At 67.2% G+C, this 42,666-nt stretch carries 40 protein-coding genes and 1 tRNA gene; 12 read left to right on the plus strand and 29 right to left on the minus strand.

Features of this window, described 5'->3' with window-relative positions; all coding sequences use genetic code 11:
- The 3 genes from V7Q39_RS04860 to V7Q39_RS04870 all read right to left on the minus strand — a co-directional run.
- A partial coding sequence (locus V7Q39_RS04860) for a trimethylamine methyltransferase family protein (RefSeq protein ID WP_333815415.1) occupies positions 1 to 491 on the minus strand: 491 nt, incomplete at its 3' end.
- Complete coding sequence (locus tag V7Q39_RS04865; protein ID WP_333815417.1) at positions 491 to 2,515, minus strand: oxidoreductase; 2,025 nt, start codon at positions 2,513 to 2,515, stop codon at positions 491 to 493. The genes V7Q39_RS04860 and V7Q39_RS04865, both read right to left, overlap by 1 nt.
- A 60-nt stretch (positions 2,516 to 2,575) precedes the next feature.
- On the minus strand, positions 2,576 to 3,973 hold the full coding sequence (locus tag V7Q39_RS04870; RefSeq protein ID WP_333815419.1) for an FAD-binding domain-containing protein: 1,398 nt from the start codon (positions 3,971 to 3,973) through the stop codon (positions 2,576 to 2,578).
- Positions 3,974 to 4,084: 111 nt separating this feature from the next.
- Here V7Q39_RS04870 and pepN point away from each other — a divergent pair, with 111 nt between their 5' ends.
- Positions 4,085 to 6,646, plus strand: coding sequence for an aminopeptidase N (gene pepN / locus V7Q39_RS04875; protein WP_333815421.1), 2,562 nt, complete (start codon positions 4,085 to 4,087; stop codon positions 6,644 to 6,646).
- 62 nt (positions 6,647 to 6,708) lie between these two features.
- A complete protein-coding gene (locus V7Q39_RS04880; protein WP_333815423.1) occupies positions 6,709 to 7,242 on the plus strand; it encodes a hypothetical protein in 534 nt (177 codons plus the stop codon).
- Between the two features lie 6 nt (positions 7,243 to 7,248).
- On the opposite strand, the gene V7Q39_RS04885 is transcribed toward V7Q39_RS04880, so the two are convergent.
- A complete protein-coding gene (locus V7Q39_RS04885; RefSeq protein ID WP_333815425.1) occupies positions 7,249 to 7,818 on the minus strand; it encodes a transglycosylase SLT domain-containing protein in 570 nt (189 codons plus the stop codon).
- A 144-nt stretch (positions 7,819 to 7,962) separates the two neighbouring features.
- Here V7Q39_RS04885 and V7Q39_RS04890 point away from each other — a divergent pair, with 144 nt between their 5' ends.
- From V7Q39_RS04890 to V7Q39_RS04900, 3 genes are all read left to right on the plus strand, one after another.
- The gene (locus V7Q39_RS04890) at positions 7,963 to 9,150 is read left to right on the plus strand and encodes a hypothetical protein (protein WP_333815426.1); all 1,188 of its coding nucleotides are present in this window, start codon (positions 7,963 to 7,965) and stop codon (positions 9,148 to 9,150) included.
- A gap of 80 nt (positions 9,151 to 9,230) precedes the next feature.
- Positions 9,231 to 10,742 carry an Asp-tRNA(Asn)/Glu-tRNA(Gln) amidotransferase subunit GatB gene (gene gatB / locus V7Q39_RS04895; protein ID WP_333815428.1) on the plus strand — a complete coding sequence of 504 codons (1,512 nt, stop codon included), beginning with the start codon at positions 9,231 to 9,233 and terminating at the stop codon, positions 10,740 to 10,742.
- A 110-nt stretch (positions 10,743 to 10,852) separates the two neighbouring features.
- A complete protein-coding gene (locus V7Q39_RS04900; RefSeq protein ID WP_333815430.1) occupies positions 10,853 to 11,233 on the plus strand; it encodes a DUF4177 domain-containing protein in 381 nt (126 codons plus the stop codon).
- On the opposite strand, the gene V7Q39_RS04905 is transcribed toward V7Q39_RS04900, so the two are convergent.
- On the minus strand, positions 11,234 to 12,334 hold the full coding sequence (locus V7Q39_RS04905) for a pyridoxal phosphate-dependent aminotransferase (protein WP_333815432.1): 1,101 nt from the start codon (positions 12,332 to 12,334) through the stop codon (positions 11,234 to 11,236).
- Between the two features lie 177 nt (positions 12,335 to 12,511).
- On the opposite strand from V7Q39_RS04905, the gene V7Q39_RS04910 reads away from it, so the two are divergent.
- Positions 12,512 to 13,549, plus strand: a complete 1,038-nt coding sequence (locus tag V7Q39_RS04910) for a cytochrome-c peroxidase (protein WP_333815433.1) — start codon at positions 12,512 to 12,514, stop codon at positions 13,547 to 13,549.
- 232 nt (positions 13,550 to 13,781) lie between these two features.
- Here V7Q39_RS04910 and V7Q39_RS04915 read toward each other — a convergent pair whose 3' ends face one another.
- The 5 genes from V7Q39_RS04915 to V7Q39_RS04935 form a co-directional block, all read right to left on the minus strand.
- On the minus strand, positions 13,782 to 14,111 hold the full coding sequence (locus V7Q39_RS04915; protein ID WP_333815434.1) for a J-domain-containing protein: 330 nt from the start codon (positions 14,109 to 14,111) through the stop codon (positions 13,782 to 13,784).
- Positions 14,112 to 14,175: 64 nt separating this feature from the next.
- On the minus strand, positions 14,176 to 14,592 hold the full coding sequence (locus V7Q39_RS04920; protein ID WP_333815436.1) for a hypothetical protein: 417 nt from the start codon (positions 14,590 to 14,592) through the stop codon (positions 14,176 to 14,178).
- Positions 14,593 to 14,672: 80 nt separating this feature from the next.
- Positions 14,673 to 17,777, minus strand: coding sequence for a valine--tRNA ligase (locus V7Q39_RS04925; protein ID WP_333815438.1), 3,105 nt, complete (start codon positions 17,775 to 17,777; stop codon positions 14,673 to 14,675).
- A gap of 69 nt (positions 17,778 to 17,846) precedes the next feature.
- Entirely contained in the window at positions 17,847 to 18,194 is a 348-nt protein-coding gene (locus V7Q39_RS04930; RefSeq protein WP_333815439.1) for a DUF1428 domain-containing protein, read from the minus strand.
- A gap of 80 nt (positions 18,195 to 18,274) precedes the next feature.
- Positions 18,275 to 18,730 (minus strand): Lrp/AsnC family transcriptional regulator, encoded by a 456-nt coding sequence (locus tag V7Q39_RS04935; protein ID WP_333815440.1) that lies wholly within the window; start codon positions 18,728 to 18,730, stop codon positions 18,275 to 18,277.
- A 137-nt stretch (positions 18,731 to 18,867) separates the two neighbouring features.
- Here V7Q39_RS04935 and hppD point away from each other — a divergent pair, with 137 nt between their 5' ends.
- The gene (gene hppD, locus V7Q39_RS04940) at positions 18,868 to 19,962 is read left to right on the plus strand and encodes a 4-hydroxyphenylpyruvate dioxygenase (RefSeq protein ID WP_333815442.1); all 1,095 of its coding nucleotides are present in this window, start codon (positions 18,868 to 18,870) and stop codon (positions 19,960 to 19,962) included.
- Between the two features lie 55 nt (positions 19,963 to 20,017).
- On the opposite strand, the gene V7Q39_RS04945 is transcribed toward hppD, so the two are convergent.
- The 7 genes from V7Q39_RS04945 to hmgA are packed head-to-tail and all read right to left on the minus strand — an operon-like array spanning position 20,018 to position 26,192.
- Positions 20,018 to 20,209, minus strand: a complete 192-nt coding sequence (locus V7Q39_RS04945) for a DUF2783 domain-containing protein (protein WP_333815443.1) — start codon at positions 20,207 to 20,209, stop codon at positions 20,018 to 20,020.
- On the minus strand, positions 20,206 to 21,753 hold the full coding sequence (locus tag V7Q39_RS04950) for an FAD-dependent oxidoreductase (RefSeq protein WP_333815444.1): 1,548 nt from the start codon (positions 21,751 to 21,753) through the stop codon (positions 20,206 to 20,208). Before V7Q39_RS04950 ends, V7Q39_RS04945 begins: the two co-directional genes overlap by 4 nt.
- A 16-nt stretch (positions 21,754 to 21,769) precedes the next feature.
- Positions 21,770 to 22,066: a hypothetical protein gene (locus V7Q39_RS04955; RefSeq protein WP_333815445.1), complete on the minus strand. Its 297-nt coding sequence runs from the start codon at positions 22,064 to 22,066 to the stop codon at positions 21,770 to 21,772.
- 2 nt (positions 22,067 to 22,068) lie between these two features.
- Complete coding sequence (locus V7Q39_RS04960) at positions 22,069 to 23,019, minus strand: MBL fold metallo-hydrolase (protein WP_333815446.1); 951 nt, start codon at positions 23,017 to 23,019, stop codon at positions 22,069 to 22,071.
- 1 nt (position 23,020) lies between these two features.
- A complete protein-coding gene (locus V7Q39_RS04965; RefSeq protein ID WP_333815447.1) occupies positions 23,021 to 23,494 on the minus strand; it encodes a DUF2059 domain-containing protein in 474 nt (157 codons plus the stop codon).
- A 17-nt stretch (positions 23,495 to 23,511) separates the two neighbouring features.
- Complete coding sequence (fahA, locus tag V7Q39_RS04970) at positions 23,512 to 24,777, minus strand: fumarylacetoacetase (protein WP_333815448.1); 1,266 nt, start codon at positions 24,775 to 24,777, stop codon at positions 23,512 to 23,514.
- A 59-nt stretch (positions 24,778 to 24,836) separates the two neighbouring features.
- The gene (gene hmgA, locus V7Q39_RS04975) at positions 24,837 to 26,192 is read right to left on the minus strand and encodes a homogentisate 1,2-dioxygenase (RefSeq protein ID WP_333815449.1); all 1,356 of its coding nucleotides are present in this window, start codon (positions 26,190 to 26,192) and stop codon (positions 24,837 to 24,839) included.
- Between the two features lie 98 nt (positions 26,193 to 26,290).
- On the opposite strand from hmgA, the gene maiA reads away from it, so the two are divergent.
- Together maiA and V7Q39_RS04985 are read left to right on the plus strand one after the other, a co-directional pair.
- Positions 26,291 to 26,920 carry a maleylacetoacetate isomerase gene (gene maiA / locus V7Q39_RS04980; protein WP_333815450.1) on the plus strand — a complete coding sequence of 210 codons (630 nt, stop codon included), beginning with the start codon at positions 26,291 to 26,293 and terminating at the stop codon, positions 26,918 to 26,920.
- The gene (locus V7Q39_RS04985) at positions 26,917 to 27,387 is read left to right on the plus strand and encodes a MarR family winged helix-turn-helix transcriptional regulator (RefSeq protein ID WP_333815451.1); all 471 of its coding nucleotides are present in this window, start codon (positions 26,917 to 26,919) and stop codon (positions 27,385 to 27,387) included. Before maiA ends, V7Q39_RS04985 begins: the two co-directional genes overlap by 4 nt.
- A gap of 14 nt (positions 27,388 to 27,401) precedes the next feature.
- On the opposite strand, the gene V7Q39_RS04990 is transcribed toward V7Q39_RS04985, so the two are convergent.
- From V7Q39_RS04990 to V7Q39_RS05015, 6 genes are all read right to left on the minus strand, one after another.
- Complete coding sequence (locus V7Q39_RS04990; RefSeq protein WP_333815452.1) at positions 27,402 to 28,112, minus strand: hypothetical protein; 711 nt, start codon at positions 28,110 to 28,112, stop codon at positions 27,402 to 27,404.
- 247 nt (positions 28,113 to 28,359) lie between these two features.
- Positions 28,360 to 29,574, minus strand: coding sequence for a flavin-containing monooxygenase (locus V7Q39_RS04995; RefSeq protein ID WP_333815453.1), 1,215 nt, complete (start codon positions 29,572 to 29,574; stop codon positions 28,360 to 28,362).
- 101 nt (positions 29,575 to 29,675) lie between these two features.
- Positions 29,676 to 30,347 carry a DUF1028 domain-containing protein gene (locus V7Q39_RS05000; protein ID WP_333815454.1) on the minus strand — a complete coding sequence of 224 codons (672 nt, stop codon included), beginning with the start codon at positions 30,345 to 30,347 and terminating at the stop codon, positions 29,676 to 29,678.
- A complete protein-coding gene (locus V7Q39_RS05005; protein ID WP_333815456.1) occupies positions 30,344 to 30,766 on the minus strand; it encodes a RidA family protein in 423 nt (140 codons plus the stop codon). The genes V7Q39_RS05000 and V7Q39_RS05005 overlap by 4 nt, the downstream gene beginning before the upstream one ends.
- A gap of 57 nt (positions 30,767 to 30,823) precedes the next feature.
- Positions 30,824 to 32,902 carry an oxidoreductase gene (locus V7Q39_RS05010; protein ID WP_333815458.1) on the minus strand — a complete coding sequence of 693 codons (2,079 nt, stop codon included), beginning with the start codon at positions 32,900 to 32,902 and terminating at the stop codon, positions 30,824 to 30,826.
- Positions 32,902 to 33,657 carry a nitrilase-related carbon-nitrogen hydrolase gene (locus tag V7Q39_RS05015; protein WP_333815460.1) on the minus strand — a complete coding sequence of 252 codons (756 nt, stop codon included), beginning with the start codon at positions 33,655 to 33,657 and terminating at the stop codon, positions 32,902 to 32,904. Before V7Q39_RS05015 ends, V7Q39_RS05010 begins: the two co-directional genes overlap by 1 nt.
- Positions 33,658 to 33,781: 124 nt before the next feature.
- On the opposite strand from V7Q39_RS05015, the gene V7Q39_RS05020 reads away from it, so the two are divergent.
- Positions 33,782 to 34,564 (plus strand): helix-turn-helix transcriptional regulator, encoded by a 783-nt coding sequence (locus tag V7Q39_RS05020; RefSeq protein ID WP_333815461.1) that lies wholly within the window; start codon positions 33,782 to 33,784, stop codon positions 34,562 to 34,564.
- 3 nt (positions 34,565 to 34,567) lie between these two features.
- On the opposite strand, the gene pstA is transcribed toward V7Q39_RS05020, so the two are convergent.
- From pstA to V7Q39_RS05050, 6 genes are all read right to left on the minus strand, one after another.
- Positions 34,568 to 35,920, minus strand: a complete 1,353-nt coding sequence (gene pstA / locus V7Q39_RS05025) for a phosphate ABC transporter permease PstA (protein WP_333815463.1) — start codon at positions 35,918 to 35,920, stop codon at positions 34,568 to 34,570.
- Complete coding sequence (pstC, locus tag V7Q39_RS05030; RefSeq protein WP_333815465.1) at positions 35,917 to 37,377, minus strand: phosphate ABC transporter permease subunit PstC; 1,461 nt, start codon at positions 37,375 to 37,377, stop codon at positions 35,917 to 35,919. The genes pstA and pstC overlap by 4 nt, the downstream gene beginning before the upstream one ends.
- A gap of 66 nt (positions 37,378 to 37,443) precedes the next feature.
- The gene (locus V7Q39_RS05035; protein ID WP_333815467.1) at positions 37,444 to 38,493 is read right to left on the minus strand and encodes a substrate-binding domain-containing protein; all 1,050 of its coding nucleotides are present in this window, start codon (positions 38,491 to 38,493) and stop codon (positions 37,444 to 37,446) included.
- Positions 38,494 to 38,605: 112 nt separating this feature from the next.
- Positions 38,606 to 40,189, minus strand: coding sequence for a GMC family oxidoreductase (locus tag V7Q39_RS05040; RefSeq protein WP_333815469.1), 1,584 nt, complete (start codon positions 40,187 to 40,189; stop codon positions 38,606 to 38,608).
- Positions 40,186 to 41,577, minus strand: coding sequence for an aldehyde dehydrogenase family protein (locus V7Q39_RS05045; RefSeq protein WP_333815472.1), 1,392 nt, complete (start codon positions 41,575 to 41,577; stop codon positions 40,186 to 40,188). Before V7Q39_RS05045 ends, V7Q39_RS05040 begins: the two co-directional genes overlap by 4 nt.
- Positions 41,578 to 41,625: 48 nt before the next feature.
- The gene (locus V7Q39_RS05050; RefSeq protein ID WP_333815474.1) at positions 41,626 to 42,108 is read right to left on the minus strand and encodes a Hint domain-containing protein; all 483 of its coding nucleotides are present in this window, start codon (positions 42,106 to 42,108) and stop codon (positions 41,626 to 41,628) included.
- 177 nt (positions 42,109 to 42,285) lie between these two features.
- On the opposite strand from V7Q39_RS05050, the gene V7Q39_RS05055 reads away from it, so the two are divergent.
- Positions 42,286 to 42,370: transfer RNA gene (locus tag V7Q39_RS05055), tRNA-Leu, on the plus strand.
- A 150-nt stretch (positions 42,371 to 42,520) separates the two neighbouring features.
- On the plus strand, positions 42,521 to 42,666 hold a 146-nt coding region (locus V7Q39_RS05060; protein WP_333815476.1), incomplete at its 3' end, for a trigger factor family protein.

Genomic DNA, 42,666 nt, shown 5'->3' on the forward strand with positions numbered 1-42,666 from the left:
GGCAGGTCCATCGGCTCCAGCGGCCCGCCGGATTCCTGCTGGATCACGTTCAGGCTTTGGCACAGGCGCAGGAAATCCTGCATGTCCTGCAAGGTGCCATCCCGGCGGCCCCGGTCGAGGTCCATCACATAAGCGGGCCCGCCGACGCTGGAGAATACCATGTCGTTGGCCCCGAAGCGCAGGTCCTTGGCGCGGTTCCGCGCGGCGATGGTAAAGGTCCGGGGGACGGTGGCCAGCCGTTCCTCGATCAGGCCGGGGTCGGGGTAGACCATCTGCCCGTCGATCTTGGCCCCGGCGCGGCGGAAATGATCCAGCGCGGTACCGTTCAACACGCGCATCCCCTGCGTCGCCAGCAGCGTCAGCGCCGCCCGATGGATCGCCTCCACCTGGTCGTCGCTGAGGACGCGGATCGGATCATAGAGCCGCGGCACCTGGCCGAACGGGCGCTGGGGGATGGCGTTCGGGCTTCTGGCCGGGCGGCGCTGGCGCATCAGAGGCTCCTTTCGGGCGCGCGCTCTCGGCGCGGGGGCAGGTCTGGCTCGCCCAAGAGGCGGGCGTGGCGGTGGGCGGAATGGACCGCATCGGCGATGGAAGAGGGCGCGAGGCAGTCGCCAATCCGGGTGGCGGCAATGCCTTGCGCGCTCAGGTCGTCCCGCAGCGCGCCGTCGGGCAGCCGCCCGGTGCAGAGGACCAGCGTGCCGCAGGGCAGAGCTTCCTCGCGGCCGGCATAGACGCAGGTCAGGGTGACGGCCCCGTTTCCCTGCGACTTCAAGGCCTTGAGCGGGTGGATCGCCACCCCGGCCTCGATCAGCCGGGCTTGCAGGAAGTCCTGCTCGTTGGTCATCACCGTCCAGGAAGAGGCGACCGGGGCCGTGGTCACATAGTGAACCTCATGCCCCTGGGCCGCCAGCTTCTCGGCCAGCGCGCCGCCCATGACATAATGCTCGTCGTCATAGACCACCACCGGCCCCGCGACCGCCGCCCCTGCGAAAACATCCTCCGGCGTCAGGGCCAGCGGGAACTCCCCCGCCCGGATCGCATAGACGCCCACCCCGTCCCGCCGCCAGCGTGACCCGGTCGCGAGCACCACATGATCCGCCCCGAACTCCGCCACATCCGACGCACCCATCCGGCTGGCCGGGAACAGCGAGACGTTCGGCAGCTTCCCGATCATGTGCAGCCGCCAGTCGCGCACCCGCATCCAGGTCTGCAAGCCGGGAAGGGTGGCCTCGTGCAAGAGCCGCCCGCCGAAGCTCTGCCCCGCCTCGGCCAGCGTCACCTCCAGCCCCCTCCGGCCCAGGGTCAGCGCCGCCTCCAGCCCCGCCGGGCCGCCGCCGATCACCAGCGCCTTTTCCTGTTTCGGATACACGGCGATCCGCTCCGGATGCCAGCCGCGACGCCATTCCTCGCCCATCGTCGGATTCTGCGTGCAGCGCAGGCCCACCGCCTCGTTGTTCGCCGCCCGGCAGATGTTGCAGCCGATGCATTCGCGGATCTCGTCCTCACGCCCTTCGCGGATCTTCGCGGGCAGGAACGGATCGGCGATCGAGGGCCGCGCCGCGCCGATGAAGTCCTGCACCCCGCGCCGGATCTGGGACACCATCTGGTCGGGCGAGGTGAAGCGGCCGACCGACACCACCGGCTTCGTCGTCAGCTCCTTCACGAAGGCGACGTTCTCTTCCTGGAACCCCTCCGCCGAGAACCGGGCCGACCGCGAGTCATTGCCCAGGGCGCCCGCGACATTCACGTCCCAAAGGTCCGGCAGTTCCGCCAGCATGGCGATGATCTCGCGCCCTTCGCCCGCTGAGGTGATCCCTTCCGGACCATGCAACTCGTCCACCGCCAGCCGCACTGCCACGGCGCAAGCGTCGCCGACCGCGTCCTTGGTATCCTCGATCATCTCGCGCAGAAGCCGCACGCGGTTCTCCAGCGACCCGCCATAGGCATCGCCCCGGTGGTTGGTGCGGCGCGACAGGAACTGGAAGGGCAGGTAGTCGTGCCCGGCATAGACATAGACGATGTCGAACCCCGCCCGCTTCGCCCGCACCGCCGCGTCGCGTTGCCAGCCCCGGAAGGTGCGAATGTCCGACAGGTCCATCGCCCGGGCCGTCGCAGGCAGGTGGTAAAGCGCGGGCTGCACATCCGGCGCGATCCCCGGCACCCGGGTCATCCGGTTCGCGGCATGGCCGCCGCCGTGCCACAGCTCGATCCCGGCAAGCGACCCGTGGGCGTGGATGGCCTCGGCAGTCAGGGCCAAGGGTGCGATGTCCTCGTCGTCCCAGAGCGTCAGGAAGGCATGCGGGCTGTCATCCGAGGACGGGTGGATCGAGCAATATTCGGTGCAGACGACACCCCAGCCGCCTTCCGCCTTCACCCCGCGCAGGGCCGCCCCGGACTGCGGGCGCTGCCAGCCGAAGCCGGTGGCATGCGGGGTCTGGTAAAAGCGGTTCGGGGCGGTCACCGGGCCGATGCGCACGGGCTCGAACAGGATGTCGTAGCGGGGGTCGCGGGGCATCGGGACATCCTTGTTGAATGATCGTATAGTAAGGGCGCCGCGCGCTGTGCGTCAAGCGGATCAGAGGGGCAGGGAGAGTTGTCCGCTCGGGTGCCGCCGGGTGCCCGACCGGCGGACGAGCCCGCCCGGCCTTTCCGCAAAGCCTGCCGACAGGCGGGCCTGCCGCAGCCGCGCGCGGGCCTCCCGCTCGGCGGACTGAAGGTCGACGACGGGCTCCGGGTAACGGTGCGCCAGCCGCCGTCGCGCCTCGGGCCAGCGCCAGGGGTCGTGCAGAAGGGCGTCCGGCACCGGAGCCAGTTCCGGCAGCCAGGCCCTTGTGAAGGCGCCCTCCGGGTCCAGTTCCCGCCCAAGGCGCACCGGGTTCCACAGCCTGGGCGAGCTGCCTAAAGCCCCGGCCTGCACCTGCGGCCAGTGGAGCGCAGGGTCATAATCGGTGAACATCCGCGCCAGATGTGCCCCCACGGCCTGCTCCTCCAGCGACAGGGGTCCGCAGGCAACAGAGACCAGCATCGCCCGCAGCCGCGCGTTCAGCCAGCCCGTCGCCCGCAGATAGCGCAGGCAGGCGTCGAGAAAGGGCAGGCCGGTCTCGCCATTCGACCAGGCCGCCAGCCGGGCGGGATCGAACGGATCGGGTTGCGCGTGGGCGAGGGTGAAAGGGTCGGCCCTTTCCGCGTTCGGGGCCGCAATGCCCCTCTCCCGCGCGGCGAGGCTGGTCTGGAAGCGGGCCAGCGACCCGCCCCAGCGCCTGCCGGGTCGCGCGGCCTGCCGCGCGGCGGTCGCCTGCATCACCTCGCGCAGCGACAGGGTGCCATGGGCCAGATGCGGCGACAGGCGGGACGAGGCGCGTTCCGTGGCGAGGGGGGAGGCTTGCGCCGTCCGATAAGACTCACCCCGCTGGGTCAGGAAGCTGTCCAGCAGTTCCAGCCCCCGCGCGCGGCCCCCGAGCTGGCGGTGCGGGCAGGGGTCCGCCGCCAGCCGCAAGGCGCGGGCCGAGGGGATGAGACCCGGTTCCGCCCCCGCGATGCCGCGCAGCGCCGGGGCGGGCAGGGCAGGGCAGGCCGCGCATCCCGCGCCGGGCTGCGGCAGCTCGGTCCAGGAGATCCCTGCATCACTGGCCCAGGCGGCAACCCGTCGGTCGCGGGCCTGGGTCCATGATGTCCCGGGCTCTTCATGGCTGACGATCCTTGAAATCCCATGCCGCCGGCAAAGCCCCGCCAGCACCTGCAACGCATCGCCGACCCGCAGCACCAGCGGCGCGCCAAGCCCCGCCAGATCCTCGCGCAGGCCCGCAAGGCTTTCCGCCACGAACGCCCATTGCCGGGCTGAGGTATCGGGTTGCGACCACAGTTCCGGATCCACCACATAGACCGGCAGCACCGGCCCGATCCCTGCCGCCAGGGTCAGCGCCGGATGGTCGTGGACGCGCAGATCGCGCCGGAACCAGACAAGAACATTCATGGAACACAGATGTATCCGCCGCCGCAGATTCGTAAACCCGCAAACGACCGGCACGGTCCCCCTTGCGTCCGCGGCGAAGGGCCGTAGCTTCGGACGGAAAGGGAGCTTGCAATGACCGAGCAGAAGACCGTCTACCTCGCCGACTACCAGCCCTACAGCCACATCGTCGACAGCGTGGACCTGACCTTCCGCCTCGCCCCCGGCGCAACACGGGTCATCGCCCGGCTGGCCCTGCGCCCGAACCCCGAACGGCCCGGGCGGAACGACCTGAGGCTGGACGGCGAGGGGATGAAGCACCTGTCTTGCACAGTCGATGGCAAGCCGGTCGCGCCGCAGATCGACAGCCAATCCTTGACCCTTCCGGCAAAGGACCTGCCCGACGGCCCCTTCACGCTGGAAACCGAGGTCGAGATCGCGCCCGATGCCAACACCGCGCTCGAAGGCCTCTACATGTCCAAGGGCATGTATTGCACCCAGTGCGAGGCCGAGGGCTTCCGCAAGATCACCTGGTATCCGGACCGCCCCGATGTGATGTCGCGCTTCAAGGTGCGGATCGAATCCGATCTTCCGGTCCTTTTGTCGAACGGCAACCCCACCGCCAGCGGCGAAGGCTGGGCCGAATGGGATGACCCCTGGCCGAAACCCGCCTATCTGTTCGCGCTGGTCGCAGGCGATCTGCGCGCCCATTCCGCCGATTTCACCACCGCCTCGGGCCGCAAGGTCGCGCTGAACATCTGGGTCCGCCCCGGCGACGAGGACCGCTGCGCCTATGCGATGGACAGCCTGATCCGCTCGATGCGCTGGGATGAACAGGTCTACGGTCGGGAATACGATCTGGACGTGTTCAACATCGTCGCGGTCGATGATTTCAACATGGGCGCGATGGAGAACAAGGGGCTGAACATCTTCAACTCGCGCTATGTGCTGGCGAGCCCCGAAACCGCCACGGATGACGACTACGCCCGGATCGAGGCGATCATCGCGCATGAGTATTTCCATAACTGGACCGGCAACCGCATCACCTGCCGCGACTGGTTCCAGCTGTGCCTGAAAGAGGGCCTGACCGTCTTCCGCGACCACCAGTTTTCCGGCGACATGCGCTCGGCCGCCGTGCGCCGGATCGAGGATGTGGTGGCCCTTCGCGCCCGCCAGTTCCGCGAGGATGCCGGGCCGCTGGCGCATCAGGTGCGCCCGGAAAGCTTCGTCGAGATCAACAACTTCTACACCGCCACGGTCTACGAGAAGGGCGCCGAGGTCATCGGGATGCTGAAGTCGCTGGTCGGCGACACCGGCTACAAACGCGCGCTCGACCTCTACTTCGACCGCCACGACGGCGATGCCGCCACGATCGAGGACTGGCTCAAGGTCTTCGAGGATGCGACCGACCGCGACCTGTCGCAGTTCAAGCTCTGGTATTCCGAGGCCGGCACCCCGCGTCTGAAGGTCACCGACACATGGGACGATGGTGTCTACACCTTGAGCTTCACGCAAGTGAACCCGCCCACCCCCGGCCAGCCGGAAAAGCAGCCGAAGGTGATCCCGATCAAGGTCGGACTCCTCAATCCGAACGGCGACGAGATCGTGCCGACGATCATGCTGGAGATGACGCGGGCGAAGCAGAGCTTCCGCTTCGAAGGGCTGGCGGCGAAGCCGGTCCCGTCCATCCTGCGCGGCTTCTCGGCCCCCGTGGTGCTCGACCGCAAACCCGCCCCCGGCGAACGCGCCTTCCTTCTGGCCCATGACACCGACCCCTTCAACAAATGGGAGGCGGGCCGGGCGCTGGCGAAAGAGGTGATGGCCGAGATGGTGCTGAAGGGCACGCCGGTCCGGTCGGACTGGCTGGACGCGGTTGCCGCCGTCACCTTCGACGACACGCTCGACCCTGCCTTCCGCGCGCTCTGCCTGCGGCTGCCGGGCGAGGACGACCTTGCCCAGACCATCCACGCCATGGGCCGCATCCCGGATCCCGCCAAGATCCACGCCGCCCGGCGCGAGATGGCAGGCGCCCTGGCGATCCGCCTGGGCGAGGGATTGCATCGTCTTTACAAGGAGCTGGACGATAACGCGCCTTTCTCGCCCTCGGCCGCGCAGGCCGGGCGCCGGGCGCTGAAGATCGCCGTTTTGCAACTTCTCACCCGGCGCGATGGCGGCAAGCTTGCCGCCTCGGCCTTCGCCCGCGCGCGCAGCATGACCGAAGAGATCGGCGCCTTGGCGGCGCTTCTGGACGTGCATCAGGGCGAGAGGGAACTGACAGCCTTCGCCGCCCGCTGGGGCCGCGACGCCAATGTCATGGACAAGTGGTATGCCCTGCAGATCGCCACGGCCGAACCGGGTGAAGCTGCCGCGCTGACCGCCCGCCTGATCCAGACGCCGGGCTTCGACTGGAAGAACCCCAACCGCTTCCGCACGGTGATCGGTGCGCTTGCGGCGAACCATCCGGGTTTCCACCACCGTTCCGGCGCGGGCTACAAGCTGGTCGCCGACTGGCTGCTGAAGCTCGATCCGCTGAACCCGCAGACCGCCTCGCGCATGTCGACCGCCTTCGAGACCTGGCCGCGCTATGACGCGGCCCGGCGCAGGCTGGCGAAGGCCGAACTGGACCGGATGCTCGCCGCGTCCGGCCTCTCGGGCGACCTGCGAGAGATGGTCGAACGGATGCTCGCGGCGGGCTAGATCGGCGTTGACTCTGCACCGGCTCCGTGGGCCGATGTGGAACCTGGTGGTGGAGAAATGGTATGCCTTATGTCGTTGCCCTGATCGGGATCGTGATCGGCGCCTATTTCTGGATGCAAAGGGCCAGAACTGCCGCCGATGCCGCGCGCGAGCTGACCGGCGTCGCGCAGGACGTCATGTCGGCGGCCCGTCGCTTCGGCTTTCGCCGGCGGGCCAATGTCCATCCGGTCGAAGCCCTGGAAGACCCTGATGTCGCCATAGCCGGCGCGGGGATCGCGTTCCTGGAACTTGGCGGCTTGCCGTCCTCGGAACAGCACGACCAGCTGGTGGTCAGCCTGCAAAGGCACCTCGGCCAAAGCACGAGCCGGGCGGAAGAGGCGCTTATCCTGGGTCGCTGGCTGGTGGGCGAATGCGGGGGCGCGCAACCGGGGCTGAGCCGCATGGCGCGCAGGCTGTACAAGCTGCGGGGGGCCGACAGCTTCCAGCCCTTGATGGCGGTCCTGAAGGATGTGGCGGCGGCAGGGCGTGATGGCGTGGTCTCGACCCGCCAGCGCGAGGCGCTGAACGAGATTGCCGCGCTCTACCGGATCAGCTGACCGGCTTCAGGCCGCCCGGCAATAGGGCTGCGCCCGGGTCCAGGCCGCCATCGCCGCCCGCTTCTCGCTGCTGCGAAGCGGCGCCCAGTCGCGACCGATCCCCCGGTCGCCGCCCCCGGCCACGAGGCCATCCTTGGCGACCTGGCGCGACATGATCTCGACCGCGCATTCCAGATTGGCCTCGCCGTCCTTCAGCGCGCCGGCCGAGGTCGCCTCGCAGCCGTAGCTTGCCGCCGAGCGGGGGTCGATCTGCATCAGCCCGATCCAGCGCCCACCGCCGCCCGAGGCCTTTTCGTTCCAGGTGCTTTCGTATCGCGCGACTGCCGAGAGGAGCCCGGTCCAGAAGGCGCGGCGCTCTTCGACCTTGGCTTCTGAATAGCCCGGACACCAGATTTCGATGTCGGCGGGAATGCGCTCGGACAGCTGCGGATCCTTGGTTGACACCGCCACCAAGGTTGATTCGGTCCACTCCACGCCCTCGGGATGGTGGTCCCATTGCATCGGTGGCGCCACGAAGGACATGCTGTCCTGGGAGCCGGTATTCACGCAGGCGGCAAGCGAAGCCGCTGCAAACATTCCCAAAATCACGCGGTTAGGCATGTCGTCGTCACCCGAAATTCACTGCATTTCCCTTTTTTCGCCCTGATCAAAGGTCAGGGTTCGACCGTGGCAGTCAGAAACTGCCCGGAGGGCGATCGGATGCTAGTTACACCGTCACTGATGCACGTGAAAACCCGCGCGGGCCGCAGTCAGCAAGAAGACGCCACCCTGCTGCGGTCGGCGCGCGGTCAGGGGGCCGAGCTTCTGGATGGCCTGACCGTCGACCAGGTGCTGGGGCGGCTCGACGTGCCGGTGATGCGGCTCGGGGCGGAAAAGACCGAATGGCAGTGCATCCGCGACGACCATGCCGCGATGGCCGCCGCCGGGGAATGGGCCGATCTGCTGGAGGCTTTGCGCTATACCGACCAGGAGCGGGTGATGGCCTCGGGCGGGCACCGCGTCGCGCCGCTGATCGGCGAGGGGATGCGCGCAGGCCTGGCCGCCGCGCTCTCGCGAAAGGACTGGACCACCGCCTCGGCCGAGATCGAGGCGCTGGAAGGCATCTACGACCGCAACCCCGACGACTATTGCGCCGCGCAGATCGTGGCCCAGGCCCATGTCGATTTCGCCAATGCCCGGCGCAAGGCCGCGCCGCAGGGGCAGCTGTCGCGCGAGGTCTGGTCGGAAGGCGCGGTGCATTTCGAACGCGCCGAAACCCTCGTCACTCTTTTCGACCCGATCGAGGAGATGTCGCCGCTGCTCGCCGCAACCCGCTACGGCCTGGTCCCGGGGATCGAGGATGGCGGCGCGGTCGCACGCGAATGGTATGAGGACTGGGTCGACCTCGACCCCGAGGATGCCGCCGCCCACGCCGCCCATTCCGTGAACATGCTGCCCGGCTGGTACGGCTCGCTTTCCGCCTTTGAGCGCGAGGCCCGCCGTTCCGTCCGCCTGACCGATGGCGTCACCGCCAAGGCCTCTTACGCCGTGTTCCACATCGCCGCCGCCGAGGCGCTGGGCGACCTGTCGCCGACCGTGGATCTGGAGCTCTTCCTGGAGGCGCTGCACGACTACCAGATCGTCACTGGTTGCCAGCACCGCGCGAACCAGGCGGCGAACCTTCTGTCGGGCATGGCGATGGACTTCCGCAAGGACGGCGCCGATGCCGCCTGGCAGCTGACCAAGACGCGTGCCGCGCTCTCGGATGTGCTCTGGAACCGGCTGCGCGAAATCCAGATGGATTGCTGGACCCGGTCCTCCGAAAGCCTGGCCTTCGCCATGGCCGAGGTCTTCGGTCCCGCGCTGAAGCGGGGCGCGCGGATCGTGCGGCGGGGCGAGGGCCTTGGCACCCTGGTGCGACGGACCTGACGCCTCCTCTTGCCCCGCCCCCTTGCCCTGTCGCGCCTTGCGGCCTAAACCCGGCCGCAAGACCGCTTTCGGAGGCACCCATGCTCGACCTGACCTATATCGCGCCCGCGCCCAAGGTGATCGCCGGGGCGAAGCAGGATTGGGAGCTGGTCATCGGCATGGAAATCCATGCGCAGGTCTCCTCCAATGCCAAGCTCTTCTCCGGCGCCTCCACCACCTTCGGGGCCGAGCCCAATTCCAACGTCGCTTTCGTCGATGCCGCGATGCCGGGGATGTTGCCGGTGATCAACGAATTCTGCGTGGAACAGGCGGTGCGCACCGGGCTGGGGCTGAAGGCGCAGATCAACCTGACCTCGGCCTTCGACCGCAAGAACTATTTCTACCCCGACCTGCCGCAGGGCTACCAGATTTCCCAGCTCTATCATCCGATTGTGGGCGAGGGCGAGGTGATCGTGGAAATGGCCCCCGGCGTCGCGCGCCATGTCAGGATCGAGCGCATCCACCTGGAGCAGGATGCGGGCAAGTCGATCCACGACATGGACCCGAACCTCAGCTTCGTCGATTTCAACCGTACCGGCGTCGCGCTGATGGAGATCGTCTCCCGCCCCGACATCCGGGGGCCGGAGGAGGCCGCGGCCTATGTGACGAAGCTGCGCCAGATCCTGCGCTACCTCGGCACCTGCGATGGCAACATGCAGAACGGCAACCTCCGCGCCGACGTGAACGTCAGCGTCTGCCGCCCCGGCCAGTACGAGAAATATCAGGCGACCCAGGACTTCTCGCATCTCGGCACGCGTTGCGAGATCAAGAACATGAACTCGATGCGCTTCATCCAGGCCGCCATCGACTATGAGGCCCGCCGCCAGATCGCCATCCTTGAGGACGGCGGCAGCATCGTGCAGGAAACCCGCCTCTACGACCCCGACAAGAACGAGACCCGGTCGATGCGGTCGAAGGAAGAGGCGCATGACTACCGCTATTTCCCCGACCCCGACCTCCTGCCCTTGGAGATCGAGCAGGCCTGGGTCGATGGCATCCATGCCGCCATGCCGGAACTGCCCGATGCCAAGAAGGCCCGCTTCATGGCCGACTACGGCCTCACCGACTACGACGCCAACGTCCTGACTGCCGAACTCGATGCGGCGCGCTATTTTGACGAGGTGGCCAAGGGCCGCGACGGCAAGATGGCCGCGAACTGGGTTATCAATGAACTTTTCGGGCGGCTGAAGAAGGAAGGCCACGACATCACCGAAAGCCCGGTCTCGGCCGCGCAGCTGGGCGGGATCATCGACCTCATCGCCGCAGGCACGATCAGCGGCAAGATGGCCAAGGACCTGTTCGAGATCGTCTATACCGAAGACGGCGACCCGGCGCAGATCGCCGAGGCGCGCGGCATGAAGCAGGTCACGGATACCGGCGCCATCGAGAAGGCCGTGGACGAGATCATCTCCGCCAACCCCGAGCAGGTGGAGAAAGCCAAGGCCAACCCCAAGCTCGCGGGCTGGTTCACCGGCCAGGTCATCAAGGCCACCGGCGGCAAGGCCAACCCGGCCACGGTGAACGCACTGGTCGCGGCGAAGCTGGGGCTTTAAGGCCCTGGCTGTTGCAACGCAGGCGCGGTTCTGCCGGAAAAACTCGGCGTGATTTGCGCAAAGTCCCGGAATCCCCTATGCATCCCGCCAAACAGGACGGGAGAAGCCCGATGCAGCGTTTCGAGTTCAAGGTCATTCCCGCCCCGAAGCGGGGCGAGAAGGCCCGCGGCGTCAAGACCACCGAGGAACGCTTCGCGCTGGCGCTGACCAGCCTGATGAACCAGCTCGGCGCCGAGGGTTGGGACTATGTCCGCGCCGATACGCTGCCTTGCGAAGAACGCGTCGGCCTGACCGGCACGAAAAGCACCTTCCAGAACGTGCTGGTCTTCCGCCGCGCGATCGACTCGCTGCCGGTCGAGGCGCCCGGAACCGCCCGGCTTCTGCTGCAGGAACCCATCCCGACCATCCCGCGCCTTGGCCCGGCCGAGGCGCCGATGCCCGGCAATGCCCCGGCGGTCGGCCCGGCGAAATCCGACCTCGCCGCCGAGTGATCAGCCCGCGGCCTTCAGCGCCAGGGGCAGGGCTTCCTCAAGGATATCCAGCGTCTCATCGTCGCCCAGGCTGATGCGGATGCAGCGGTCCAGCGGCGCGACCCCCGGCATCCGGACGAAGACCCCAAGCCTCCCAAGCTCTGCCAGCACCCTCCGCGCGTGGTCGCCATCCCGACCGCAGTCCACGGTCACGAAGTTGGTGGCCGAGGGCAGGGGGGCCAAGCCGTTTGCCAGGGCAATGGCCGAAAGCCGCGTGCGCGCCGCGACCGTCCGGTCCTGCACGCTTCGCAGCCAGCCCTGATCCTGCAACGCGGCCAGCGCCCCGGCCTGGGCAATCCGGCCCATTCCGAAATGGTCGCGCACCTTGTCGAAGGCCAAAGCCAGCTCGGGGTTGGTGATCGCATAGCCCACCCGTGCCCCCGCCAGACCGTACCCTTTCGAGAAGGTCCGCATCCGGATCACCTGCGGGTGGTCCGCCGGAACGGCCGGAACCGTGCCCGGCGGGGCAAGGTCGGCATAGGCTTCGTCCAGGATCAAGAGGCTCTGCTCGGGCAGGGTGGCGACCATGCCCTCGATCACCGAAGCGGGGTGGTGGCTGCCCATCGGGTTGTCCGGGTTCGCCAGGTAGATCAGCCGCGCGCCGGTGGATCTGGCGGTAGAAACCAGCGCGTCCGGGTCTTCGTGATCGCCCTTGTAGGGCACCCGGGTCAGGACCCCGCCGTAGCCCGCGACGTGGAAGTTGAATGTCGGATAGGCGCCAAGGCTCGTCACCACCGGCGTTCCGGGCCCCAGCGTCAACCTGCAGACCAGCCCCAGCAACCCGTCGATCCCCGGACCCACGGCGATATGGCCGGGCGTCACGCCATGATGCGCCGCAAGTGCCTGCTTCAGGTCATGGTTCTCCGGGTCGCCATACATCCAGACGTCCCGCGCTGCCCGCTCCATCGCGGCGATCGCCTGTGGCGAGGGGCCGAAAAGCGACTCGTTCGCCCCCAGTCTCGCACGGAAGGGAACGCCGGTCCGGCGCTCCAGCGTCTCGGGCCCGGTGAAGGGGACGGTGGAGGGCAGCTCAGCGGCGTGGGGGGTAAGGAACCGGCTCATGCGCGAAAGCTGGCACGCGCCGGAGGGCTTCGCAAGGGGCCGCGCAGCGGCGGGACCGGCGTTCTGCGACCGCCTGCCGCACCGCCATGGAATTAGAATTGATCTAAATCATGGCCGGAAATGCCGCAGCTGCGAAAATGGCGTCATAGCCCTTTCGACCCGTAAACGGAGGTTGCCATGCGGTCATTCACCCTTGTTCTTGCTGTCACGACGGCCCTTGCCGGGCCTGTTGCTGCCGACGCCCTGCACGACGCGGCGGTGGAGCAATTCAAGCCCCTGCCATCGACCTTGCCGGCGCTGAACGACAACATCGTCACGCCCGAAAAGATCGCCCTCGGCAAGGCGCTGTTCTTCGATCCGCGGCTCTCGGCTTCCGGCGTCTTCTCCTGCTATTCCTGCCACAACCTGACCACCGGCGGCGACGACAACATGGAGACCTCGGTCGGCCACGGCTGGCAGAAGGGGCCGCGCAACGCGCCGACAGCGCTGAACGCCGTCCTGAACGAGGCGCAGTTCTGGGATGGCCGGGCCGATGACCTTGCCGCTCAGGCCAAGGGGCCGGTGCAGGCGGGGGTGGAAATGGCGAACACGCCCGACAATGTGGTGACCACGCTCAAGTCGATGCCCGACTATGTTACCTGGTTCACCGCCTCCTTCCCCGACCAGCCCGATCCGGTAAGCTTCGACAACATGGCCAAGGCGATCGAGGCCTTCGAGGCGACGCTGCTGACGCCCGCCCCCTTCGACGCCTATCTCAACGGCGACGACAATGCCCTGAGCGCCGACGCCAAGGCGGGCCTTGCGCTCTTCATGGACAAGGGCTGTTCCGGCTGCCATTCGGGCGTGAACGTCGGCGGGCACGGCTACTATCCCTTCGGTCTGGTCGAGAAGCCCGGTGCCGAAGTTCTGCCCGAAGGTGACAAGGGCCGCTTCAAGGTCACGGAAACCGCGTCGGACGAATACGTCTTCCGCGCTGCACCCCTGCGCAACATCGCATTGACCGCGCCCTATTTCCACTCGGGCAAGGTCTGGGACCTCAGCGTCGCGGTCGAGATCATGGCGGAAAGCCAGCTGGGCGAAAGCCTGAAGCCGGAGGAAACCGCGCAGATCGTGGCCTTCCTGAACAGCCTCACCGGCACCATGCCGCAGGTGAGCTTGCCGGTCCTGCCTGCGGAAACCGCTGGCACGCCGCGGCCGACCACGATGATCGAATGATCCTGTGACCGGAAGGGGGCGGTCTTCGGGCTGCCCCCTTTTCTGACGGCAATGCGCCAATCCCTTCGTGGCCCGGTGTCATGATCGGCTGGGGCCTCCCTCCCCTCGGGGGAGGTTCGGGGAGGGGGGCCTTGCGGGCCATTCCGCGAGGCCCCCCAAACCATTACCGGTCAGAAAAAGCTTCCCAGCGCATATGCCGGTCTGCGGCGCCTTCTGGCTCTGCGCGGCCCGGTCAGCGCAGGAACGTGCGGCGCGCTTCCTCGGCGATGGCCTGCAGCATCTCCAGCCGGGCAAGCTCGGCCATCGCGGCCTTTCGCTCGGTCTCGTCGGTCAGCCCGGCCAGCACAGCGCGCTGCGCCGCCGCCTGCTTCTTCAGCGCGATCTCCTCGGGCAAGACACCCGCCTGCGCCATGATCCGGAAGCCCACTGCGTCGCCCGGCGAGACGAAGGCGTCGCCCGGGCGGTCGGGCAGGGGCTTGCCCTCGCCCTCCAGCCCCTGAAGCTGACCCTTCAGCCGGGCCCTCTGGATCTGGCGTTCCGCCAGCCGCGACAGCCAGGACATGCGTCACCTCCAGCACAAAGGTGGATCGCGGCGGCGGGCGGCGCAAGGGGCGTCCCGTCTAGGGTCAAGGCAGGGTCTGATAGGCCACCGTCAGCTCGTAATCCGTCAGCAGCGGCGGGCGGGCATATTTCGCCAACTCCTCCATCGACGGCGCAAGGCTCATCAGCGTCAGCGTCAGGCCCGCCACCGTGGCGCTGCGCTCGCCATCGTCGCACAGGTTGCACAACACGATCTGCACCGGTTCGCCCTTCGGCGGGGTCACCGTGATCTCGGCGCGGATCATGCCTTCCCAGTAGCAATCGACCTCTGCCGGGCAGCGTTGGTCATCGATTTTCGTCAGCAGCAGGACAACTCCGCTGTCCGGGACCATCTGCCCTTCGCCGCCCGTCAGGACGATCTGCGGCAGCGGCTCTTCGGAATGGGGCAGGGCCGCCGTGGCGGTGCAGGCAAGAAGGGCGAGGGCGGAAATGAGAAGGCGCATGTCGGGGTCCTTTCCGGGTTGGCATCAGTCTGACGCATCAGCCCCGGAAAGGCTTGGGGCGGATTTCCCTACCCCCGCACCTATCCCAGGTCCCCCAGTCGGGCCAAGGCCTCCCTGATCTTCGATGCCTCCTCCTGCCGCGCCTCCAGGTTCGAGGTCGCCTCCATCACCACATCCTCCGGCGCGGATCTGACGAAGTTCGGGTTGTCGAGGCGCCCCTTCAGCCCGCCGATCTCTTTCGCCAGCTTGTCCAGACCCTTCTGCAGACGGGATTTCTCCACGGCGACGTCGATCAGCCCGGCAAGGGGAATCGCGAAGGCCGCCCCTTCCGCCGCCACCGCGATGCTGCCCTTGGGCGCCGGGTCTTCGGTCATGGTGTCCACCCGAGCCAGCCGCTTGATCAGCGCCTCGTTGCGCTGGAAGGCCCGCCGCGCCTCGTCGGTGAGCGAGGTCGCCACCAGATCGGCCTTCAGCCCCACCGGCACATGCACCTGCGCGCGGGCAGAACGAATGTCATCGATCAGCGTGGTGACGAAGGACATCTCCGCCTCCGCCGCCCGGTCGATCAGCGATGCGGGCAGGTCGGGCCAGTCGGTATGGACCAGCAGCTTTTCCCGCTTGCCGGTCGTTCCCCACAGCTCTTCGGTGATGAAGGGCATGAAGGGATGCAGCAGGATCATCGACTGGTCCAGCACCCAGGCCATCGTCGCCCGCGTCTCGGCGGCATCGGGGCCATCGAACAGCGGCTTGGCGAATTCGACATACCAGTCGCAGACCTTGCCCCAGACGAATTTGTAGAGGGCATCCGCCGCGGTATCGAAGCGGAAGTCCTCCAGCGCCGCGTTTACCTCGGCCAGCGTCTTCGCCGTCTCGCCGATGATCCAGCGGTTCGCGGTGGCTTTGGGCAAGGGGGCGGGGCCGGTCGCATGACCCTCCCAGACCCCGTTCATCTCGGCAAAGCGGCAGGCGTTCCAGAGCTTGGTGCCAAAGTTCCGATACCCCGCAATCCGCTGCGTATCCAGCTTCAGGACCCCCCCCAGCGAGGCCATCGCCGCATTGGCAAACCGCAGCGCATCGGCGCCGTATTCGTCGATGATCTCCAGCGGGTCGATGACGTTGCCCAAGGACTTCGACATCTTCTTGCCCTTGGCGTCGCGGACGAGGCCGTGCAGGTAGACGGTGCGGAAGGGGATGTCGTCCACCACCGCCAGCTGCATCATCATCATCCGGGCGACCCAGAAGAAGAGGATGTCCTGCCCGGTCACAAGGACCGAGGTGGGGAAGTATTTCTTCAGTTCTTCCGTGGGCTCCGGCCAGCCGAGCGTCCCGATCGGCCAGAGACCGGAGGAGAACCATGTGTCGAGGACGTCGGGATCGCGGCGCAGCCATACGAAGTCGGCTGCATCGGTCTCGGACTTACCCTCCGACAGCTGACCGCAGTATTCGTCGGCTCCGTAATGTCCGAACGAACTTCCCGGAGTGAAATCCTCCTGAACCGCCCGAGCTACATTGTAGTGTCTCTTTGCCAGTTCAGCGGCTTCTTCAAACGTCGACGCGCAGAAAGGAACGGTGAAGTCTCCGTCGGGAAATCCGTTGCGCCGTCCTTCTAGGTGGTTGTCCGCTGGCCCATACCACACCGGAATCTGATGCCCCCACCACAGCTGGCGAGAGATGCACCAGGGCTCGATATTCTCCAGCCAGTGATAATAGGTCTTCTCCCCGCTCGGCGGGATGATCCTGGTCCGGCCGGTCCGCACCGCCTCCAGCGCCGGGTCCACGATCTTCGCGGTGTCGACGAACCACTGGTCGGTCAGCATCGGCTCGATCACCACCTTGGACCGGTCGCCGAAGGGCTGCATGATCGGCTTCGCCTCGACAAACGGGAGCCGCTCCAGATGCTCGGCCCCGGTCTCCTTGTCGACGGACTTGTTGAGGTAAGTGACCGCCAGCCCTTCCGCCGTGATCTGCTCCACCACCCGCTTCCGCGCCTCGTAGCGGTCCAGCCCGCGCAGGTCGTCCGGCACCAGGTTCAGCGCATCGACCTCCGCCTCGGACAGCGTGAACGGCTGCTCGGCAAAGCCCGGCGTCGCATAGCCCTTGGCCACCAGCCAGGCCCGCGACATCTGCTGCGCCACTGTCGCCGCCTCGGCATAGGGCGCCCCGTCGCTGCGCATCTGCGCGCGGGTGTCCATCAGCCGGTAGCAGGGGATGCCCGCGCGCTTGGCCACCGCATAGTCGTTGAAGTCATGCGCCCCGGTGATCTTCACCGCGCCCGAGCCAAAGGCCGGGTCGGGATATTCGTCGGTGATGATCGGAATCAACCGGCGGTGTTCCTTCGGCCCCACCGGAATTTCGCAAAGATGTCCGACGATTGGCGCGTAACGTTCATCCGATGGATGAACCGCCACCGCGCCGTCGCCCAGCATCGTCTCGGGACGCGTCGTGGCGATGGAGATATAGTCCCGCGTCTCGCGGAAGGTCACGTTCCCCTCGGCGTCCTTCTCGACATATTCGTAGGTCGCACCCCCGGCCAGCGGGTATTTGAAGTGCCACATATGCCCCGGCACCTCGATGCTCTCCACCTCCAGGTCCGAGATCGCCGTCTCGAAATGCGGGTCCCAGTTCACCAGCCGCTTGCCGCGATAGATCAGCCCCTTGTTGTAGAGATCGACGAAGACCTTGATCACCGCATCGTGGAAGTTGCCCTCCTCGCCCGCGGGGGCACCGGGCGCGCCCGACATGGTGAAAGCCTCGCGGTCCCAGTCACACGACGCCCCCAGCCGCTGCAGCTGGCCGATGATCGTGCCGCGCGATTTCCGCTTCTGCTCCCAGACTTTCAGCGTGAACGCCTCGCGTCCCATCTCGCGGCGGGTGGCGTTGCCCTCCTTCGCCATTTCGCGTTCCGTCACCATCTGCGTGGCGATCCCGGCATGGTCGGTGCCCGGTTGCCAGAGCGTGTCGTCGCCCTGCATCCGGTGCCAGCGGGTCAGGATGTCTTGCAGCGTGTTGTTGAACGCATGGCCCATGTGCAGGCTGCCGGTGACGTTCGGTGGCGGGATCATCACCGAAAACGCCGGGCGTCCGGGCTTGGCATTCGCCCCCGCCTTGAACGCCTTGGCGTCGAGCCAGAGCTTCGAGATCCGGGCCTCGGCCTCGGCGGCGTTGAAGGTCTTTTCCATCGGCATGGCGCATTCCCCTTGGTCCCGGCGGGTTCTAGCCTGACCCGCGCGCAAGGGGAAGCGCCAGAAGGGGCGTCAGACCTCGAGGATCGGTTGGAAGCCGCCCCAGACCATCCGCTTGCCGTCGAAGGGCATCTCCACCCCCTCCATGTTCGGATCGGCCATCATGTCGGCATAGGCCTTGTCGCGTGTCGCCTTGTCCGGCCAGATCATCCAGCAGAGGACGACTGACTCGCCCTCTTGCAGATCGACCGCGCGGCGAAAGTCGGTCTGCTTGCCCGCGGGCACATCGTCACCCCAGCAAACGGTCATCGACTGCGCACCCTTGTCGCGGAACGAGGGCCACCATTTCTCTTCATGCGCGCGGTACTCTTCCTTGCGGCTGTCCGAGACCGGGATCAGGAAACCATCGACATAGGACATCTCGTTCCTCCTTCTGGTTCGCATCGGATTGTGGACGTGACTGAAATGGCGCGGGACGGCAAACGGTTCCCGCCGGGCGCTCAGACCGGCAGGCCGGAGTCGGGCTTCGGCTGGGCCATGACGATCTGGCTTTGCACCCGGGCGACCGCAGGGTTCGGCAGCAGCCGGTGGTGGATCAGGTCATTCAGCGCGGGCAGGTCGGCGCACCAGACCCGCAGCAGATAGTCGGCCTCGCCCGTCAGGGTCCAGCAGGCCACGACCTCGGGCAGGGTCGCGATCAGGCGCAGAAAGCACTTGGCGGTCTCCGGCGCATGGGCGGCCATCTGGACCTGGACGAAGGCCTGCACCGTCAGGCCCAGCCGCTCGGGCGAGAGCCGGGCCGCATAGCCGGTGATCAGCCCCTCGGCCTCCAGCCGGGCACGGCGGCGGGCGGCCTGGCTGGCGGACAGGTTCAGCACCTCGCCCAGCTCCTGTGCGGTGATCTGGGCATTGGCCTGAAGGGCAGAGAGCAGGCGGGAATCGGTTTCGTCGATCATGCGTCATCCTTGCGCATATTACTCATAAGGCAAGAAAATGACGCATGAGAGCGGCGAGATAAGCCAAAACATGCGCGCCTTCGGCAGGCTGGCTGTGGCATTCTGAAGCAGACCAGCCTTACCCGGAGGAGAAGACCATGGGACCCTTTCCCCACAATGCCCCCCGTGCCGTGATCTCGGCCGAAAACCCGGCGGGGACCGACGGGTTCGAATTCGTCGAATTCGCCCATCCCAACCCCGACGAGTTGCGCGCGCTCTTCACCCGCATGGGCTATGCCCTGACTGCCCGCCACAAGCGCAAGGCCATCGAGCTTTGGCAGCAGGGCGACATCACCTACATCCTGAACGACGAGCCCGGCAGCCACGCCCGCCGCTTCGTCGAGGAACACGGCCCCTGCGCTCCCTCGATGGGCTGGCGCGTGGCCGATGCGGCCCACGCCTTCGCCCATGCGGTGGCGAACGGGGCGGAACCCTATCTGGCCGAGGACCGGGCGCTGGACCTGCCCGCCATTGTCGGCATCGGCGGCTCGCTGATCTATTTCACCGACCGCTACGGCACCGAAAACCCCTATGACGCCGAATTCGACTGGGTGGCGCCCGCGAAGCCGCGCGGGGTGGGCTTCCACTATCTCGACCACCTGACCCACAACGTCCATCGTGGCAACATGGACACCTGGTTCGATTTCTACGGCAAGCTTTTCAACTTCCGCCAGATCCGCTTCTTCGACATCGAGGGCAAGTTCACCGGCCTGCACTCCCGCGCGCTGACCAGCCCCTGCGGCCGCATCCGCATCCCGATCAACGAGGACCGGGGCGAGACCGGCCAGATCGTCGAATACCTCAAGCGCTACAAGGGCGAGGGGATCCAGCACATCGCCGTCGGCACCGACGACATCTACGCCGCCACCGACGCGATTGCCGAGGCGGGGCTCAAGTTCATGCCGAAGCCGCCGATGGCCTATTACGATCTGTCGACGACCCGCGTCGTCGGGCATGAGGAGCCCCTCGAGAAGCTGGCCAAACACGGCATCCTGATCGACGGCGAGGGCGTGGTGGATGGCGGCGAAACCCGCATTCTCCTGCAGATCTTCTCCAAGACCGTGATCGGCCCGATCTTCTTCGAGTTCATCCAGCGCAAGGGCGACGACGGTTTCGGCGAAGGCAACTTCCGCGCGCTGTTCGAGAGCATCGAACAGGACCAGATCGACCGCGGGGTGCTGAAGGCGTCATAAGGCGCGCGGACGGGTCGCCCGCCCCGCCGATGGCTAGGCGGGCGATCTGCCCCCGTTAGCGCGACGACCGCGCCAGGTCCAACGCCTCGCCGAACTCCGGCCCGTTGCCCAGATGGTTCATCAGGATCAGCACCAGCCGGGCATTCAGCGCCTGGCTTTCCGTCTCGGACAGCCCCTTGTGCGCCGCCAGCAGCGCCGCATAGGCCGCATCGGGATCGCGCAGATTGGGCGTGGTGATCAGGCTCATGCGTCACTCCAGATATCTGCGGCGGCCTTGGCGATGGCTTCGGGCGTGGCGTCGATCCAGCGGGCCGCAACGATCTGGTCGGGCCGGATCAGATACAGCGCCTTCTCCGCACCGCCCAGATACCGCGCCCGCACCTCCGGCGTCACCGGCAGGTCCAGTGCCTTCACCCCCGGACCTTCCGGGGCGGACTGGCCAAGCGCCAGCAGCACCGGTTCGCGCCCCAAAAGGTCGATCAGCCAGCCATCGGCCAAGGGTGCATCGGGCGCCACCGCGCCGGGCCGCGCTTCAAGGGGCAGGGCAGGGTGATCCGGCCCCGCCAGCGGATAGACGCAGGGCCGCGACAGCCGCCCCGAATTCACCAGGGGCCGCGCGAACGCCGCTTTCCCGGCCAGCGCCAGCACCGCATCGCGGAACCACCGCTCGGCCCCCGGCGCGGGCGACATGAACCGCGTCGTACGGCTGGAATTCAGCAGGTTCTCGTCCGCCCCATGCTGCCGCTCGCGGTCATAGCCGTTCAGCACCGCCGCATCGCCGCCCTGCGCGACGTGGGCCAGCCGCCACCCCAGCGCATCCACGTCCTGCAAGCCGCCGTTCCCCCCGCGCGCCCCGAAGGGCGAGACGACATGCGCCGAATCCCCGCAGAAGATCACCCGCCCATGCACGAAGCGCGCCAGCCTGCGGCACTGGAAAGTGTAGACCGACACCCAGTCCAGCCGGAAATCCCCATGCCCCACGGCCTTCTCGATCCGCGGGATCACCCGGTCCGGCTGCCGCTCCGCCTCCGGGTCGGCCTCCCACCCCAGTTGCAGGTCGATCCGGTAGATGTTGTCCGGCTGCTTGTGCAGAAGCGCCGACTGCCCGGCATGGAACGGCGGCTCGAACCAGAAGCGGCGTTCGGACGGGAAATCCCCCGTCATCTCGATATCGGCGATCAGGAAGCGCTCCTCGAAAAGCTCGCCATCGAAGTCGAGCCCCATCATCCTGCGGATGTCACTTTTCGCGCCGTCGCAGGCGACCAGATGCTCCGCCTCCAGCACATATGACCCGTCCGGCGTCGCCACCGTCAGCGCCACATGGTCCGACTGCTGGACACCCGTCACCCGGTTCTTCCAGCGCAAGTCGATCAGCCCCGGAAACTCCATCGCCCGGGCGACCAGATACTCCTCGACATAGTATTGCTGCAGGTTCACGAAGGCCGGCATCTTGTGGCCGGGGTCGGGCTGCAGGTCGAAGGTCCAGACCTCGTCCTCGCGGTGCAGCGTCCGGCCCACCTTCCAGACCACGCCTTTCTCGACACACCTTTGGCCAACGCCCAGCCGGTCCAGCACCTCCAGCGCCCGCTTCGACCAGCAGATCGCACGGGACCCGACCGAGACGACATCGTTGTCGTCCAGCACCACCGAGGCCACCCCGTATTGCGCAAGGTCGATGGCCAGCGCCAACCCGATGGGACCGGCGCCCACGATCACCACCCTGTGCCGCGGCTCCGGGGCCGTCAGGCCCGGCGGCGGGGTATAGGGGAACGGGCGGTAATCGTATGGCATGGTCTCAAACCGTGGATCAGGGTTTCAACAGCGCCTTCAGGCCCAGCAGCAGCCCGCCCGGAATGGCGCAGAGGGTGCCGACCTGCAGGGCCCGGTTGGCCAGGCGGCCAAGACGCGTCGTCCCTTCCCGGGTCATGACCAGCTCATGCACCTTCCCGAATGCCGCGAACCGCCTCGAGATCGAGAAGGTGAAGAGCTCGCGCAGAAGCCCGGCCCGCAAGGCAGTGAGGAGGTAAAGCGCGTTGGCCAGCATGACCCCCGCCACGATCCCCGCAAGCCCTGCGAACAGAAGGCCATATCCCAGGGCCTCCATGATCACCCCTGCAAGGCCGCCCACATCTGCAGATCGCGCTCGGCGGTCCAGATGCGGGGATGGGCGATGCCGCGGGCCTCGTCATAGGCACGGGCGACGTTGAAGGGCAGGCAGTGTTCGTAGATCGCATAATCCCTGAACTTCGGGTCGCATTCCGCCCGGCAGGCCTCCCAGGCCTCTTTCAGCGATCCATTGCGGGCCGCCACCCGCGCCACCGGGCTGTAGGTGCTGGCCACGAAATCCTTGGTCCGGTCCAGGGCCCCGTTCACGGCCTCCCGCCCGACCACCGCATCCCCGCGACCCGGGGCGATGGCGTCCAGATCATAGGCCCGGATCGCCTCCAGCGTCGGGGCCCAGTCGGCGAAATGGCCGTCGCCGCAGTAGCAGGCCGAATGCGCCTCGACGATATCGCCGGTGAACATCACGTTCTGGTCCGGCACATGGATCACCGCATCCCCCGCCGTATGCGCCCGGCCTGGCTGCAGGATGTCCACCCGGCGATTGCCCAGCCAGACCGTCATCCGCCCGTTGAAGGTGGTGGTCGGCCAGGTCAGGCCGGGAATGCTCTCATGCCCCTGGAACAGACGCGGGAAACGCTGGAACTCGCTGTCCCAGTCTTCCTGCCCGCGCTCGGCCACCATGTTCCGGGCAGCCTCCGACATGATGACCTGCGGGGCCTTGAAGGCACTGGCGCCCAGCACCCGCACCGCATGGTAATGCGTCAGGACGACATGGCTGATCGGCTTGTCGGTGACACCCCGGATGCAGTCGATCACCTTCTGCGCCAGCCGTGGCGTGGCCTGCGCCTCGACCACCATCACGCTGTCGTCGCCGATGATCACGCCCGAATTCGGGTCGCCCTCGGCGGTGAAGGCATAGAGCCCCTCGCCGATCTGGGTGAAGCTGATCGTCTTGTCCGCAAGATCGCCCTGCGATGCGAATGCCTTGGTCATGTCAGGGCGTGCTCATGATGGTCATGATGTCGCCCTGGATGGCCTGCATGGCGGTCATGATGTCGGGCATCATCTGGCCCATGAAATCCTGCATATAGGGCTGCATCTTCGCCATGACCGCGGCGCCATGCTCCGATTTGTAGAAGTCGATCAGCGCCTGCAGCTCTTCCGCGGTAAAATGCTTCGCCGAGGAAGCGATCATCAATTCCTCCATCCGCGGGCGGAACTGGGTCATCGTCTCGGACATCAGGGCGCCGATCCTTTCCATCTGACTGTCGGTCAGCACGGTGCCCGGCGGCAGCCCGGTCTTGAACTGCGCCGCCATCGAAGCGGGTGAGAACATCTCGGTCATCATCTGCTGCACTTCGGGCATATGGACATATTCTTCGGCCAGGGCCTGCACATCCTGCGCCATCGCGGCCGGGCCAAAGGCCAGGCAGATCGCGGTGGCAAAGGCGTAACGGATCTGTCTCATGGGAAAGTCCTTTCTGATCAAAGATTTATGTTGCGGCTGTAAGGGTCCGCCAAGGCTGGCAGGACTGTCCCCTCACAGTCCCCGAAGCCTACGCTGTAGCCGTCTCCCCGGCAACGGCCGCGCAGCACCAGCCGGTCGCCGTCCTCGATGAAGGTTCGCGTGCCGCCATCGACCGGGATCGGCTCCTTCCCGCCCCAGCTCAACTCCAGCAGGCTCCCGCGCGACTCCTTCACGGGGCCCGAGATGGTGCCAGACCCCAGAAGGTCGCCCGTGTTCATCGGGCAGCCCGAGGTGGTGTGATGCGCCAGCTGCTGCGCGGCGGAATAGTACATCTCGCGATAGTTGGTGCGTGCGATCACCGTCTCGCAGCCCCCCTCCGGCGCCAGACCGACCTCCAGCGCGATGTCGTAGAGCATCGGCCCCGGCTCTTGCAGATGCGGCAGCAGCGGCACCTCGCGCGGCGGGGTCGGGCAGCGGAACGGCTCCAGCGCAGCCTTCATGACGATCCAGGGCGAAATCGTCGTCGCCGTCGCCTTGGCCTGGAACGGCCCCAGCGGCTGATATTCCCAGGCCTGGATGTCCCGCGCCGACCAGTCGTTCAAGAGCAGATAGCCGAAGATCATCGCATCCGCCTCGGCCACCGTCACCGGCCCGTCCGAGGGCATCCCGACCACCGCGCCCAGCTCCAGCTCGATGTCGAAGCGGCGGCTTGGCTGGAAGGCGGGCATTGCATGGTCCGGCCCCTTGACCTGCCCCCAGGGCCGCCGCACCGGGGTTCCCGAGACCACGACCGAGGACGCCCGCCCGTTGTAGCCGATGGGAATATGCAGCCAGTTCGGCGGCAGCGCATTCTCCGCCCCCCGGAACATGGTGCCGACATTGGTGGCGTGGTGCCGCCCGGCGTAGAAATCGGTATATTCGCTGATCAGGAAGGGCAGGTGCAGTTCCACCCCCGCCAGCGGCACCAGCCAGGGCTGCACCGTCGCACGCTCGACCGAGCCTTCCGCCAGCATCTCCACCAGCCGCGCCCGCAAGGCCGCCCAGATCTCCGGCCCCGCCTCCATCAGTTCGTTCCAGTAGGGCACGTCCAGCAGGGGCGCGCCCGGCAGCGCCAGCAGCCCCGCCTCCTCCAGCCCCGCCACGTCCAGCACGAAGTCGCCGATGGCCACCCCGCAGCGCGGCTCCTCTCCGGATCGCGAGAAGACGCCACAGGGCAGGTTGTTCAGCGGAAACGGTTGGTCCGGCGCATTGGCGCTGTCGACCCATGAACGAAGAAGCGGCATCGGCCCTCTTTCATCTTTGTGCAAATATCCCGGGGGTGCGGGGGCTGGCCCCCGCTTGCTCACTTGATCCCGGGCGTCCCGTCGAACTTCTTGTCCAGGCTCACCCAGCAGTCGATGTAATCGTCCTGCAACGGCGCATTCTTCGCCGCCCATTCCGTCAGGTGCTGCGGGAAACGGGTCTCGAACATGAAGCTCATCGTCTCGTCCAGCTTCTCGGGCTTCAGCTCCACATTCGACGCCCCCTCGAAGGCGTTCCGGTCCGGCCCATGCGGCAACATGCAGTTGTGCAGCGACATCCCCCCCGGCACGAACCCCTTCGGCTTGGCGTCATAGATACCGTAGATATTGCCCATCAGCTCCGACATGACGTTCTTGTGGTACCAGGGCGGCCGGAACGAATTCTCCGCCACCAGCCAGCGCTCGCGGAACAGCACGAAGTCGATGTTCGCCGTCCCCTCCAGCCCCGAAGGCGCCGTCAGCACGGTGAAGATCGACGGGTCCGGATGGTCGAACAGGATCGCCCCGACCGGAGAATAGGTCCTGAGATCATACTTGTAGGGCGCATAGTTGCCATGCCAGGCCACCACGTCCAGCGGCGAATGGCCGATCCGCGTCTCATGGAACTGCCCGCACCATTTCAGGACCACCCGCGACGGCGCATCCCGGTCCTCGAAGGCAGCGACCGGCGTCTTGAAGTCGCGCGGGTTCGCCAGACAGTTCGCCCCGATCGGCCCCCGGTTCGGCAAGGTGAACGGCACTCCGTAATTCTCGCAGACGAACCCCCGCGCCGGGCCTTCCAGCACCTCGACCCGGTAGACCAGCCCGCGCGGCAGCACCGCGATTTCCTTCGGCTCCAGGTCGATCACCCCCAGTTCGGTGCAGAAGCGCAGCCGCCCCTCCTGCGGCACCACCAGAAGCTCGCCGTCCGCCGAGTAGAAATACTCGTCCGCCATCGAGGCGGTCACGGTATAGATATGCGCTGCCATCCCGGTCTGGGTGTTCACATCCCCCGCCGTCGTCGCCGTCCGCATCCCCGTGACCCAGGTCAGCGCCTCGTTGGAATGCGGCACCGGGTCCCAGCGGTATTGCCCCAAGGAGATCACATCCGGCAGCACATGCGGCGCCGACTTCCAGTGCGGCACCTCGATCTTCGTGAAACGCGTCGTGTGCTTCACGCTGGGCCGGATCCGGTAGCACCAGGTCCGCTCGGGATGCGGCTTGGTGAAGGCCGAGCCCGACAGCTGTTCGGCATAAAGCCCGTAGGCGCATTTCTGCGGCGAGTTCTGGCCCTGGGGCAGGGCGCCCGGCAGGGCCTCGGTCTCGAAGTCGTTGCCGAAGCCGGGCATGTAGCCCTCGATCAGCCCCGTGCCACCGGCGGCGCGGATCATGCCCTGGGCAAGCGCATGGCGGGTCATCGGGTCCTCCTCCCTCTGGTCGACTCGATTAATAGTTGCAACTGCAACCAAGTCAAGCTTAACATGACAAGCAATCCCGAACCGGCTAAGGCCAGCCCATGACAGATGTGATCCTCCACGACTACTGGCGCTCCTCCTCGGCCTACCGGGTGCGGATCGGGCTGAACCTGTTGGGCATTCCCTACCGAAGCATCCCGGTCGACCTGACCACTGGCGCGCAGCGCGGCCCCGAACACCTCAAGGCCAACCCGCAAGGCCTTGTCCCGGTGCTGGAGATCGACGGCCTCCGCCTCACCCAGTCGCTCGCGATCCTGGAATACCTGGACGAAACGAGGGCCGCCGGCCTCCTGCCGCAAGACCCCGCCGACCGCGCCCGTTCCCGCGCACTGGCCCATGCGGTGGCGATGGAGATCCAGCCCGTCTGCAACCTCCGCGTCGCGCAACATGCGGTCTCGCTCGGCGGCAGCGCCACGCTGGACGGCTGGATGACGCATTTCATCGCGCTGGGCTTCCAGGGGCTGGAGCCGATGCTGACCGGCGACAGCCCGTTCAGCCTTGGGCCGACCCCCGGCGTCGCCGACCTCTGTCTCGTCCCCCAGGTCTACAACGCCCGCCGCTGGGGCCTCGACCTGACCCCGTTCCCCCGCATCGCCGCCATCGCCGCCCGGATGGAGGCCTTGCCGGAGGTTGCCGCCGCCCACCCCGACCGCGTGAAACCGGGCGCATGACCATGGCGGAGGGCGGCGATTTCGACCTTCAGGATTTCCTGCCCTATCTCCTGAACCAGGCCGCCGAGGCCACGAGCCGCGGCTTCCAGGCCACCTATCGCACCCGCTATGGCCTGACCCGGACGCAATGGCGCGTCATGGCCAATCTCGGCCGCTTCGGCGCGATGACCGCCCGCGACATCTGCCGTCTCAGCCATATCGAGAAGACCAAGGTCTCCCGCGCCGTCGCCGGGCTGGAAGCCGAAGGCCTTCTCACCCGCTCCACCAGCCCCGACGACCGCCGGGCCGAGAACCTGTCGCTCACCCCGAAGGGCCGCGCCGTCTTCACCGAGATCGGCCAGCACGCACAGGACTTCGACGCCGCCCTGCGTGCCCGCCTCGGCCCCGAGATCGCCGCCCGGATCGACACCATCCTGCGCGAGATCATCGCGCTGAACGCGGCGGGAAACCAGGACGAAGACGGCTGATTGCGGCAACCCGTCTACAGGCCGTCATAGCTGATGATCGCCACCACCTGTCCGGTCTGCTCTTCGATTGCTCCAGTTGTCCGCAACTTGAACCGTGTCGTCGTCTCGCGCCCGACCACCGCCTTCCGGCCAACGGCGTTCAGTGCGGTCTGCTGGTCCTCGTCGCTGACCTCGGAACACTTGCCATTCGCCGTCCAATGGCGATGCGAGAACGGGCTTGTCACCGCCGCCGTGACCAGGGCTCCGGAGATCTGGTCCTTCTTCACGCGACCGCTTGCCTCCAGGGCCTTGATGGCTTCGGCGATGATTTCCGCGCTATCCTGGAAATCCAGATCCTTCAGCGCGTCATAGTCCGGATTGGTGCTCTTGTCGTTCAGGCATTGCCGCGCCCGGAACAGCCAGTCATGGACGATATAGGCCGGGCCGTAGTTCCACGGCGTCAGGCCATTGACGATGCGCGCGAAAGGCGGGATCGACCCACCGTCCGTGTACATCATGCCCGGGGTTATGCTCCTGCCCTTGGTCTCGCCCTCGGGCCGCCGGAAGGTCAGCGGCTTGGCCTCGGTCGGGACGTAGACGAAGGTTCCGTCACCCGACCCCTTGGTGCCGCTCAGCCAGACCACAGCGACCTCGCCGCTGAAGGTTCCCGCTCTGGTCGTCTCATAATTCACGTTCGCACAACCGCCGACCACGGCGGCGAGGGCCGAAAGGGCTAATCTCAGCATCACTATCCTCCGTCATCAAATGCCGGAAGCCTAGCATGTCTGCCGCAGGCGCGTGAGTCCGGTCCTTCGGCCACCGGACCCTCCGCGTTCGACTTCGTCTCCTCGTTGGAGGGTCACGCGTAGGGGTGGCGAACTGCCTGCAATCCAACCCATCCACCCGCACAAGACGGCGGGTTTCACCCACCCTACGGGTCGTCCATCGTACCATACCCCGTAGGGTGCGCTACAGCGCACCATCCAACCCGCCTTACGCCCGCCCAGCGATCACCCCGGCCAGCCGTTCCGCATCCTTCCAGGCCCCCCAGATGAAGGACGACCCCCGGCAGGACAGCCAGGGCAGGCCCATGAAGTACAGCCCCGGAACCTCCGTCACGCCCTCCTTGTGGCGTGGGCGGCCATCGGGCTGGAAGATGTCCAGGTCGATCCAGCCGAAATCCAGCCGGAAGCCGGTGGCCCAGATCACCGTGGAAATGCCTTCCCGCTTCAGGTCCAGCGCCAGGGTCGGCTGGGTCACGCAATCGGGCAGGGGCAGCAGGTTGCGCGCTTCCGGCTCTTCGGGCAGGTCAAGGCCATTGGCTTTGGCATAGGCGTCGGCCTCGTCCAGCACCGACAGGTAGTTCCGGTCGCCGGCCTCCATGTTGCTCCGCAGGTCGTCGGCGAAATGCAGGACCCCGTCGTTATACTCGCCCGCCCGGCCCAAAAGCGTCACGCCAAGGCCCGCGAGGCGGCGGAAGTCCATCGTATGCCCGCCATAGGCGCCCGAGACGGCAATGGTGATATGCTCGGTCCCCGGGGTCGGGGCCTTCATGTCCCACTTGCCCAGCTTGCCCAGCCACCAGACGAAATCCTGCCCCCGATAGCGGCGGGGCGGCCGGTCGTGCGGCCCGAGCGACAGGTAGACCCGGCGGCCTGAGCGGACCAGTTCCTCGGCGATCTGCGCGCCAGAGGACCCCGCACCCACCACCAGCACCGCGCCTTCGGGCAACTGGCCGGGGTTGCGGTAGCTGTTGGAATGCATCTGGGTGATGGTGGGATCGGTGATCACGGTCGGGATCACCGGCTTCTGAAACGGGCCGGTGGCGACGACGACATTCTGCGCCTCGATGGTGCCGTCCTTCGTGGTCGCCCGGAAGGTCTGTCCGTTCCGCTCCAGCTTCGTCACCTCGACCCCGGTGCGGATCGGCAGGCTGCGGTCGCCCGCGAAGCGCTCGAAATAGTCGGCGACCGCCTCCTTCGGCGCGAAGGCCTCGGGGTCGAGGTCGGTGAATTCTGCATCGGGGAAGCGGTCATGCCAGGCCGGGCCGTTTGCAACCAGACTGTCCCAGCGCCATGTCCGCCAGCGTTCGGCAATGCGGTCGCGTTCCAGGACCAGATGCGGAACCCCCTGTTTCTGCAGATGGGCCGAGGTGGCAACGCCCGCCTGCCCGCCACCGATGACAAGGGTGTGGATCGATTCGACCATTTCAGAGCCCCTTTCCAAGGCTTAACAATTCCTGAATGCCCGCAAGCAAGGCATTGATTTTGCAGGGTCCGCAAAGCTGCCCGCGCGCGGGCACCCGGCCATCACTCATTCCCCGGCACCCCGTAGGAGGGCGCCTCGGTCGGGTCCTCCGCCCGCTGGACATAGGCCCCCATCTGCGGGGCATAGACCTCCCAGGCGGCCCGCAGCATCCCGATCGGATCCTCGGCCCAGTCGATCCGCAGGTCGACCAGCGGCCAGTCCAGCCGGTCCGCGACCTTCAGCCCGGCGGAATGCACCGGCCCCGCCTCGCCCCCCGCCGCAAGACCAGCTTCCAGCGCCAGCATCAGCCGCTCGCCCAGATGCCCCTTCGACCCGGCGAAGGCCTCGACCATCGCCATCGGCACCAGTTCCCCCGCCAATAGGTTCCCCCCCGCCGCGCAGTCGGTGGCGCGGGCCTCGCCCCAGACCCCCAGCACCTGCCCCCCGGAATGGATCGCCGTGCGACCCTCCCGGTCGACGACCAGAAGCTGCCGGTAGTCGATATGGGGCCGCCCCTCCGTGACGGCGGCCAGGGCGTCGGCTGCGGCCATCCCCGCTTCCAGCCGGTCGAGGATCAGCGGCCCCAGCGCCGGGTCGGTGATGTTCTGGCTCGCCACCGCCCCGACTCCCGCCCGGACATGGGCGCAGCGCGCCGCCACGGCGGGGGAGGAGGAGGAGATCGCCATTCCGAACTGCCCGGTCCGGGCGCAGCGGGCGATGATCGAGAAGGTCATTCCGCGGCGTCCGGGATCACCGCGGTGCCGTCGATCTCCACCAGCCAGGACGGCCGCGCCAAAGCCGAGACCACCACCCCGGTCGAGACCGGATGCACCCCTTTGATATACTCGCCCATGGTCCGGTAGACCGCCTCGCGGTGGCGGACGTCGGTCAGGTAGACGACGATCTTGCAGAGATGGCTCATGTCGCCGCCGACCTCTTCCAGAAGCTGGCGGATGTTCTGCATGACCTTGTGGGTCTGCTCGACCGGATCATGGCTGCCGATATCCTTCGCGGTATCGAGGTCCTGCGGGCACTGGCCGCGCAGGAAGACGATCCGGCCCCGCGCGACGACGGCCTGGGCCAGGTCGTTGTCGAGCTTCTGCTCGGGATAGGTTTCCTTGGTGTTGAACTTGCGGTGGCGGAAGTGGGTCATCTTCGGGTCCTTGGTCGAGGGTCGGTTATCTGTGAACAGGTGAATGTGTTTTCCGGGTCATGGCAAGAGCGAGACTCCGGGGTCCAGTGCGGCAATCTCGCGGCGGAAGGAAAGCGCGTCGCCGCGGTCGGGCTGGTCCAGATCCTCGGCCCAGGCGCGGCCGGCATAGGTGGCCCAGGCAATGGGGCCCGGCGCGGCGGCATCACCGATGAGCTTGAGAGAGCGGATGCCCGCCGCCTGCCAGTCGAGGACCTTCGCATCGTGGAAGAGGCTGTCATTGGGCCTGCGCGAGGTGACGAAGACGACCGCATCGGCGGGCAGGGCGGTTTGCCGTCCGGTCCAGGTGCAGCCGAGGGTCATCTCGGCCTTACCGATGGCGTCCGGGGCCTTGCTCAGGTGGATCTCCACGCCGATCTCCAGGAGCCGGCGCATGATCGTGCCCTGTTCCAGCGTATTGTCGGTCCATTCCGCGACCTTCACCGAAGGGGTGATGAAATGGACGCGGTTGCCCTTGGCGACCAGAAGCTCCGCCAGCACCGAGCCCATGTAGAAATGGTCGTCGTCGTAAAGCGCGACGGTCTGGCCTTCGGGCGCCCGGCCCGCCATCAGGTCGTCGGGCGTGTAGAGCGGCATCGCCGGGTCGGTGGGGATCGGGTGAAGGTGAAGCCGCGCCACCGCGTCGCGACGCCAGGTGGCGCCGGTGGCGATGGCCACGTGCTCGGCCCCCATGGCGAGAATGTCCTCGGCGGTCAGCGGGCTGTCGCGGTAGATGTCGACGGTCGGCATCACCGCCATCTGCCCGGTGCGGTAGTCGGCCACCCGGCCCCAGGCAGAAAGGCCGGGAAGCAGGCGTTCCTTTGCGACGCGGCCGCCGAGCGTGGTGCTGGCCTCGGCCAGCGTCACCCGGTAGCCGCGCCGCGCGGCTTGCAGCGCGGCTTCAAGACCCGTGGGCCCCGCGCCGACGATGAGGACGCTTTCCGACGCGCCTTTCGGGCGGGCGCGGTCGGGGTGCCAGCCCTTGCGCCATTCCTCCATGAAGGCGGTGTTCTGGGTGCAGCGGCTGATGCCCTGCGTCATGTCGCCCGAGACGCAGATGTTGCAGCCGATGCATTCGCGGATGTCCTCATAGCGGCCTTCCTGCACCTTCAGGGGCAGGAAAGGGTCGGCGATGGAGGGCCGCGCAGCGCCGATGAAGTCGAGCACGCCGGTTCTGATCTGGCGCACCATCGCGTCGGGCGAGGTGAAACGGCCGACGCCGACCACCGGTTTCGGGGTGAGTTCCTTGATGCCGCGGACAAGCTCTTCCTGCGCGCCTTCGTCCTTGAAGCGCGAGGTGCCGGAGCAGGCCTCCCAAGTGCCGTTGGCGAGGTCCCAGAGGTCGGGAAGCTCGGCATGCATCGCGATGAAGTCGCGCAGTTCGGCGTTGGAGAAGCCATAAGCACCGGCCTCGTGCAGCGACATGCGGAGCGTGACGGCCAGTTCACCTTTCGTGGTTTCCCGTGCATCTTCAACGATCTCGCGCAGGAACCTCGCGCGGTTTCTCAAATCCCCGCCGTATTCGTCGGTCCGGTGGTTGGTGGCGCGGGAAAGGAAATGTTGCAGGATGCCGAAGCCATGCGCGCCGTAGAGGCAGATCAGGTCGAACCCCGCCTGATGCGAGCGGCGAAAGGCGGCGCGGAACCAGCGGCGGAGGTCGCGGATGTCTTCCTTGTCCATCGTGCGGGCCTGCACCGGGTCGGAGGTGAAGGTCAGGATCGGGCCGCCGGTGACGGCCAGCGGTACCTCGCGGCTGTAGAGATTCGGGCCGTTGATGCCGGAATAGGCGAGTTGGATGCCGGCCAGCGCACCGTGGGATTTCATCGCCTCGGCCATGCGGGCGAGGGCGGGGATATCCTTGTCCTCCCACAGATGCTGTTCGATGAAGGGGGTGATCTCGGAGGTCGGGTGGATTTCGGTCTGTTCGGTGAAGATCACGCCCCAGCCGCCCTCGGCCTTGGTGCGGCGCATCTCGACCACGGCAGATGGGTCACGATAGCCGCCGCCGTTGCAGTGTGGGACCTGATAGAAGCGGTTCTTGGCTGTCTTGGGGCCGATCTGGAGCGGCGTGAACAGGATGTCGTGGCGGGGGTCGCGCATCAGAGCTGCCTCAGGTCGGTGGACTGGGTGGAGAGACGGGACGGGTCGCGCGGCGGGATTTCGGCGATGAGAAGCGTCGGGGTCTCGCCCGCCTGCGCGAGGATTTCGCCGTGCGGGCCTGCGATCACCGAATTGCCGACATAGGCCAGATCGCCCTCGGCCCCGCAGTAGTTGGCATAGGCGATGGTGACACCGTGGTTGGCCGCCATTGCCGGGACGGTGACACGGGGGACATGGAAGAAGGGGGCCATGTTGGCAGTCGGGGCGAGGATCAGGGTTGCGCCGCGGTCGGCCAGGGACTTCACATGCGGTGCAAACTCCACGTCGTAACATATCAGGATCGCGGCGGTTTCCCCCGCAAGCGGAAAGGTCGGAAGCGCCTCGCCGGGGGTGTAGAGCGCAGCCTCGCGCGGGCCGTAGAGCTGGACCTTGCGGTAGTTGCAGAGCAGCGCGCCGTCGGGACCGAAGCAGGCGGCGGAGTTGTAGAGCCGGTCGCCGTCGCGTTCGGCATAGCCTGTGACAAGCGCAGTACGATGGAGCTTCGCGGCCCGTGCCAGGCGCTGCAGCGGCGGGCTGTCGAGGGTCAGCGCGCGGGCGGGGATGTCGGGCTGGTTGTAGCCGGGCAGCCAGACCTCTGGCAGGACAAGCGCCGCGACTCCCATCGCGGCGGCGGCGGCCAGCGCGGCCTCGGCCTGGGCGCAGGCGCTGTCGAGGTCGGAGGCGGGCGACGTGCCCTGCCAAAGTGCCAAACGCATCGGTGCCCCTTTCAGAAAAGCCCGGTCATCCTAAGCGCGCCCGGTGCGTCTGCCATACCCCTTGGAACTGAAGTAATCCTAATGTATCGCGAAACGGGGGGTATATACCCCCAGCGAGGTATGCATGAAGGAGCCAGCCGGGACCGGGGTCGAGCCGAAACTGGCGCGGACGATTGCCGTGCTCGGGCGCCCCGGGTTCGAGGATGCCCTGTGGCAGATGCTTCTTGCCCTGGCGCGCCCGGACAACATGCTGGTGCTGGCCTACAGCGACGGGGGGCCGGCGCTGGAGCTGTTCCGGCGCGCGGGGGATGCACGGGTCTTCGCGCGTTTGCAAAGCACCTATATGGCGGGTGCATTCCGCCTGAGCCCGTTCTACGGCCTACACCTCCAGCGGGCGGAGGAGGGGCTGTACCGGCTGCGCGACATTGCGCCGGATGCGTTCCAGCGCAGCCGCTTCTATGTGGAGTATTTCGGGCAGACGACGATCATCGACGAACTGGCCTTCACGGTCTGGCTGGGGTCGGGGCTTTCGCTGAACCTGTTCCTGGGGCGGGACGGGCAGTCGGAAAAGGTCTTCTCGGCGGCCGAGATGGCGGCCTGCCGCCGGATTGCCCCGGTCGTCGCCGAACTGGCGCGGGTGCACTGGCCGGTGCCGAAACTGTCGCAGCAGCCGGTCGAGGATACCCCGACCAAGCTGGCGGCGGCGGCGCGGGTGCTGGGGATCGGGCTTTCGCCCCGCCAGGCGCAGGTTGCGCTGCTGATCCTGAAGGGGCATTCCACGCTGTCGATCGGCCTGAACCTCGGCCTGTCGCCGCAGACGGTGAAGGTGTTCCGCAAGCAGCTTTACCAGCGCTGTGGGATTTCTTCGCAGGCCGAGCTTTTCGCGCTGATGCTGCCGCTCTTGTGAGAGTTACCAGCGGCGCTCGAACCGGCGGCGCAGGAGGATGGCGGCGACGTTCATCGTGACGAGGAAGGCCAGAAGCACGATGATCGCGCCGTTCGAGCGTTCGATGAAGGCCGGGTCGGCACGGCTGGCCCAGCTGTAGACCTGAACCGGCAGCGCGGTCGCGGGGCTCAGGAAGCCTTCGGGCGGGGCGGCGGGGTAGTTGTCGACGAAGGCGACCATGCCGATCAGCAGGAGCGGCGCGGTTTCGCCAAGCGCGCTGGCCAGGCCGAGGATCGTGCCGGTCAGGATGCCGGGCATGGCCAGCGGCAGGACATGGTGGAACACGGTCTGCATCTTCGAGGCGCCGACCCCCAGCGCCGCGTCGCGGATCGACGGCGGCACGGCGCGGATGGCGGCGCGGGTGGCGATGATGATCGTGGGCAGGGTCATCAGGCTGATCACCAGTGCGCCGACGATGGAGGAGGACTGCGGCAGGCCGGCGAAGTTGATGAAGATCGCCAGGCCGAGGATACCGAAGACGATGGAGGGGACGGCGGCGAGGTTCGAGATGTTGACCTCGATCGCGTCGGTCCAGCGGTTCTTGGGCGCGAATTCCTCGAGGTAGATCGAGGCGGCGACGCCCACGGGCACGCACATCACCAGGACCATCAGCATCATGTACGCCGAGCCGATCAGCGCCACGCCCAGGCCCGCGGCTTCCGGGCGCTGGTCCGAGGCGTCGGCGTTGGTGAAGAAGCCCCAGTTCCAGGCGGAAGACAGCAGCCCTGCTTGACGCAGCTTGTCGGCCAGCAGCAGTTGTTCGGGCTTGACGCTGTTGTCGCGCTCGGCGGTTTTCAACGTGACACGGCCCTTCAGGAAGCCGTCGATGCGGCCTGCCGCAAGCACATGGGCGTCGATCGTGGTGCCGACCAGCGCCGGGTTGGCCAGCACCCTTGCCCGAAGCGCACCCGCGGCATCCTTCGAGATCATATCGGCGATATCCTTGGCGGAAAGCCCATCCTGGCCAATGCCGCGGCGGTCGAGTTCGGCCGCGAAGGCCTGGGCCAGCACCTTCTGATAGCCAACGGTGGTGATCTTCGCCATCTCCGCGCGGTCGCGGTTGCCCTTGGGATCCAGCACATCGGCGGACAGTTCCATCGGGAAGGCAAGCTCTGCCTGATGGAAGGCCGAGACGCCGTCGCGCAGGATGGTGAAGAGCATGATCGCCAGCGTCATCAGCGAGACGGAGATCGCGATCACGCCATAGGCGCGGAACCGGGATTCGGCGGCATTGCGGCGTTTCATCTGCGCGCTTGCGGTCAGGATAGACTGGCGCGCAGGGGGGACGAAGCCAGGGGCGGCGGAAAGGTCGGTCATTCGTATTGCTCCCGGTATTTCCGGACGATCCAGAGGGCGAAGATGTTGAGGCAGAGGGTGATGACGAAGAGCGTCATGCCAAGCGCGAAGGCGACCAGCGTCTCGGGCGCGGCGAAGTCGGTGTCGCCGGTCAGCTGGCCGACGATCTTGACGGTCATCGTCGTCATCGCCTCGAACGGGTTGAGGCTGAGTTTCGCGGCGGCACCTGCGCCCATCACCACGATCATCGTCTCGCCGATGGCACGGCTGGCCGCCATCAGGATGGCGCCGACGATGCCGGGCAGGGCGGCGGGCAGGACGACCTGGCGCACGGTCTCGGACCGGGTGGCGCCGAGGCCGAGGCTGCCGTCACGCAGGCTTTGCGGCACGGCGTTGATGATGTCGTCCGACAGCGACGAGATGAAGGGGATGTTGAGGATGCCGATCACGATCCCGGCAGTCATGACCGAGGAGCCGGAGTTGCCGAGGCCGAGGGGCGCTGCAAACCAGTCGCGCAGGAACGGGCCGACGGTCACGAGGGCGAAGATACCGAAGACCACGGTCGGGATGCCCGCGATGATCTCGATCAGCGGCTTGACCCAGTTCCGGGTGCGGCGCGAGGCATATTCCGCCAGGTAGATCGCGGCGAAAAGGCCGATGGGCACTGCGACCAGCATCGAGACGAGGGTGATGTAGAGCGTGCCCCAGATCAGCGGGATGATCCCGAGGTCGGAGCCGCCGCGGAAATTGGGCGACCAGGTCAGGCTGAGGAAGAAGTCCTGGATCGGGTATTTCGAGAAGAAGTCGAAGGTTTCCGACACCATCGACCAGACGATGCCGACGGTGGTCAGGATCGCGATGGAGGAGGCTGCCATCAGCAGGCCGAGAACCGCCTTTTCCACCAGGTTTCGGGCACGGAAATCCTTGTGGGCGCGGCTGACCCCCCAGGCAAGACCAAGGGCGGCAAGCCCCAGGACCAGCACGCTGCGTCCGATGGCCCCCCAGTGCGACATCTCGCGGTAGTCCTGCGCGGCGGCGAGCACCTCTTTCGAGACGTTCGAGCCGAGCGCCACGCCGACCTTGGCCAGCCGGTCGCGGACGTTGGTGAATTCGGTGCGGATCATCCCGGCTTCGGTGTCGGTCATCGCGCCCTGCGCGACGGCGGCATCGAGCCCTGCCGCCACGCGGCGGACGTCGGCCATGGTCAGCGCGGCCTTCGCGGGCTCGGCGACAAGTGCTGCGGGAAGCTGGGCGGAGATCCGGTTCTCAAGCACCAGAGGTTGCAGGATCAGCCAGACGACCAGCGCGACGAGGGAGGGGACAAGGACGGCAAGGGCGCCGAACCAGCCGTAATAGACGGGAAGCGAATGCAGCTGGCGCGGACTGCCCCCTGCCGAGGCGAGGGCGCGTTGCCGGGCCAGCACGAAGGCGGCGGCGGCGAGAACGGCAAGGACAACCAGGATCATCAGGACGGACATTGGGGCTTCCGCGGGTCAGGGTCGGGGGTGTGGGCGGGACCGGAAGGCCCCGCCCGGTCGGTCAGCTTATTCCAGCGGACCCATCGGGGTTTCCGCAGCCACGGCAGCCTGGGTCGCCGCAAGTTCGGGGTCGGAGACAAGACCGTAGGCCGCCAGCGGGCCTTCCGGGCCTGCCATGTCATCGGACACGAAGAACTCGATATATTCCTTCAGGCCGGGGATCACGCCGATATGCGCCTTCTTGACGTAGAAGTAGAGCGGACGCGACACCGGATACTCGCCCTTGGAAATCGTTTCGGTCGAGGGCACAATGCCCGACATGGTGGCCACTTTCAGCTTGTCGGTGTTGTTCTCGTAGAAGGACAGGCCGAACACGCCGATCGCCTGCTTGTCGGCGTCCAGACGCTGCAGCGTTTCGGTATAGTCACCGTCCACGTCGACCGACTTGCCATCGGTGCGCAGCTTGATGCAGGCCTTCTTGGCGTTGGATTCCTTCTCCTTGTCGTCGGCCCCTTCAGCGGTGGCCTTGAACAGGTCGAGCGCGCCGGTTTCCTTGCAGCCGGCCTCGATCACCTTGACGTCGAAGACTTCGCGGGTGCCGTGCTTGGTGCCGGGCACGAAGGCCAGGATGTTCTGCGCGGGAAGGGCGGGGTTGACGTCTGCCCACTGGGCCGAGGCGTTGGCCGCCAGCGCGCCGTCCTTGACGACCTGGGCGGCCAGAGCGTTGTAGACATCCGCCGGGGTCAGCGCGAAGTCGGCGCCGTTCACGTCCGAGGCGAAGACGATCCCGTCATAGCCGATGCGGACCTCCATGATCTCGTCCACGCCGTTCGCCTTGCAGAGGTCGATGTCGGACTGCGCGATGCGGCTGGAGGAGTTGGCGATGTCGACGGTGTTCTCGCCGACGCCTTCGCAAAGCTTCTTGCGGCCCGCGCCCGAGCCGCCGCCTTCGACGACCGGGGTGGGGAAGTCGAAGTTCTCGCCGAACGCCTCGGCGACGATGGTGGCGTAGGGCAACACGGTCGAGGAACCCGTGACCTGGATCTGGTCGCGGGCGGCGGCGGGCATCGCGGCGGCGAAGGCCAGGATCGACGCGGTGAGGCAGGCGGATTTCATCGGAACACTCCTGATATCGTGCGGCCCTTCGGGGCGGCATGACAGCGCTCTAGCCGTGCTGCGTGACGCTTAGATTGCAGGAATGTAAAAGCTGTGTGACAGGCCGGTGCCGTCAGGCCCGGCCCAGCAGCCTTCGCGCGATGGTCTCGGCGATCATCATCGTGGGGGCGTTGGTGTTGCCCGCGATGATCTGCGACATGAGCGAGGCGTCGACGACGCGCAGCCCCTCGACGCCCCGGACACGGCCCTCCGGATCGGTGACGGAGGCGGGATCGCTGCCCATCCGGCAGGTGCCGACCGGGTGATAGATCGTCTCGGCCCGGGCGCGGATATCGGCCTCCAGCTGGGCGTCGCTGGCGATCTGCGGGCCGGGCAGGGTTTCGCGGGCGATGTGGCGGGCGAGCGCCGGGGCCTGGGTGATGGTGCGGGCGATCTTCAACCCGTTCATGAGGACCGGCAGGTCGTCGGGATGCGACAGGTAGTTGGCCTCGATCCGGGGCGCGGCCATGGGATCGGGGGTGGCAAGGCTGATCCGCCCCCGGCTTTTCGGCAGGAGATCGCAGACATGCAGCGTCAGGCCATAGCCGAGCGACAGGCGGCGGCCATGGTCGTGCAGGTAGGCGGGGATGAAGTGGAATTGCAGGTTCGGCCGGTCGCGCGAGGGGTCGGAGGCGACGAAGCCTCCCGCCTCGGCCACGTTCGAAGTGAACTCGCCCTGGCCCCGGCGCAGGTAGGCCCAACTGGCGCGCAGGGCGCGGGGCAGGAAGGTCGGGGCGATGCCGATGGCGCTGCGGTCGCGCAGCGCAGCCTGCACCGTGATGTCCAGATGGTCGGCAAGGTTGCCGCCCACCTCGGGCGCGTGGTGGAGGACGGGGAGGCCCATCGCCTGCAAATGCTCGCCCGGCCCGATCCCGGACAGCAGCAGAAGCTGCGGCGAGTTGATCGCGCCGCCCGAGAGGATCACCTCGCCGCCCTCGGCAAGGGGCAGCAGCCGGTCGCGCAGCTGGACACCGGTGGCGCGGCGCCCCGTGAAGCGCAGCCGGTGGACCTGCGCTCCGGTCAGCACGGTCAGGTTCGGGCGGTCGCGGACCGGGTCGAGGAAGGCCCGCGCCGCGCTGAACCTGCGGCCGTCCTTCTGCGTGACCTGATAAAGGCCGAAGCCTGTTTGGTTTTCACCGTTGAAATCGGGGTTCAGCGGGTGGCCGCACTCGGCCCCGGCCTGCACGAAGGCGCGGGAGAGCGGATTGGACTGCACCAGATCGCTGACGGTTAGCGGCCCGGCCTGACCGTGGTGGTCGTCGTGGCGGCTCCGGTTGTCCTCCATGTCCCTGAAGACCTGGCGGACGCGGGGCCAGTCCCAGTCCGGCCCTGCGGCAGCCGCCCAGTCGCGATAGTCCTGCGGATGCCCGCGCATGTAGATCATCGCGTTGATCGAGCTGGAGCCGCCAAGTACCCGGCCCCGTGGCCAGTAGAGGCGGCGGTTCATCAGCCCGGGTTCCGGCGCAGTCTCGTAGCCCCAGTTCAGCCAGCGCATATGCGACAGCGTCGCCAGCCCGAAGGGCATGTGGATCATCGGGTTGCGGTCGGGCGGCCCGGCCTCGACCAGGCAGACGCGGGTGGCGGGGTCGGTGGACAGGCGGTTCGCCAGAACGCAACCGGCGGACCCCGCGCCGACGATGATGTAGTGATAGGTCATCCCAGCACCCGCTTGGCCAGACGGATCAGCCGCATGACGCGAGGGGTGTAGGGAGGGAAGATCAGCGGCAGGAGCAGGAAGCGGTTCCGCATCACCGCGCGCTCATGACTGAAGGCACGGAACCCCGCCTCACCATGCGCGGCGCCGATGCCCGAGCCGTTTACGCCGCCGAAGGGCAGGTTCAGCTGGGTATAGTGGACCAGTGTCAGGTTGATCCCGACCGCGCCCGAGGTGGTGCGGCGGGTGATTGCGTCGATGCTGGCGGAGTCGCGGTCGAAGATGTAGATCGCGAGCGGCTTGTCGCTTGCGTTGATTGCGGCGATCACCGCGTCGGTGTCGGAATAGGTCAGCGCCGGCAGGACGGGCCCGAAGATCTCCTCGCGGCTGAGACGCATGTCGGGCGTGGTGCCCTCGATCAGGTGCGGGCCGAGCGACTGGCCGGATTGCCCGCCCGCGATGATCGGCATTGCGCCCTTGTCCAGCGCATCCGCGATCAGCGCGGCAAGTCGCGCGGCGTGGGAGGGCGTGACGATCCGGGCGAGGTTGGGGCTTGCCTCGCCGGAGCCATAGGCGCGTGCGATGCGGGCGCGAAGCGCGGTGATGAAGGCATCCTTCACCGCGGTATGGACGTAGAGGTGGTCCGGCGCGATGCAGGTCTGGCCGGCGTTCACGAACTTGCCGAAGGTGATCCAGTCGGCAGCCTGCTTCAGGTCGGCATCCGGCCCGACGATGACGGGTGACTTGCCGCCCAGCTCCAGCGTGACCGAGGCGAGCGTATTCGCCGCAGCCGCCATCACGATCCGGCCCACGGCGGGCGAGCCGGTGAAGAAGATGTGGTCGAAGGGCAGGGAGAGCAGTTCTTCCGCCACCGCCTTGTCGCCCTCGACCACGGCGACGAGGTCGGGCGGGAAGGTCTCGGCCACGATCCGGGAGACGAGGGCGCTGGTGGCCGGGGTCATTTCGGACGGCTTCAGGATCGCCGCATTCCCGGCGGCAAGGCAGGAGACGAGCGGGCCGAGCGCAAGCTGGAACGGGAAGTTCCAGGGCGCGACGATCAGGCAGGTGCCGCGCGGCTGCGGCTCGACCCGGGCCGAGGCGCCGAACGTGGCCAGCGTGGGCCAGACCCGGCGCGGGCGCATCCAGCGGCGCAGATGGCGGCGGGCATGTGCGATTTCCTGCAGCACCGGAAGGTAGTCGGTCAGGATCGCCTCGGCCTCGGGGCGGCCGAGATCGGCCTGAAGTGCGGCGACGATGGCACCTTCGTTCCGGCGCACCACATCCGCCAGCCGGTCAAGCGCCGCGCGGCGTTCGGCCAGGCCGAAACCTGTCCGGCGGGCGTCATTCCCGGCCTTCATCCGGGCGAAGAGCGTGGCGATGGGCTGGTCCATGGCCCGGAGCTTAGCCGATCCTTGCGGCAAGCCCAGTGCGACGCAGCGTCAGGCCAGTTCCGGCAGGAAGGCGGGGCAGGCCAGCTCCAGCCCCTCGGCGTAGATCACTTCCTCGTCGTCGAAGCGCAGGGTGAAAAGCCGGACCTGACGATGGGTTTCCAGGCAGACGAACTCGCCATCCGCCAGCCGCGCCGCCGGGATGGCGGCTGCGGGCAGGCCATACAGCGCCTGCGCCCGCCAGTCGCGGATCACCACGGGTTGTCCGGGAGACAGAAAAAGGTCCTGATCCGGGCGGTCGTGCCCCATGGTCGAGGCGCGGATGCGCACGAGATCGACCATCTTGCGTGCCACGACCGAGATGGAGGTCAGCCGCCGTGCCCCGGCGCGGGTCACGATCCGGTCGCCCGGCGTGAGGTATTCGACCGGCAAAATGCCCTCCAGCGTGCGGACCCTCGTGCCCGCCAGTATCCCCGGCGCGGGCTCCGTTCCGGCCCCGCCTGCTGATCTGGAAAACGGCGCGTCGGCGTCCATCTCCAATCCCTCGCTTCAATTCTTTGGGTCAGACTGGCGCGGGTTTGTGGTCGGCATTCGATGCCGGTTCGGTCATTTCTGGGCAGTTGTGGCCTGATCCCGCTTCGGTTGTGGCGCAAATGGGGCGGTGCTTTGCCTCTCGCGCCCCCTCGGCAGGTTTGCTAGAAGGCGCGGGACGCGGGTGTGGCGAAACTGGTAGACGCACTGGATTTAGGTTCCAGCGCCGCAAGGCATGGGGGTTCAAGTCCCTTCACCCGCACCAGCCCGTCCCGCCGCGCGGACTGGCGATTCCCCCTTACATCGGACGGAAGGCTTTGCTAGAAGGCCCGCGATCGCGCGCAGGGCCTTGGCCCTGTGCCGCTGACCTATTGCGCATCAGCGCCCGAGAGAAGCTTAGGAAGGACGTCCCCCCATGCAGGTCACCGAGACCCTGAACGAAGGCCTCAAGCGCGGCTACACCATCACGGTGACGGCGGCCGAACTGGACGCGAAGGTCCAGGAAAAGCTGATCGAGGCGCAGCCCGAGGTCGAGATCAAGGGCTTCCGCAAGGGCAAGGT

The organism is Tabrizicola sp., from assembly GCF_036781545.1.
Classification (GTDB): domain Bacteria; phylum Pseudomonadota; class Alphaproteobacteria; order Rhodobacterales; family Rhodobacteraceae; genus Tabrizicola.

Bases quoted from the DNA above. Each gene is read 5' to 3' on its own strand.
- V7Q39_RS04865 (WP_333815417.1), bottom strand. From the start codon at position 2,515: ATGCCCCGCGACCCCCGCTACGACATCCTGTTCGAGCCCGTGCGCATC.
- V7Q39_RS04870 (WP_333815419.1), bottom strand. From the start codon at position 3,973: ATGAATGTTCTTGTCTGGTTCCGGCGCGATCTGCGCGTCCACGACCAT.
- pepN (WP_333815421.1), top strand. From the start codon at position 4,085: ATGACCGAGCAGAAGACCGTCTACCTCGCCGACTACCAGCCCTACAGC.
- V7Q39_RS04880 (WP_333815423.1), top strand. From the start codon at position 6,709: ATGCCTTATGTCGTTGCCCTGATCGGGATCGTGATCGGCGCCTATTTC.
- V7Q39_RS04885 (WP_333815425.1), bottom strand. From the start codon at position 7,818: ATGTTTGCAGCGGCTTCGCTTGCCGCCTGCGTGAATACCGGCTCCCAG.
- V7Q39_RS04890 (WP_333815426.1), top strand. From the start codon at position 7,963: ATGCACGTGAAAACCCGCGCGGGCCGCAGTCAGCAAGAAGACGCCACC.
- gatB (WP_333815428.1), top strand. From the start codon at position 9,231: ATGCTCGACCTGACCTATATCGCGCCCGCGCCCAAGGTGATCGCCGGG.
- V7Q39_RS04900 (WP_333815430.1), top strand. From the start codon at position 10,853: ATGCAGCGTTTCGAGTTCAAGGTCATTCCCGCCCCGAAGCGGGGCGAG.
- V7Q39_RS04905 (WP_333815432.1), bottom strand. From the start codon at position 12,334: ATGAGCCGGTTCCTTACCCCCCACGCCGCTGAGCTGCCCTCCACCGTC.
- V7Q39_RS04910 (WP_333815433.1), top strand. From the start codon at position 12,512: ATGCGGTCATTCACCCTTGTTCTTGCTGTCACGACGGCCCTTGCCGGG.
- V7Q39_RS04915 (WP_333815434.1), bottom strand. From the start codon at position 14,111: ATGTCCTGGCTGTCGCGGCTGGCGGAACGCCAGATCCAGAGGGCCCGG.
- V7Q39_RS04920 (WP_333815436.1), bottom strand. From the start codon at position 14,592: ATGCGCCTTCTCATTTCCGCCCTCGCCCTTCTTGCCTGCACCGCCACG.
- V7Q39_RS04925 (WP_333815438.1), bottom strand. From the start codon at position 17,777: ATGCCGATGGAAAAGACCTTCAACGCCGCCGAGGCCGAGGCCCGGATC.
- V7Q39_RS04930 (WP_333815439.1), bottom strand. From the start codon at position 18,194: ATGTCCTATGTCGATGGTTTCCTGATCCCGGTCTCGGACAGCCGCAAG.
- V7Q39_RS04935 (WP_333815440.1), bottom strand. From the start codon at position 18,730: ATGATCGACGAAACCGATTCCCGCCTGCTCTCTGCCCTTCAGGCCAAT.
- hppD (WP_333815442.1), top strand. From the start codon at position 18,868: ATGGGACCCTTTCCCCACAATGCCCCCCGTGCCGTGATCTCGGCCGAA.
- V7Q39_RS04945 (WP_333815443.1), bottom strand. From the start codon at position 20,209: ATGAGCCTGATCACCACGCCCAATCTGCGCGATCCCGATGCGGCCTAT.
- V7Q39_RS04950 (WP_333815444.1), bottom strand. From the start codon at position 21,753: ATGCCATACGATTACCGCCCGTTCCCCTATACCCCGCCGCCGGGCCTG.
- V7Q39_RS04955 (WP_333815445.1), bottom strand. From the start codon at position 22,066: ATGGAGGCCCTGGGATATGGCCTTCTGTTCGCAGGGCTTGCGGGGATC.
- V7Q39_RS04960 (WP_333815446.1), bottom strand. From the start codon at position 23,019: ATGACCAAGGCATTCGCATCGCAGGGCGATCTTGCGGACAAGACGATC.
- V7Q39_RS04965 (WP_333815447.1), bottom strand. From the start codon at position 23,494: ATGAGACAGATCCGTTACGCCTTTGCCACCGCGATCTGCCTGGCCTTT.
- fahA (WP_333815448.1), bottom strand. From the start codon at position 24,777: ATGCCGCTTCTTCGTTCATGGGTCGACAGCGCCAATGCGCCGGACCAA.
- hmgA (WP_333815449.1), bottom strand. From the start codon at position 26,192: ATGACCCGCCATGCGCTTGCCCAGGGCATGATCCGCGCCGCCGGTGGC.
- maiA (WP_333815450.1), top strand. From the start codon at position 26,291: ATGACAGATGTGATCCTCCACGACTACTGGCGCTCCTCCTCGGCCTAC.
- V7Q39_RS04985 (WP_333815451.1), top strand. From the start codon at position 26,917: ATGACCATGGCGGAGGGCGGCGATTTCGACCTTCAGGATTTCCTGCCC.
- V7Q39_RS04990 (WP_333815452.1), bottom strand. From the start codon at position 28,112: ATGCTGAGATTAGCCCTTTCGGCCCTCGCCGCCGTGGTCGGCGGTTGT.
- V7Q39_RS04995 (WP_333815453.1), bottom strand. From the start codon at position 29,574: ATGGTCGAATCGATCCACACCCTTGTCATCGGTGGCGGGCAGGCGGGC.
- V7Q39_RS05000 (WP_333815454.1), bottom strand. From the start codon at position 30,347: ATGACCTTCTCGATCATCGCCCGCTGCGCCCGGACCGGGCAGTTCGGA.
- V7Q39_RS05005 (WP_333815456.1), bottom strand. From the start codon at position 30,766: ATGACCCACTTCCGCCACCGCAAGTTCAACACCAAGGAAACCTATCCC.
- V7Q39_RS05010 (WP_333815458.1), bottom strand. From the start codon at position 32,902: ATGCGCGACCCCCGCCACGACATCCTGTTCACGCCGCTCCAGATCGGC.
- V7Q39_RS05015 (WP_333815460.1), bottom strand. From the start codon at position 33,657: ATGCGTTTGGCACTTTGGCAGGGCACGTCGCCCGCCTCCGACCTCGAC.
- V7Q39_RS05020 (WP_333815461.1), top strand. From the start codon at position 33,782: ATGAAGGAGCCAGCCGGGACCGGGGTCGAGCCGAAACTGGCGCGGACG.
- pstA (WP_333815463.1), bottom strand. From the start codon at position 35,920: ATGACCGACCTTTCCGCCGCCCCTGGCTTCGTCCCCCCTGCGCGCCAG.
- pstC (WP_333815465.1), bottom strand. From the start codon at position 37,377: ATGTCCGTCCTGATGATCCTGGTTGTCCTTGCCGTTCTCGCCGCCGCC.
- V7Q39_RS05035 (WP_333815467.1), bottom strand. From the start codon at position 38,493: ATGAAATCCGCCTGCCTCACCGCGTCGATCCTGGCCTTCGCCGCCGCG.
- V7Q39_RS05040 (WP_333815469.1), bottom strand. From the start codon at position 40,189: ATGACCTATCACTACATCATCGTCGGCGCGGGGTCCGCCGGTTGCGTT.
- V7Q39_RS05045 (WP_333815472.1), bottom strand. From the start codon at position 41,577: ATGGACCAGCCCATCGCCACGCTCTTCGCCCGGATGAAGGCCGGGAAT.
- V7Q39_RS05050 (WP_333815474.1), bottom strand. From the start codon at position 42,108: ATGGACGCCGACGCGCCGTTTTCCAGATCAGCAGGCGGGGCCGGAACG.